Source organism: Mycobacterium sp. IDUB_1 (genome assembly GCF_055419625.1).
The window spans coordinates 114,385-170,158 of record NZ_JBVAYA010000005.1 but is presented as its reverse complement, the minus strand read 5'-3'; the positions used below and the strand labels follow the sequence as shown (position 1 = coordinate 170,158).

Sequence of the window (55,774 nt, the reverse complement as noted above, 5' to 3'; positions counted from 1 at the left end):
GGCTCTGCTCGTAGTCCAGCAGTCGGAAAACCCGTGGTGTCTCGTCGAGGTGGGCCAACGCAGCCGCAGCCTCCTCTGCCTGACCGCGCATCGCCAGAGCCTCGATGTAGGGGATGCCGTATCGGAACGCCCACCCACTTCGATGATCCACACGCAGCGCGTCGACCGCCCGCCCCAGCAGACTGCACGCGGAACGGAGGTCACCGGCTGCCAAGGCCCCTCGCCCCGCCACCGCAGTGCCGAGGAGGCGAGCAGCACCTGGAAGCTCCGCGGCCTGGTTGCGGATCCGCGTGCTCAACTCGACCCCTTCGAGGACCCGGCCCGCCATGACCAGAGCGCTGACATGCGAGTCGGCGATGTTGAAGCGCATCTGTGGGGCGTCGAAAGAGCGTTCCGCGGCGCGGTATCCGTGGTCCGACGCGTCGACCGCGGCAGTCGTTCGCCCGGCGTCGCCATGAATGGTTGTCAAGACCCATGCCAACTCAACGCCGACGACCGCGGGCATCGAATCGACAGTCAAACGGTGGGACGTGCGGAGGGCCGCTTGCGGGTCGTCCGTCGCGAACGACGCGACCGTGAGAAACGCGTCGATATAGGCGCGGTCCTCGGCCGATGCCTCCAGCGATGCCGCCGAGATGATCTCCTTCGATGTCGCAGGCTCGCCCAGCGCCCACAGCATGTTGCTGGCCCGCAGAAAAGCACATCTCGCACGTTCAGGACCCGACAGTGCGGCGTGATCGAGACCTCTGAGCGCTTCCTCGGCTTCCTCGCCGCGCCCGAGCCACGAAAGTGCATGCGCACGAACCGAAACGGCGTCGAATCCCCCTCCCGCGCCGCTTGCGGCGCTGGCAAGTCTCTCGGCGAGAGATAGATCCGCCAACCACACAGCGCCGCGCGCCGCTCTGGTCAGGAATTCACCATCCAGAGGCCGGTCGGAGCCCAGGCTGAGTGCGGCGCGGCGGACGAGCACGGGGATGTCCTGGCTGGCATCAGATGCGGCGAGTTCATCAGCGACCAGGCCGCGCAGCCGTCGTAGTTTGGTCGCCGGCGCCCGCCGTCGCCGCACTTCTCCGTAGATCGGATGCGCCAGCTGTACCGTCAATCCGGCGTCGGTCGGTTGGACGGTGATCAATCCGCGAGTCTCGGCGTGCTCGACAGCACGAGGATCGGTCATCCGCTCCAGTGAGGCCAGTTCCATCGGCTCGCCCACTGCAAGGGTGTCGAGGACATCACTCACGGAATCGGGCAGTCGGCCGATACGTGTTTCGATGAGTTCGGCAAGTGATGGCGGCACCGTCGGCGCACCTGTCCAGCGCCACACGCCGTCGTCGCGGTGGAGTCTGTCGGCGCTGACCTCCTGGTCGACGATGTGGCGGAGGTACAAAATGTTCCCGCGCGTGAGCGTCCACAATCGTGCGATCGAGTCGGAATCAACGGGGGCACCCATCACCTGGGTCAACAGCGCGGAGGTGTCGTCCACCGTCAGTGACTGCACATCGATTCTCTCGAATCGGCCCGTCGTCCAGATTTCCTGCACCGCAGGCGATAGCAGCTCACCGTCGCGCACGGTGAGCATCAATTTCGCCGTGGCGCGCTGCATGATCTGATGGACGACGAACGCCGACAGATCGTCGAGGTGGTGTGCGTCGTCCACGGCGATCAGGACTCGTGTGTTCTGCGGCGTGTCGGTCAGAGAGCCGATGACGCCCTGCAGCAACTCCGTAGAGTTCGTCGCGCCTTTGGGAACCCAGGCGCTGAATGCGCCGAGGGGAACCGCGCGTCCGGAGGCTGTCCCCGTGATCAGTCGTGTTGTCCACTCGTTACCGCCGGTGACCGACACGGCTTCGCGGGCGATCCGACTCTTACCGACGCCCGCGGCGCCGGAAATGACGACTCCGGACAGTTCCGGAACCTGGAGCGCCGCCCTGATTCTGCGCAGTTCCTCCGAGCGGCCGGTCAACGGCCACGACAGGTACACCTTCACACAGTAAAAGCGTTGCGCCTCCGCACGGGGTGAAGTCCGGTGATTGCTCGGCCCGGGTTTCCCTGGACCGGGACTATGCGACCCCGACGGTCACCGAGTCCGGAGCGGAGACGGTCGCCGAAGGCTCGGCCTGCACCCGGGTGTCCCACCAGTTGTCGGGCTGAGCGGTAGCCCAGCCGTTGACTGCCTCGAGCGCGGCGGCCAGCGACACCAGCAGCGGTTCGCTGTTCGCCGGTCCCATCAGCTGCACGCCGATCGGCAGTCCCTCGGCGGTGAAACCCGCAGGCACGTTGATCGACGGCCAGCCCAGCAGGTTCCACGGCCAGGTAGCCGGGCAGGCGCGAATCATCGCCCGATCGGTGGCCAGCCCGCTCAGACCGTCGAACGCGTCGACCCGCGGCGGCGGGAGCGCGGTGGTCGGCGCGAGGACCACGTCGGCGATGTTGAAGATCCAGCCGACCCGCTGCCGCGTGACGGCCTCGTGGGCGCGGGCCTTGCGCAGGATGTGCTCGGAGAGCACCCGGCCTGTCCGCGCGTTGGCCACCGTGCGGCTGTCCCAGCGCGGACCCGGTCCCAGCCGGTCCATCCACTGCGGGATGCCGGCGGTCGAGCGCGCCAGGAAGTTCCACGACATGCGCAGGTCGTAGTCGGGGTCCGCGGCGATGACCGTGTGGCCCAGCTCCTCGAGTTGCGCCGCGACCGACTTCATCGCCGCGCGGATCTCGGGGTGCAAGCGCGCGCGGAAGACGGTGAACGGGAACTTGGTCGAGAACGCGACGCGCAACGGGCCGGGGGCCCGTGACACGTGGTCGGAGACCCTCACCGGCGGCGGGGTGTGCAGGTCGCCGGGGGCGTTTCCCGACGCTGCGTCCAGCACCAGCGCGGCGTCGGCGACCGTGCGTGCCAGTACACCGTTGACGGTGATGCCGTTGAACGCCTCGGGCAACGGTGAGGTGGAGATCCGTCCGCGCTGAGGTTTGATGCCGACCAGGTGGGTCCACGCGGCGGGGATGCGCACACTGCCCGCCCCGTCCGAGCCGATCGCGGCGGCGACCAGGCCTGCCGCGACGGCCGCGGCGCTGCCTCCTGACGAACCTCCCGGCGTGTGCTCGCGTGACCACGGATTACGGGTGTGCCCGAACGCGGGCCCGCTGGTGAACGGCCACTGGCCCAGCTCGCAGGTGTTCGTCTTGCCGACGATGACGGCGCCGGCTGCGCGCAGTCGGCGGACCACCTCCGCGTCGGCCGAGGCGTCGACCACCTCGCCGTCGGCGCCGAACCGGGTCGGGACACCGGCGACGTCCACGTCGTCCTTGACCGCGATCGGGATGCCCAGCAGAGGCAGGGTCGAATGACCCTGTCCCGCAGCACGTTTGCGGTCGGCTTCAGCCGCCTCGGTGAGCGCGGATTCCCGTAGGACGACCCGGAACGCGTTCAGTGTCGGTTGGCTGGCTTCGATCGCGTCGAGAGACTGCCGAACCAGCTCGACCGACGTGATGCGGCCGCTGGCGAGGGCGAAGAGCTGGTTCCCGAGAGTCGGGAACCGGGTGTGCGGAGCAGGGGAAGCAGCCATCACTGACAAGAGTATCGGCGCTGCGAACCCGATATCCATCCCCAACAGTGGAAGACTGGACGGATGCGTCTGTACCGGGACCGAGCGGTGGTGCTCCGTCAGCACAAGCTCGGGGAAGCCGATCGCATCGTGAGCCTGCTCACGCGCGATCACGGGCTGGTGCGCGCGGTGGCCAAGGGGGTGCGGCGCACCCGCAGCAAGTTCGGGGCGCGGTTGGAACCGTTCGCGCACATCGACGTTCAGCTCTATCCCGGCCGCAATCTCGACATCGTCACCCAGGTGCAGGCGATCGACGCCTTCGCCTCCGACATCGTCAGCGACTACGGCCGCTACACCTGCGCGTGCGCGATGCTCGAGACCGCGGAGCGGATCGCCGGTGAGGAGCACGCCCCGGTGCCCGCGCTGCACCGTCTCACGGTCGCCGCCCTGCGCGCGGTGGCCGACGGAGCCCGACCGCGCGAACTCGTGCTCGACGCCTATCTGCTGCGCGCGATGGGGATCGCCGGGTGGGCGCCCGCGCTGACCGAATGCGCACGGTGCGCCGCGCCGGGTCCCCACCGGGCCTTCCACGTCGCCGCCGGCGGCAGCGTGTGCGTGCACTGTCGGCCCTCGGGTTCGGCCACCCCACCCCAAGGGGTGGTGGATCTGATGGCCGCGCTCTACGAGGGCGATTGGGAGCATGCGCAGACCTCCACGGCGGCGCACCGCAGCCAGGCCAGCGGACTGGTGGCCGCGCACCTGCAGTGGCATCTGGAGCGACAGTTGCGGACACTGCCGCTCGTGGAGCGGGTGGAGCGGAAGAGCGGGCAGACCATCAGGCAGGATGTGGCGCATGGCAACGGAACGGACCGGGAGGCGGAAGGGCAAGAACAGCTACCCACAGCTGCCCCCGGCGCCTGAGGATTATCCGACGTTTCCGGACAAGTCCGCCTGGCCGGTGGTCTTCCCCGAGCTGCCACCCCGCACCAACGGCAAATTCGCGCGCCCTCCGCAGCACACGTCCAAGGAGTCGGCTCCGCAGATCCCGGCCAACCAGGTGCCCCAGCACGTCGCGGTCGTGATGGACGGGAACGGCCGCTGGGCCACCCAGCGAGGGCTGGGGCGCACCGAGGGCCACAAGATGGGCGAAGCGGTGCTGATCGACATCACCTGCGGCGCGATCGAGCTGGGCATCAAGCACCTCACCGTGTACGCGTTTTCCACGGAGAACTGGAAGCGCAGCACCGAAGAGGTCCGATTCCTGATGGGGTTCAACCGCGAGGTGGTGCGCCGCCGTCGGGAGAACCTCAACGACATGGGCGTGCGGATGCGCTGGGTGGGCTCTCGGCCCCGGATGTGGCGCAGCGTGATCAAGGAGTTCGACATCGCCGAGGAGATGACCGTCGACAACGACGTCATCACGATCAACTACTGCGTCAACTACGGCGGGCGCACCGAGATCGTCGAAGCGGCCCGTCAACTGGCCCAGGAGGCCGTCGACGGCAAGATCAATCCGGGACGGATCACCGAGGCCGGGTTCGCCAAACATCTGCACCGCGCTGACATCCCCGACGTGGACCTGTTCATCCGGACCTCGGGGGAGCAGCGGGCCAGCAACTTCCTGCTGTGGCAGGCCGCCTACGCCGAATACGTGTTCCAGGACAAGCTGTGGCCGGACTACGACCGCCGCGACCTGTGGGCGGCGTGCGAGGAGTATGTCCAGCGCAACCGGCGTTTCGGCAGAGCCGAATGATGTGCCTGAGCGGCAGGGCCTGATGGAACTCGTCGAACGGCTGCCGGTGGTGTTGGCCGAGATCCTGCCCGTGCAGCGTGAGGACGACGGCGCGCTGATGGTGCCGCACGAGCAGACGTTCGCGTCGCTGCGGGTGGTGACGATCGCCGAGGGTCTCGAGATGGTGTCGCTGACGCAGGTGCTGGCCTGGGATCTGCCGCTGACCGCGACAGTGCGGGCGGAGGTCGCCAAGCATGCGCAGGACACGTTGCTCGGCACGGTGTCGCTGGTCGAGAAGATCGGTGCGAAAGGGGCAGGCGGCCCGCGCAAGACCGGGGACGTGCTGCTGCGCTACAACTTCCCGGCGGCCGGGCTGACCGACGATGCCCTGCGCACCCTGGTCATGATGGTGCTGGCCACCGGCGCCGACGTCCGGCGCGCACTCGTGGCCTGAGCCCTGCGGATCAGGGATTGATGGTGTATTCACCCAGTTGTCGTCCCCAGATGTATTCACTCGCAGACGGTCGTCCCACGTCCAGGTGGTTGTAGGGCGCCAGGGATGCTCCTGTGTCCATCACGAGATAGGGCGCCGGGAACAGTTCGCGGGTGATGGGTTGCCAGCAGCCTGGCCGGCCCTCGGGACCGCCCCGCGCATTGACCCGCGGGAGATTGTCCGGGTACACGTACGGGTTGGACGGCCCGACGAGTATGTCGTGAAGTTTCAGGCTGTAGCCATTGGCGCCGCCGCCGAAACGAGAGAATTTGGGTTCGCTGTCGTGGAAGTTCCGAATCGTGCAGAACAACGCCGGACTGTTTCTGTCGAGCGTTTCACTGGTCGGAATCAGATCCGTGACGGTTCGCCGCACGAATGGATCTGCACGCTCGATGACGTCGCCGCCGGTGGCGCCGAATCCGACCGCGGCCATGAGGGTGCGGTCCAGATCTTCGCGCTGTGCAGTCAGTGTGCGCGCGGTGGTGACGGCTTTGTCGAGCCCGGTCAACACATCGGGCGCCGCGTGGGCATACTGGTCAGCGAGGTCGGCTAGCAGCTCGATATCCCGATCGACATCGTCCATTCTCGGATTGATCTCTGCGAGAACGGTATCCGCGTCATCGATGGCTGCGCCGATTCGATCGCCCCCGCCGTTGATCGCGCTGGCTGCTGCTGTCAGCGTCGCATTGAGTTTGACGGGATCAATCTGCTGGGCGATCGCAGTCGTGGTCTCGAACAGCGTGTTGAATTCGGTTGTCACCGACGTGACCCGGGTTTCTTCCGCATCGGCGAATCGAGCCGCGACAGGATGCTGCGGTGCGCTGATGGACACGTACTTGTTCCCGAATATCGTGCTCGAGACGATCTCGACGTCAGCATTGGCTGCGATCAGGTCGACGTAGGAGGGGTCGATGTCCAGCGTCAGTCTGGCAGCTGGAATTCCATGGTCGTCGATGTGGGCGACATCCCTCACGCGCCCCACCGTGACGCCGTTGTAGGTGACCCGCGCTCCGCTCTCCATCGCCAGACCTGAACGGTTCGTGATGAGCCCGACTGAGACGGCCGGGGTGAAGGCGCCCTTGAATTGCATCATCACCAAGGCGACCACGACCGTCGCGCACACCGCAGAAACGCCGGCCGCCGTCCGAACCGGGGGGTTTGTGCGCCACCGGACCAACCGACGTTGCCAGTAAGAACGCACGCGACGCCTCTCGTTGATGTAGTCGACGCTCATCAGATCCAACCGAGCTGAGCACTGAGCGATCAAGATCATTACATACAACCAACCGGTCGGTTGAGGGATGTGCTGAGGGTCACGAGCCACCGACGAGTTCCAGTCCGAGCTAGGGTCGCTTACGTGCGCATCGCCCTGATCTTCATCGGCATCGTGGTCGCGCTGTTCGGCACCCTGTTCACCCTGCAGGGTGTCGGTGTGGTCGGCGGCAGCCCGATGAGCAACACCACCACGTGGTCGATACTCGGCCCGATCATCGCGATCGTCGGGATCGCCGTCGCGGTCCTCGGGTGGCGCAGGGGCCGCTAGCTAATTGCCGGCCGCCCGGCAGCGGTCGCAGACGCCGAAGATCTCGATCGTGTGGGTGACATCGGAGAAGCCGTGCTTGCGTGCGATCTCGGCCGCCCACGTCTCGACTTCTCCGGCGGAGATCTCCACGGTGGAGCCGCACCGCCGGCACACGAGGTGGTGGTGATGGTGCTGCGAACACAACCGGTACACCGATTCGCCGGTGTCGGTGCGCAGTGTGTCGACCGCTCCGGCAGCGGCCATCTGCTGCAGTGTGCGATAGACCGTGGTCAGGCCGACGCCCTCGCCCCGTTTGCGGAGCTCGTCATGAAGCTCCTGAGCCGACCGGAAGTCGTCGAGGTTCTCCAGGAGAGCCGCGAGCGCGGCACGCTGGCGCGTCGAACGGACCGCCCCGGTCACGACGCCTCCTCGGCCGCGTGTGTCACTGCGGCAACGACGATCTCGGCCAGATGGTCGTCGACCAGGCGGTAGAGCACCTCCCGGCCGGACCGTTCGCCGGCCACCACGCCGGCGGCCTTGAGGATGCGCAGGTGCTGGCTCACCAGAGGCTGTGGCACGTCGAGCGCGTCGACGAGCTCGTGCACGCATCGTGCTTCCTCGCGCAGCTGCAACACGATCGCAATGCGCACCGGAGCCGCCAACGCCCGCAGCAGATCCCCGGCGGTGTCGAGGACCGGCCTCGAGGGCAGGTCCGAGGGTGGAGTCCCGGTGTGCGCGTGTGACTCGTCACCGATACTGGAAACGGTTTTCATTAGGGCTCACGATACATGCAGACCTGTGCATGTCAATCGACTCCCGTCGCGCAAGCTGGTCCGCCGACCTCGCTACGCTGTGAACCCGTGGCTCCGACTTCGATCATCGACACTGTTGCAAACCTGGCCAAGCGGCGCGGTCTGGTCTTCCAATCCGGTGAGATCTATGGCGGAACCAAATCGGCGTGGGACTACGGCCCGCTCGGTGTCGAACTGAAGGAGAACATCAAGCGGCAGTGGTGGAAGTCCGTCGTCACCGGCCGCGACGACGTCGTCGGTCTGGACAGCGCGATCATCCTGCCGCGCCAGGTCTGGGTGGCCTCCGGCCACGTCGAGGTGTTCAACGATCCGCTGGTGGAGTGCATGAACTGCCACAAGCGACACCGGCAGGACCACCTGCAGGAGGCATACGCGGCGAAGAAGGGTGGAGAACCCGACGCCGTCCCCATGGCGGAGATCGTCTGCCCCGACTGCGGAACCAAGGGGCAGTGGACCGAGCCCCGGGACTTCAACATGATGCTCAAGACCTACCTCGGCCCGATCGAGTCCGAAGAAGGTCTGCACTATCTGCGTCCGGAGACCGCGCAGGGCATCTTCGTCAACTTCGCCAACGTCGTCACGACCGCGCGCAAGAAGCCGCCGTTCGGTATCGGCCAGATCGGCAAGAGCTTCCGCAACGAGATCACCCCGGGCAACTTCATCTTCCGCACCCGCGAGTTCGAGCAGATGGAGATGGAGTTCTTCGTCGAGCCGTCGACGGCGCCCGAGTGGCACAAGTACTGGATCGAGACGCGCCTGCAGTGGTACATCGACCTCGGTATCCGGGCGGAGAACCTGCGCCTCTACGAGCATCCGCTGGAGAAGCTGTCGCACTACAGCGCGGGCACAACGGACATCGAGTACAAGTTCGGGTTCTCGGGCAACCCGTGGGGTGAGCTGGAAGGCGTGGCGAACCGGACTGATTTCGACTTGTCCACTCACGCAAAGCATTCCGGGGCCGATCTGACGTTCTACGATCAGGCGAGCGACACCCGGTACACCCCCTACGTCATCGAGCCGGCAGCCGGCCTGACCCGCTCGTTGATGGCGTTCCTCGTCGACGCCTACACCGAGGACGAGGCGCCGAATGCGAAGGGCGGTGTCGACAAGCGCACGGTGCTGCGGCTGGATCCGCGGTTGGCCCCGGTGAAGGTCGCGGTCCTGCCGCTGTCGCGGCATGCCGACCTCTCGCCCAAGGCGCGGAATCTGGCCGCGGAGTTGCGGCGTTCGTGGAACGTCGAATTCGACGACGCGGGTGCCATCGGCCGCCGGTACCGCCGCCAGGACGAGATCGGCACGCCGTACTGCGTGACCGTGGACTTCGACTCGCTGGAGGATCACGCCGTGACGATCCGAGAGCGCGACGCCATGACCCAGGAGCGCGTGGCGCTGTCCGAAGTGTCGGACTACCTCGCCGTCCGCCTCAAGGGCTGCTGAGTTCTCGCTTCAGGCTCGAGTGCGCGAAATCTGTTGCAGCGCCCAGCTGTTACCGTCCGGATCGGCGAAATGCGCGTATTGCACGCCCCCGAGATCCTCGATCTCGGAGACGTCGACGCCACGATCGCAGAGTTGTCGGCGGGCGTCGACGACGTCGTCCACCACCAGGTGCAGGTTCTGCACGCGGGGGGCATCGGGGTCGGTCATTCCGATTCCGATCACGATGGAGCAGGCTGACCCGGGCGGGGTCAGCTGGACCACCCGAAACCCATTGCCGGGTTGCACATCGTGGTCCAGGACGAAACCCACCCGGTCGAGGTAGAACGCTTTGCTTCGTTCGACGTCGCGGGTGGGAAGCGGGATCAGCTCCAGACGCATGTCCATGGAGCTTCTTCCGTCAGGCGATGGATCATCGGCGAGGTGCTGGATGCGGTCGAAGCTGTGCGCGACGCCTTCTGACATGCCGGACTGAAGCGCCACATCACGGGCGTGGGTGCTGGGGAAGAGCATCCTCATGGTGAGCACGGTGCTGTCGCCGTCGGTTGCGAGCGTCAACGTGTTGACCGACTCGCCGTCGAAGCCTTCCATCCGCTCGGTGGTCACCAATGTATGGGGTGCGATGATCTCGAGAAACTCGCCCTGAGCGCCGAATTCGTTGCCGTGGGTGTCGCGCCAGCGGTAGTGGTAGGCACCTCCGATTCGCAGATCCACCTCGCAGCGCACCATCGTCCAGCCTGGCGGGCCCAGCATCCACCGCTCGATCAACGCGGGTTGGGTGTGGCAATCCCAGATCATTTCCTGCGTCGCGGCGAAGGCACGGGTCATCACGATCTCGCGGTCAGACGGAGTGGTCACCTGTACGGGGGTGGGCATCGTTGTCACTCCTGGGGTCTCATGTCGTCGAGCATTTCCTCGAGACGCGTGTAGTTGGCTTCCCACACCGTGCGGTACCGCTCGATCCACGCGTTGGCTTCCTGCAACGGGGCGGGCTGGATGCGGCAGGGCCGTCGTTGACCGTCACGCCCGCGTTGGATCAAACCGGCATGCTCGAGAACTTTCAGGTGCTTGGAGATCGCCGGCTGGGTCATCGCGAAGGGCTTCGCGAGCTGACCCACGGTTGCCTCACCGGTCGCCAATTGGGCGAGAATGGCCCGCCGTGTGGGGTCGGCAAGCGCGGCAAAGGTGGCATCGAGGCTTGGGAGCGTCATCGGCTTCGATAACCGAATGGTTTCATAACCAACTAGTAATATATGCCAATCGGAATGTCAACGGGGCCATGCTGACGTAGGAGCTAGAAGCGGCCGCCGCCGCCGCTCATGCCGCCCCCGCCGCCGAACCCGCCACCTCCGCCGCCGCCGAAGCCGCCGCCGAAGCCTCCACCGCCGAACCCTCCACCGAAGCCGCCGCGCATGGCGCCCGAGAGCACGTTGCCCAGGATGATGCCGCCGATCACCGCGCCCATCTGACTGCCGCTCCCGCCGCCGCCGTAGGGTCCGTTGAAGTGCTGCTGCGCGGCGACCACGTCGTTGTTGGCCAGCTGCTGCGCCTGGGCGGCCAGCATCGCCGCGCCGTTGGCGTGCGCGATCGCCTCGGTCAGATTGCTCGCCCGCTTGTCCTGCGCCGCCTGCAGTTGGCGCACGGCCTCAGACAGCCGGGTCCGGGCTTCGGGGCCGACGACGCCGCGTCGAGTGTCGATGTAGTCCGACACCGCCCGCACCCGCGACTGCGCGGTGAACAGCGCCTGGTCGTAGGTCCGCGTCAACCGCGCGATGGTTTCCCGCTCCTCGGCCACGTCGGCGAGTAACCGGTCGAGTTCAGCGTCGGCCTGGGTCAGCCGTGTGAAGGTGCCCAGCGGATCGCGGGCGCCGTCACTCTGCGCGTGCGCCACCGCAGCGACGGCCGCGTCGCGGGCCGCGCTGAGCTGCGTGGCGACGGCGATGTTGCCTTGCGCGAGCTGGGTTCCCGCGGCCGTGATCCCGTTCTGCGTGTCGGCGATCGCCGCGGGCAGCCCCGCCACCGCCCGGTTGATGTCGGTGGCGGCACTGTCCACCGCGTCGAGCATCGTTCGGGCCTGGCCCAGCGCGGCCTCGGCGGCGTGGATCGCGTCGACGAGCCCGCCCTGCCGATCTGCCGGTCGCGCGACCAGGGCGCGCCCCGTGTCGATGTTCTGTTCGGCGAAGGTCAGCCGTTGCCGCGCCTCGTCGATGTTGTCGGCCACCGAAACCAGAGCGGTTTCTGCGAATTGGGACTTCAGACGTGTGAGGGTCTGACTCGCCGGCTCGATGCGCGCCGTCAGGTCGACCACCTGCTGGGTGAGCCCATCGAGCCGGCTGGGCGCGTTGATGACCAGATCGCGCAGCTGTGCGAACGCCTCCCGCTGGGCTTCGAGTTCCCGGTCGGCCTTGGCCGCGGCCACGACGACGCGGGTCAGGAGATCGCGACGCTGCTGCGGCGTCTCGGGAATCGCGTCGTCCAGAATGTGACGCACGTTGAGGGACTGAGCCAGCGTGGTCTTGGCCGCGGCCACCGCAGTCGTGAACGCCTCGGTGTCCTTCTCACCGAATTCCTCCACCGCAAGCGCCAATTCGCTCTCGCTGGTGCGCACCGCATTGTCGACCTCGACCACCATGCGGCGCGACAGCGCGTCGAGAGCCTCCAGCGAGACACCGGCAAGCGCGGCCGGGTCGGACGGATCGACGCGCAGCGCGGCGGCGATCTCCGCCTCGCGGCGCTTGGCCCGTCGCCGGCGCTGCCAGATCAGCAGGACGATGACGCCGAGCGCGATCACGCCCAGCGCGATGACCAGACCCAGCCAGCTGCCCTTCGACGTGCTGGTGGACGCCAGCCCGTTCGCGGCGGCCACCGCGGCGCCCGCCCAGTCCTGTTTGCGCAGAAGCGGTTCCACGTCGTCACGACGCAGCGCGTCGATGTCCACGCTGCCGACCGCCTCGGTCGGTGCCAGCAACGCGTACGCCCGGTCGACGGTGGCGACGGCGAGGATGGCGTCCGAGGTGCCCAGATCGCTTTGCCGGTACGTGGCCTGCGCCCAGCTCTGCGCGTCCTGATTCGAGAAGCTGTCGACATAGACCACCCACAACCGGATCCGACGATCGTTGTATAGCGAGTCGATCGCGTTCTGCACCTGCGTGGTTTGCGCGGGATCGAGCGCGCCCGCCTGATCTGTCAGATACGTCGGCAGGCGCAGCGGCGGGGTCGCGGACGCCCCCGGCGCGAGCAGGCCCGCTGCGATCCACAAGACGGCGAGCAGGCCGAGCGATCGAGCAATGCGCATGCCCTCAATCTAGTGCTCGCGCGGCTGGCAGACTGTGCCTCGGTGAACCAACGAGAGCAGGCCGGCTACGACGCATGCGACCGCGAGCGGCGAGTGGCCGAACACGCGAAGAGCGCTGCGCTACCCGGGACCGGGGCCGAGCACCGCTCGGACTTCGCCAGGGATCGCGCACGCGTGCTGCATTGCGCTGCGCTGCGTCGGTTGGCCGACAAGACCCAGGTGGTCGGCCCCCGGGAGGGTGAGACGCCACGCACGCGCCTGACGCACTCCCTCGAGGTCGCGCAGATCGGCCGCGGCATGGCGATCGGGCTCGGCTGTGACCCCGACCTGGTCGACCTCGCCGGGCTGGCGCATGACATCGGTCATCCGCCGTACGGGCACAACGGGGAACGCGCGCTCGACGAGATCACCAAGGCCTTCGGCGGCTTCGAGGGCAACGCGCAGAACTTCCGGATCCTGACCCGGTTGGAACCCAAAGTCCTTGACGCGCAAGGTCGCAGCGCAGGTTTGAACCTGACACGCGCCGCCCTCGATGCGGTCGCCAAGTATCCGTGGCCGCGGATCGGGGAACGTCGCAAGTTCGGCTTCTACGGCGACGACATGGCCGCTGCCGATTGGGTGCGCGCGGGCGCACCCGCCGAGCGGCCCTGCCTGGAGGCCCAGGTCATGGATTGGGCCGACGACGTCGCCTACTCGGTGCACGACGTCGAAGACGGCGTGATGAGTGGGCGCATCGATCTGCGCGTGCTGGCCGACACCGATGCAGCCGCCTCGCTGGCCACCGTCGGCGCCCAGTCCTTTCCGACCCTGACCCCTGCGGATCTGATGGCCGCCGCCGAGCGGCTCTCCCGTGTCCCGGTGGTGGCGGCGGTCGGCAAGTTCGACGGCACGCTCGCCGCGTCGGTGGCACTCAAGACCCTCACCAGTGAGCTGGTCGGGCGGTTCGCGAACGCGGCGGTCACGGCCACGAGGGCGGCCGCAGGACCGGCACCGCTGCGGCGCTTCGACGCCGACCTCGAGGTGCCCGCACTGGTGCGGGCCGAGGTGGTCCTGCTGAAGACGCTTGCGCTGCAATTCATCATGTCGGACCACCGGCACCTGCAGATCCAGGCCGATCAGCGCATCCGGATCCAGGAGGTGGCGCTGGCCCTGTGGGGGCAGGCGCCGGGCAGCCTCGATCCGCAGTTCGCCGCCGAGTTCACCGCCGCCGCCGACGACGGCGCCCGGCTGCGGGTGGTGGTCGACCAGATCGCCTCGTACACCGAGGGACGGTTGGAACGAGTGCACGAAGCCCGGACGCCGCGCCCTCTAGACTGACCGCGTGGTGGGCGACGGTACGCGGGGACGGGGCAGGATCCCGGATCGCGACATCGCCGCCATCCGGGAGCGGGTCAACATCGACGACGTCGTCGGCGACTACGTGCAGCTGCGGCGCGCCGGCGCGGATTCCCTCAAGGGGCTGTGCCCTTTCCACGACGAGAAGTCGCCGTCGTTCCACGTCCGTCCCAACCACGGCCACTTCCACTGCTTCGGCTGTGGCGAGGGCGGCGACGTCTACGCGTTCCTGCAGAAGATCGAGCACGTCAGCTTCGTCGAGGCCGTGGAGCTGCTCGCCGATCGTGTCGGCTACACCGTCACCTACACGGGCTCATCGACCACCAACGTCCAGCGTGACCGGGGGAGTCGCAGCAGGCTGCTCGCCGCCAACTCCGCCGCGCAGGAGTTCTACGCCGAGGCGCTGCAGAGCGCTGAAGCTGCGCCGGCCCGGCAGTACCTGATCGATCGCAACTTCGACGCCGAGGCGGCAGCGAGGTTCGGTTGCGGGTTCGCCCCGTCGGGGTGGGACACGCTGACCAAACACCTGCTGCGCAAGGGTTTCGAGTTCAAGGAACTCGAAGCTGCCGGCCTGTCGCGTGAGGGGCGCCGCGGACCGATGGACCGGTTCCACCGCCGGCTGTTGTGGCCCATCCGAGCCAGCGGCGGAGAGGTGATCGGCTTCGGGGCGCGCCGGATCTTCGACGACGACCAGATGGAAGCGAAGTACGTCAACACCCCGGAGACCGTGCTCTACAAGAAGTCGGGGGTGCTGTTCGGGCTTGACCTGGCCAAGCGCGACATCGCCAAGTCGCACCGCGCCGTCGTCGTCGAGGGTTACACCGACGTGATGGCCATGCACCTGGCCGGGGAGACCACTGCGGTCGCCTCGTGCGGCACCGCCTTCGGTGACGGCCACCTCGGGTTGCTGCGCCGGCTGATGATGGACGACAACTGGTATCGCGGCGAGCTGATCTTCGTGTTCGACGGTGACGCGGCGGGGCAAGCGGCCGCGTTGAAGGCCTTCGACGGGGATCAGCAGGTGTCCGGAAAGTCTTTCGTCGCCGTGGCTTCCGACGGGATGGACCCCTGCGATCTGAGGCTGAAGTCCGGTGACACGGCGCTGCGGGACCTGGTGGCGCGCCGCATCCCGATGTTCGAATTCGCGATCCGCAGTCTGATCCCGGCTGGTGACGTGCTCGACAACGATCCGCAGGCTCAGGTCGACGCGCTCCGCAGGTGCGTCCCGCTCGTCGCGCGGATTCGGGACTACGCGTTGCGGGACGAATACGCACGACGGTTGGCAGGCTGGACCGGCTGGCGCGACGAAGCGCAGGTGCTGTCTCGGGTTCGTGAGGAAGCCGGCAAGCGCGGCATGCCGGACCGGTCACGCCGACGGGTGGCGGCCGATCAGGCGCAGGTGAGCCGGCCGCGCCCGGCCGACGATGCCAGCCGGCCCAACCCAGCCGATCCCACGCTGTGGCCGCAGCGCGAGGCGCTGAAGTCGGGGCTCCAATACCCGGCGCTCGCCGGTCCGGTCTTCGACTCGTTGGCCGCCGAGAGCTTCACCCACCCCGGGTACGCCGCGGTACGCACGGCGATCGAGGCTGCGGGCGGCACCGCCGGCGGGCTGACCGGTGCGCAATGGATAGAAGCGGTCCGCGAACAGGCGGCCAGCCCGGCCACGGCGAGCCTGGTCAACGAACTCAGTGTGGAGGCGATCAACGCCGACGACGAGCGGCTGCCCCGCTACATCGGCAGCGTGCTGGCGCGCCTGCAGGAAGTGTGGATCGGCCGTCAGATCGCCGAGGTCAAGTCGAAGCTGCAGCGGATGTCGCCGGTGGAGCAGGGCGACGAGTATCACGCACTGTTCGGGGACCTGGTCGCGATGGAGGCCTACCGGCGCAGCCTGCTCGAGCAGGCAAGTGGGGACGACCTGACTGCATGAATCGCCCTGCCGGGTTATGGTGTGTGCGTCAACAGTCGGGGAGAAGGCGAGTTGTCAGTGATGTCCGTGCCCACCATTCGCACCCATGCAGCGCGCCTGATCGTCGGCGCCGTCGCTGCGGCGGCTGTCGCCGTCCCGCTGTACGCCTCGTTGAGCAGCCCCGATGCCACCGCGCAGGCCGGCCCGAAGTGCCTTGCCTGGTTCGGCAATCAGGAAGACGGCCACTGCCTGGGCTACTCGAACGGTACCCCCGCGGCGATCGGCACCCCGGGCGTCGCGTTCGGCAACGGCGGCATCACCACCGGCCCGCTGCTGCCCGGCACGTCGTTCAATTCCAACTTCGGCTAGCGCTTCTCGCCGGCTGCCCGCCGTTCGACCTGCCCCGGCCCGAACACTTCGGTGCCGGCGTCGATCGGCGTCACTTCCACCATCGTCGGGTCGGGGGACACCCGTTCCGCGATCTTCCGTCGTCCTGCATCGATGACCGCCCGAGCGGCTGGGCTGCCCGTGACGGCACGGTAGGTGCCGGCGAGCTGTTCGTAGCGCTGGCGTCCGGCCTTGGTGCCCAACACATAGCCCACGGCCGCAACGGCGACATACCCGATCACAGGACTCCTCCACAGCGTTCTCGCGAGGCGGCGCAACCCGATCCCGCGCCACCCATCTGGTGTCCATCCTGCCTCACGCACGGGGCTGCGCGCCCGGCCGGCAACGCATTGGCAACCGCGTCCCGCCATAGGCTAGAGTGCTCTCTGGCCCGCGGCGCACAGTCTGCGGGAGTGCAATCCCCTGTAGCTCAATTGGCAGAGCATTCGGCTGTTAACCGAAGGGTTGCTGGTTCGAGTCCAGCCGGGGGAGCCACGCACGCGCACGATGAGTGTCGCGCCAGCGGGCAGTCTGATCTCCATGGGAAAACTCATCTACGGCTTCACCGTCTCGGTGGACGGCTACATCGCCGACGCGAAGGGTTCCATCGACTGGAGCGAGCCTAGCGACGAACTGCACCAGTACTGGAACGACTTCGAGCGCGAAACCGCACTGTCGTTCTACGGTCGGCGGCTCTACGAGCTGATGTCGGCCTACTGGCCGACTGCCGATGAGGCCCCGGATGCGACGCCGATGATCGTCGACTTCGCCCGCGTCTGGCGGAACATGCCCAAGGTGGTGTTCTCCCGCACCCTGGGGGCGGTCGACTGGAATTCCCGCCTGGAGCGTGGTGATCCCGTCGAGGTGGTCCGCGCTCTGAAGGCCGAGACCGACGGCCAACTCGAGATCGCCGGTGCGACGCTCGCCGCGCCGGTCGTGCAGGCCGGTCTGGTCGACGAGTACCGGGTCGTCCTGGCGCCCATCGCGGTGGGCGGTGGGATGCCTTTCTTCCCGACCCTGCCGTCGTGGATTTCGCTGCGGCTGGTGGAGAACCGGACGTTCCCGGGCGGCACGGTGCTGCTGCGCTACGAGGCCACCTGATGCCCTCTCTGAAAGCCCACACCTGAACCTGGCCGCACGATCTAATGGACTGGTCGTCCGTCTCCCGGCCTGAATTCAGCATTGAGGAAGCAAGCCATGACAGATATGTCGGAGCACCTACCCACACCCGAGGGCTTCCGGAGGAAGTCGGCTCACGTCGACCGGGAGTTCGCGGATGCTCGCCGGTACCTGTCGACGTTGCATGCCGACGACAATGACGGGTTGCGGGCGTTGATGCTCGAGATCCACGGCAGTGGCCGAGGCATGAAGGTACTGGCAGCAATGGCGGTGTTGGCCCTCGATTTCGCCGAGCTGGCCGCCGAGGGTCTCGGAGGCGACGTGCAGAGGTGGCTCGACGAATCCACGTGGGCTGAGGACACCGCGGAGAACCTGCGCGACCAAACCGAACTCGGCGGCGAGGGCTGAGCGAATCGCGTCCCGCGCCTCCTGCTCATCGATCAGGGGTCGGAGTGTAGCCACGGCCTGCCTATTGTTGGACCCATGCGTTTTTCGCCTGCCCTCGCGGTGACGAGCACAGCGCTGGTGGCGGCGTGCGGGTGGAGCCCGCCGAGCCCAGCGCCGACAAGCACTCAAGCGTGCGGCCCCGGGCCCGGTGTGCAGGCGGTGTCCACCGAGATCTCGATGCTGCCGCCGGCCTCCTGGACGGAGACCGCGCGCGGGCACGCCGCCGACTGCCGCTTGAACTGGGTGGTGGTCAGTTCCGGCGCCGCCTCCGACAGCCCTGCGCAGGTGCTGTTCTTCGACGGCGAGAGAGGCATCGGATCGCCGACCCCGGACCCGCGGCCCTACATCAACGTCGTCGCCCAAGGCGACCACGACGCCAGCGTGCACTACCAGTGGCGGCAGGGTTCCGACCCGGCGTGCTGCCCCACCGGGGTGGGGTCGGCGCGCGTCACCCTCGAAGAGGGCAGGTTGACGATCCTCGACCCGATACCGGGGCCCTGACTCAGATCACGCCCGCGCTGGTCGCGTCCTGGCGGGTGTGATCGTCGGCGTCCGGAATGTGTTCGGGGTGCAGCATCTCGGCGTAGCGCAACCGCTCCGGGATGCCGAAGCCGTCGACGAGGAGCTCGGCGTAGGGCCGCAGTCGCTTGCAGCGGTCGTTGATCGCGCGTGTCACCGCTTTCGAGCGCTCCGTGGACAGGAAGCGGTGCTCGACGAACCACGACTTGTCTTCTTCGATCACCGTCAGCGCGTACAGATCGCACACCAGGCCGAGGATCTCGCGCGCCGTACGGTCGTGGCAGGAGTCGATGCCCGCGACGAACGCCTCGAAAACGATGCGGTCGATGTGGGACTGCGCGACGTGGAGCACGTGGTCCTGCACCGAGTTGAACGCCTCGAACGCGCTCATCTCCTTGGACTTGCTCTGCAGCCTCCGCGCCACCGACGCGATCATGTACTCTTCGCGGTCTTCGAGCATCTTGGCCTGCGTGCCGCGGTTGAAGAGGCTGCCTTCTTCCTCGTTGTCCTGCCGGGAATCGATGACCGTCTGCATGATTGTCTGCGCTGCAGTGCGTTTCAGCACGCGCTCCCCGGCGAACCGAGCCGCGAAGCCGACCCATTCGACGGGACTCATGCCCTTGATGTCGTCGGCGTAGGCGGTCAGCAGCTCCTTGGCCACCAGCTGGAACAGCACGTGGTTGTCACCCTCGAAGGTGGTGAACACGTCGGTGTCGGCCTTGAGCGCGATGAGCCGGTTCTCCGCGAGATAGCCGGCGCCACCGCATGCTTCGCGCGCCTCCTGGATGGCCCGGGTGGCGTGCCAGGTGTTGGCAGCCTTCAGGCCCGCCGCCCGGGATTCCAGCTCGCGCTGCTCCTCGGGATCCGGATCGTCGGCGGTCTGCAGCTCGTGACACTTGGCCACCAGCTCGTTCTGTGCGAACTGCAGCGCATACGAGCGGGCGATCAACGGGAAGAGGCGGCGCTGGTGGACCAGGTAGTCCATCAGCAGCACCTCGCCGCCGTCGGGGTCGGAGAACTGACGACGCTGCAGCGCATAGCGCGTCGCGATGTCGAGTGCGACGCGGGCGGCGGCGCCGGCGCTGCCGCCGACGGTCACCCGGCCGCGGATCAGCGTGCCGAGCATCGTGAAGAAGCGTCGGTTCGGGTTCTCGATCGGGGAGCTGTAGGTCCCGTCCGCGGCGACGTCGGCGTACTTGTTGAGCAGGTTCTCCCGCGGGACGCGGACGTTGTCGAACTGGATGCGGCCGTTGTCCACACCGGGCAGGCCGCCCTTGTAGTGGCAGTCCGAGGTGATGACGCCGGGCAGGTCGTTGCCGTCCTCGTCACGGATGGGCACGACGAAGCAGTGCACGCCGTGACCCTGTCCGTCCGGAGTGATCAGCTGAGCGAAAACCGTTGCGAAGCGGGCAGTTTCGGCCGCGCCCCCGATGTAGTCCTTCCGCGAGGACGGGGTGGGGGAGTCGATGACGAACTCTTCGGTCGCCGGGTCGTAGGTGGCGGTCGTCTCCAGGGACTGGACGTCGCTGCCGTGACCCGTCTCGGTCATCGCGAAGCACCCGAGGACCTCGAGGTCGATGAGCTTCTTGACGTAGGCCTCGTGATGGCGTTCGGTGCCCAGGTTCTCGATCGCGCCGCCGAACAGGCCCCACTGCACACCGGCCTTGACCATCAGCGACAGATCGCTCATCGCGAGCATTTCGATCTGCGTGACGGCGGCGCCGACGTCGCCGTTGCCGCCGTGCTCCTTCTTGAAGCCGTCCTCGGCGGCGCCTCGCGACGCCATGATGCGCATCTGCTCGCCGACCTTGGTGCGCGCGATGACGGTGTTCGGGGTGTAATGCGGTCGGAAGATGTCGTTGCTGAGTTCCTTGCGCATCGCGTTCTTGGTGTCTCGCCAGCGGCCGTCGAGGCAGTTCCGCAGATACTCCGCAGTGGTGGTCATATATCGACGGTAGCCCGCGAAACCTCTCTACAAACTGTGATGTCACAAACCGGTCGGAACATGCCGTGACGGGAGCCCGGGGCGCGGCGTTGAATGTCGCCATGACCGAGTCGCCGGGGGAATCACTGGGAGTTCACGTTCAGGATCATCGGCACGCCGATGTGACCGGCGGGTGGCTGCGCGCTGCCACGTTCGGGGCGATGGACGGCTTGGTCAGCAACACCGCGTTGATCGCCGGGGTGGCCGCCAGCGCCTCGGCGCAGACTGTCGTGATCAGCGGGGTGGCGGGGCTGCTCGCCGGGTCCTTCTCGATGGCTCTCGGTGAGTACACGTCGGTGACCACGGCCAACGAGCAGATCGATTCCGAGGTGCACGTCGAGCGCAAATCGTTTGCGCGACAACCGGAGGCGGAGCAGGCCGAGTTGGTGGCCAAGCTCGTCGAACTCGGGATGTCCGCCGAGACGGCGACCAAGGCGTCAGAGGAGATCCACCGAGACGATCACAAGGCGATCAACTTCCACCTGATCCAGGAGCTCGGGGTCGACCCCCGGGAGAAGCCGTCACCCTGGCTCGCCGCCGGATCGTCGTTCGTGATGTTCGCCGTCGGGGCGATCATCCCGCTGATCCCCTACCTGCTCGGCTACGAATCGCTGTGGGCCGGTCTGGCTTTCGGCGGGTTCGGGCTGATGCTCGCGGGTGCCGCGGCAGCCCGGATCACCCGCCGCTCACCGATCGCGGGATCGGCTCGGCAGCTGACGTTCGGGGCCGTCGCGATCGCCGCGACCTACCTCGTCGGGCACCTCATCGGCGTCTCCGTGAGCTGAGCGCTCAGCTCTCGTTTCCGACGGTGACGGCCTGCGCCTCGTCGCGCAGCTCCTCGAGCTCGGACTCCTCGTCGTCGATGTGGGTCAGGTGTGTCCGCGTGACCGTCAGGACGGCGGCAGCCAACAGGACCGCGCCCGCGCCGACCCAGAACGGCAGGTGCACGCTGACCTTTTCGCCGAGTACGCCGGCGAGCCACGGGGCGACAGCGGCGCCGGAGAACCGCATGAAGCTGTAGGCGGCCGAGGCGACACCCCGCTCCACGGGGGCGGCTTTCATCACGGTCTCGGTGATCAGCGTGTTGTTGATGCCGATCCACAGGCCGGCGACGACGACGCAGGCGGCGAGCACCGGCTTGCTGTCGGTCCACACCGCCATCGCGGCGAGCGTGACGGTCATCAGCAGCAGGTTGACCACCAGCGTGCGCACGGTGCCGAAGCGGTGCTGCAGTCGCGGAGCGACGAACACCGACGTGAACGCCAGGGCCAGACCCCAGCCGAAGAAGATCAGCCCGATCTCCTGAGCTCCCATGTCGAGGGGGAACGGCGTGAATGCCAGCAGCGTGAAGAAGCCGAAGTTGTAGAGCAGCGCGGTGACCGCGACGCCGAGCAGCCCGCGGTGCGCCAGCGCCCGGAACGGATCGGCGAGTGTGGTGGCCCGCGCCGCAGGCGGTGTGGCGGGCAACAGGAACGTCGTCACCAGCAGCGCGATGGCCATCAGAGCGGAGACGCCGAAAAAGGGCCCGCGCCAGGAGATCTCACCGAGTACACCACCCACCAGTGGGCCGACGGCGATGCCCAGCCCCAGGGCGGCTTCGTAAAGGATGATTGCCTGGGCGACCGACCCGCGCGCCGAACTGACGATCGTCGCGAGCGCGGTGGCGATGAAGAGCGCGTTGCCCAGTCCCCACAGCGCCCGCCAGCCGACGATGCCCATCACGGTGTCGGAGAATCCGGCGAGCCCCGCGCCGGCGATGATGATCACCAGGCCGATCAGCAGCGTGCGCTTGGGTCCGATACGACTGGACACCACGCCGGTGATCAGCATCGCCACGCCCATCACGGCCATGTAGCTGGTGAACAGCAGCGAGACCTGCGAGGGCGAGGCGTTCAGGTTGTCGGCGATCGGTTTGAGGATGGGGTCGACGAGACCGATTCCCATGAACGCGACGACGGACGCGAAGGCCACGGCCCAGACGGCCTTGGGTTGGCGCCACATCTGTGTGTCGGCAGACACCGGCGAACCACTCCTTTCGGTGGAAAACAGATTCAGTGCGACTTCTGTTCGGTGCGAGAGGCGGACGTGGCCTCGTCGATCAGGCGGTGCATCACGAGGACCGCCTCGGTCAGGCAGGCCCGGTCGGCCTCGGTGAGCCGGTCGAGATAGGGGTCGACGGCCGCGCCGCGATCGGCTCGCGCCTGACGCAGGGTGTCCTTGCCGCGCTCGGTGATGCGGATCAGGACGGCCCGCGCGTCGTGCGGGTCTGTGGTTCTCGTCACCATTCCGGCGTCCTCGAGACGCCGCACCTGCGTGGTCATCGTGGGCTGCGAGCAGTGATCGAGAGCGGCCAGATCGGAGATCCGTGCCTCGCCGCGGTCGTCGATCGTGGACAGCAGGCGGGCTTGGGCGAACGGGAGGGGGATGCGAACTCGCTGGTTGGCCATCCGGTTGAGCCGTGCCACCACCGAGAGCAGGTCGGAACCGAGCGTGGAGGACATGCCCTCCATGATTGCATAGAATCCCTATGCAATCCACCTGGGGTACCCGACTGGCAGAATCATGAGATGACCTCGGCCGCCTCGCAGCGCACGCCGCGACGGTCGGGCTCCCTACAACCGGTGGAGCTCGCACAGGCCGCGGTGTTGGCGGCCCTGTGCGCCGCCATCGCCATCATCGCGGTGGTCGTGCCGTTCGCGGCCGGCCTGTCGCTGCTCGGCACGGTGCCGATGGGGCTGCTCGCCTACCGCTATCGCCTGCGGGTCGTGCTGACGGCAACGGTCGCCGGTGGGTTGGTGGCGTTCCTCATCGCCGGCATGGGCGGCTTCATGACCGTGGTGAACTGCGCGTACATCGGGGGACTGACCGGCATCGTCAAACGGCGCGGTCGTGGCACTCCCACCGTGGTGGCGTCCGCGCTCATCGCCGGCGCCGTGTTCGGCGTGTTCATCGTCGGGGCCCTGGCCCTGCTGAGCCGTCTGCGCACGCTGATCTTCGACTCGGTCACCGCCAACATCACGGGCGTGGCGGCGATCATGCGTCGCATCCCCCCACTCGAGGACGCTGCAGCGCGCCTCGAGCGCGACTTCGCCACCGCGCTGCACTACTGGCCGCTGCTGTTCTTCGTCATGGGTGTGTTCTCGATCGTCTGGGTGAGCCTGGTCGGCTGGTGGGCGCTGTCGCGGGTGATGGCGCGCCTGCTCGGCGTGCCCGATGTGCACAAGCTCGAGACGCCCGCCGACAACGGCCCCGTCGGCCCGGTTCCGCTGCAGCTGCGCGACGTCCGCTTCCGTTACCCCGCAACGCATCGCGACGCGCTCGGGCCGGTGTCACTGGATGTGCAACCCGGCGAACACGTCGCCGTCACCGGGGCCAACGGGTCGGGCAAGACGACGCTGATGCTTGTGCTCTCCGGGCGCGAACCCAGCGCAGGCGCGATCGAGCGTCCGGGCAGCGTCGGATTGGGCAAGCGCGGCGGCACCGCCGTGGTGATGCAGCATCCCGAGAGCCAGGTGCTCGGCACACGCGTCGCCGACGACGTGGTCTGGGGTCTGCCCCCGGGTACGAGCACCGACGTGGACCGTCTTCTCGGCGAGGTCGGCCTCGACGGTTTCGGCGAACGGGACACCGGCGGGTTGTCCGGCGGCGAACTGCAGCGGCTCGCCGTGGCTGCCGCGCTGGCCCGCGAACCGGCGCTGCTGATCGCCGACGAGGTGACCAGCATGGTGGACCAGCAGGGCCGCGACGGCCTGATGTCCGTCCTGTCCGGGCTCACCCGAGCACACGGAACCTCGCTGGTGCACATCACGCACTACAACGACGAGGCCGAGGCCGCCGACCGCACGGTGGCGCTGACCGGCAACGGCGCCAACGCCGACAACGTGACCGGACCGGACATGGTCGAGACCGCAGAGGTGCACGCACCCCGCCCCGAGGTCGACCCAGGTCATCGAGCCGGCCCGCCGGTGCTCGAGCTGCGCGACGTCGGCCACATCTACGGCGACGGCACCCCCTGGGCCAAGACCGCGCTGACCGGCATCGACTTCTCCGTGCACGAAGGCGACGGCGTGTTGATCCACGGGCTCAACGGTTCCGGGAAGTCCACGCTGGCCTGGATCATGGCCGGGCTCACCGTACCGAGCCAGGGCGAGTGCCTGCTCGACGGCAAGCCGGTGTCCGAACAGGTTGGCGCTGTGGCGATCTCGTTCCAGGCGGCCCGGCTGCAGCTGATGCGCAGCCATGTCGCGTTGGAGATCGCCTCGCTGGCCGGCTTCTCCAAGTACGACCAACAGAAGGTGACCGAGGCGCTGGCCACCGTGGGTCTGGACCCGACGCTGGCTTCTCGACGGATCGATCAGCTCAGCGGCGGCCAGATGCGCCGCGTCGTGCTCGCCGGCCTGCTGGCCCGGTCCCCGCGCGCACTGATCCTCGACGAACCGCTGGCCGGCCTCGACGCCGCCTCCGCCGTGGGGTTGGTACGTCTGCTCGAAGATCTGCGGAAGCGCAGAAGGCTGACCGTCGTGGTGATCTCCCACGACTTCGCCGGGCTGGAAGGTCTGTGCCCGCGCACGCTGCACCTGCGCGACGGAGAACTGGCGACCGTGCCCACCGCGGCCGGGGGTGTCGCATGAGCGCGACCCGTCCCCGTCGTCAGGTCGTGCTGCTTCGGCCGGTGCCGGGGCGCACCGTCATCCACGACCTGTGGGCGGGCGCGAAGCTGATCATCGTCGCCGGCATCGGGGTGCTCCTGACGTTCTATCCCGGCTGGTTACCGATCGCAGCGGTGGCCGTGCTGGTGCTGGTGTCGGCCAGGCTCGCCCGCATCCCGCGCGGCGTGCTGCCGTCCATCCCGCGGTGGCTGTGGTTCCTCGTGGCACTGGGCGGGCTGACCGCCACGTTCGCCGGTGGCAGTCCGGTGATGTCGGTGGGATCGATGGAGATCGGGTTCGGCGGGCTGCTGAACTTCCTGCGCATCACGGCGCTGTCGATCGTGCTGCTGGGGCTCGGGGCCATGGTCTCTTGGACCACCAACGTCGCTGAGATCGCCCCTGCCGTGGCCGCACTCGGGCGCCCACTGCGACCGCTGCGCGTCCCCGTCGACGACTGGGCGGTCGCACTTGCGCTGTCGCTGAGGGCCTTTCCGATGCTGATCGACGAATTCACCGTGCTGTACGCGGCCCGTCGGTTGCGACCGCCCGATGTCGATGTGCACCGGCGCGGCCGACGCAAGCGGTGGGCCGCGGAGCTGATCGATCTGCTCGCCGCCGCGATCACTGTCGCGCTGCGACGAGCCGACGAGATGGGCGACGCGATCACCGCACGTGGTGGCGCGGGCCAGATCTCGGCCGCGCCATCGCGGCCGGCCCGCCGCGACTGGGTGGCTTTCGCGATCGTCGCCGTGGTGTGCGGCGCTGCGCTCGCGCTCGAGCTGATGGTCCTTCCCACGAGCAGCGCGCGTAACTGACCCACTACGGTGAAGGGCGTGAGCGCGCCCCGAACCATCGACGCCGATTTCCTGGCGCTGCCCCGGCAGGCACTCGCGGATGCGGCTCTGGCCGCGGCGGTCCAGGCCGGGGCCAGCTACGCCGATCTGCGCATCCACGCCATCACCACCGAGACGATCGGGCTGCGTGATCACGACGTGGAAACCGCCGTCGTCGACAGTGAGATCGGTCTTGCCGTCCGCGTGATCGTCGACGGCACCTGGGGTTTCGCCTCTCATGCCGAGTTGAGCGTCGAAGCGGCCGCGGACACCGCTCGCCGTGCCGTGCGCGTCGCGACCAGACTGGCCCCGCTGAACGCCGAACGCATCGAGCTCGCGCCCGAGCCGGTGTATCGGGACATGACGTGGGTGTCGAGTTACCGGATCGACCCGTTCGAGGTGCCGATCGAGGACAAGGTCGCCGTGCTCGGTGACTACGCGGGCCGGCTGCTCGCCTCCGACGGTGTGGACCACGTGTCGGCACGGCTGCACGCGGCCAAGGAGCAGACGTTCTACGCGGACACGTTCGGCTCGTCGATCACGCAGCAGCGGGTGCGGGTGCTGCCCAACGTGGAGGCTGTGGCCGTCGACACCGCGGCCGGCACGTTCGAGACCATGTCCACGCTGGCCCCGCCGACCGCACGCGGGTGGGAAGCCGTTGCCGACGACGACATCTGGAACTGGTCCGACGAGCTCGCCGGGCTGCCCGCGCTGCTGGCCGAGAAGGTCAAGGCACCCAGCGTGGTGGCGGGCCCCACCGATCTGGTGATCGATCCGACCAACCTGTGGCTCACCATCCACGAATCGATCGGGCACGCCACCGAATACGACCGCGCCATCGGCTACGAAGCGGCTTATGCCGGCACCTCGTTCGCCACCCCCGACAAGCTGGGCCGCATGATCTACGGATCGCCGGTGATGACCGTGACCGCGGACCGGACCACCGAATACGGCTTGGCGACCGTCGGTTTCGACGACGAGGGAGTGCGTGCGCAGAGCTGGGACCTGGTCCGAGACGGACTCTTCGTGGGCTATCAACTGGACCGGGTGTTCGCTCCCCGGCTCGGCGTGGGCCGCTCCAACGGCTGCAGCTATGCCGACTCGGCGCACCACGTGCCCATCCAACGGATGGCCAACGTCTCGCTGCAGCCCGCTGCCGAGGACATCAGCACCGACGACCTGATCGCGCGGGTGGACGACGGGATCTACATCGTCGGCGACAAGAGCTGGTCGATCGATATGCAGCGCTACAACTTCCAGTTCACCGGGCAACGCTTCTTCCGGATTCGCGACGGGAAACTCGACGGGCAGGTCCGCGACGTCGCCTACCAGGCGACCACTACCGACTTCTGGGGTGCGATGGAAGCCGTTGGCGGACAGTCGACATGGCGTCTCGGCGGTGCGTTCAACTGCGGTAAGGCCCAACCCGGTCAGGTGGCGGCCGTCAGCCACGGCTGCCCGTCGGCTCTGTTCCGAGGAATCAACGTGCTCAACACCCGCGAGGAGGCGGGCCGATGAGCGCAGCGAAGAAGCCAATGGAGACGGGCCGATGATCAGCGCGCAGCAGGTGGTCGACACCGTGTTGGCCGAAGCGACCCGCCTCGGCGGCGCCGACGAGACCGTCGTCGTCGTCACCGACCGCGTCGACGCGTCACTGCGGTGGGCCAACAACACCATGACCACCAACGGTGAATCCACCAGTCGCACCACCACGGTGATCTCGGTCGTGCGTCGCGGTGAGGACGCCCACGTCGGGTCGGTACGGTCCAGCGCCGTCGACCCGTCCGTCATCACCGCACTGGTGGCGGCCTCGCAGCAGGCGGCCGCTGCCGCGCCACCGGCACGGGACAGCGCCCCCGCGCTGGCCGCAACAGATGCGCCGCCCGACTGGGACGCACCCCTCCCCGGCACTAGCGCCGACGTCTTCGCCGGTGTCGCAAGCGATCTGGCCCGCGGATTCCGCGGGAGGGACACGCTCTTCGGGTACGGCCGCCATGTCGTCGAGACGACGTTCGTGGCCACCTCCGGCGGGGTGCGCCGCCGCTTCACTCAGCCCACCGGTTCGGTGGAGATCAACGCCAAGCGGGACGGGGCCAGTGCCTGGGCAGGGGTCGGCACCCCCGACTTCGCGAACGTCTCCACCGATGCCCTGCTCGCGGAACTGGACACCCGGCTGTCATGGGCGCATCGCACCATCGACCTGCCGGCGGGGCACTACGAAACCCTGCTGCCGCCCTCGACTGTGGCGGACCTGATGATCTACCTGACCTGGACGATGGGCGGTCGGGGAGCGCAGGAGGGCCGCTCGGCGCTGTCGGCGCCGGGTGGCGGAACGCGCGTGGGGGAGAAGCTGACCGATCTTCCGCTGACGCTCTACTCGGATCCGTATGCGCCGGGTCTGGAATGCGCCCCGTACGTGGCGGTCGCGACGTCGTCGGAGCGGGCATCGGTGTTCGACAACGGTATGGCGATCGACCGGGTCGACTGGCTGCGCGACGGCGTGATCAACGCGTTGGCCTACCCGCGCGCCGCGGCGGAAGAGTTCGGCGCCCCTGTCGCCGTGGGAGCCGACAACCTGCTGATGACCGGCGGCGCGAGCACACTGCAGCAGATGATCGCCGCGACCGAGCGCGGCTTGCTCCTCACCACCCTCTGGTACATCCGCGAGGTCGACCCGTCGGTGCTGCTGCTGACCGGGCTGACCCGAGACGGCGTGTACCTGGTCGAGGACGGCGAGGTCACCGCCGCGGTGAACAACTTCAGGTTCAACGAGAGCCCTCTGGACCTGCTGCGGCGGGCCACCGAGGCCGGCGTCAGCGAGGTGACGTTGCCCCGCGAGTGGGGCGACTGGGCCACGCGGGCGCAGATGCCGTCACTGCGAATTCCGGACTTTCACATGTCGTCGGTCAGTCAGGCGCAATAAGCTCACCAGCGTGAGCGATCGCGCACTGCCCGAACGGCTGGCCGAGCTCGTCGCGCTGTCCTCGGGGGACAGCCGCGCCGACGCGGTGATCCGGCTGACGTGCGGGCGGGCGCTGTCGCTGCCACCGTTGCCCATCCGGGTGGACCTGGTCGACGGGCGCACGGACGAGGAGGCGGTGCTGGCGGCGTTCGCGGAGCAGTTCAGCACCGACGTCACGGGGATCGGGGACAACCAGCGGCAATGTCTTCTGAACGCCTACGGAGACAAGGCGTTTCGCGTCGTCGTGGCGGTCTTCATCGCTGATTTCCTGCCCCGGGTGTGGGCGGGGTGCGACGCGCTGGGGCTCGGCAGGCCGGGCGTGGTGTCGGAGGTGGCGTGGGACGCCGACGGGGATCCGGTCGAGGCTCTGCTCGGCGAATTCGTCCCGGCGGTGGCGCGGCTGCGCGAACTCGACGCGGTGACCACCGAGGTGGTGCGGCTGCGCGGCGCGGCCGCACACAACTGCCGACTGTGCCGATCGCTGCGCGAATCGCATGCACTCGATGCGGGCGGGTCGGAGGACCTGTACCACCAGATCGAGGACTACGAGGCCGCCGCCGACCTGTCGAAGACGCACAAGGCGGCGCTGCGGTACGTGGATGCGCTGATCTGGACGCCCGCGGAGATCAGCGAGTCGGTGGTCCACGGCATCCACAAGTACTTCTCGGAGACACAAGCGTTCGAGCTGACCCTCGACGTGATGCGCAACGCGGCCAACAAGATCGCGGTGGCACTGGGTGCCGATGCGCCCCGGGTCACCGAGGGCACCGAGCGCTACGAGATCGACGAGGCGGGGCAGACCGTCTTCGCGTGACCGGCGATATGCGACCATGGTGGCCGCACGAGGGGCGGTAGCTCAGTCGGTTAGAGCCGTGGACTCATAATCCATTGGTCGCGGGTTCGAGCCCCGCCCGCCCTACTTCAGACGGTGTCACGGCGGGCGCCAGTAGGGTCGGCCATATGGACGACGCGGCGGCGCTGGCGAAACACCTGGGTGAGGCAGACTTCGTCTCACTGGTCACCTACAAGCGAGACGGAACTCCCGTCGGATCGGCGATGTGGATCGCCTCCGACGGTGACGACCTCGTCGTCTGGACACCGTCCGACGCCTGGAAGGTCAAACGCGTGCGACGCGACCCGCGCGTCGTGCTGATTCGCTCGAGCCGCATGGGCAAGGTCGATCCGGTCGACCCCGAACTGCTGTGTACCGCCGTCGTCGAGGAATCGCCAACCGCCGTGGCCGACGTCGAGCAGCTCATCCGCCGCAAGTACGGCCTTCAGTTCCACATCATCACCACCATCGAAGCGATCCTCGCCAGGGGGCGAAAGCCCAGGGTGGCACTCCGGATGACGCCGCAGCAGGTGAACTCCAAGTCGGGGTAATGCTCCCGACGGGTGTCTCGCGATCGGCGTCTCGACACCTGTCCTACACTCCGGCTGTGGACGTCAACGGAACCAGCGCAATTGTCACCGGCGGAGCCTCAGGCATCGGCGCCGCCACCTCCCGCCTCCTCGCCTCGCAGGGCGCCCGGGTCGTCATCGCCGACCTGCAGGCCGAGCGCGGCCAGGAACTGGCCCACGAGATCGGCGGCGCGTACGTCAGCGTCGACGTGACCGACACCTCCCAGATCGAAGACGCGGTGAACACCGCCGTCGACCTGGGACCGCTGCGCACCCTGGTCAACTCGGCCGGAATCGGTTGGGCGCAAAGGACAATCGGCAAGGACGGCGAGTTCGCCTCGGCGCACAACCTCGACGCGTACAAGAAGGTGCTCGCGATCAACCTGGTCGGCACCTTCGACTGCATCCGGCTCGCGGCCACGGCGATGAGCCGGCTCGACCTCACCGACTCCGGCGAGCGCGGCGCGATCGTCAACATGACCAGCGTGGCCGCGTTCGACGGCCAGATCGGCCAGGCGGCCTACTCCTCGTCGAAGGGCGGCGTCGTCGGACTGACCCTGCCGGTGGCCCGCGACCTCGCCGCGGTCGGCATCCGTGTCAACACCGTCGCCCCCGGCCTGATCGACACCCCGATCTATGGCGAAGGCCCGGACTCGGAGGCGTTCAAGGCCAAGCTCGGTGAATCCGTTCTCTACCCGCGCCGGCTCGGCAAGCCCGAAGAGCTCGCGTCGATGGTCGTCGAACTGATCACCAACTCCTACATGAACGCCGAGGTCGTCCGCGTCGACGGCGGCATCAGGATGCCGCCGAAGTAGGCGAGTCCTCCACCTGTAACGGCCCCGCTGCAAGGGCCGCCACGGCTGCCATGATCGCCGCGGCCGCGACGCATCCCACACCGAGCGTCGCCGCCGCGGCGACCGCGCCGACGAGCAACGGGCCGCCGGCGTCTCCGAGTTCACGGCCGACCTCTGCTGATCCCATGGTCTCGCCGAGTCTTTCGGGCGGCGCCGAGGCGGCCAGGGCGGCGAAGCCCAGTGGCGTCAGGACCCCCGCGCCCAATCCGATCGCGATGGCGCCGACGATCAGTCCCACCGGCCCGGCCAGGAGTCCGGCCAGCAGGAAGCCGGCGACGCACGCGGTGAGCCCCGCGATGGCGCCGGCGCGGTAGCTGAACCGGCGGCCATCGAGCGCGCGGCCGGCCCACGGTTGTGAGAGGGCCGCGCAGGCGGACAGCACGGAAACCATTGCCCCGCTGAGCAATGCGTTGGCACCGGCCGACGCGGCGAGGATCGGGAAGAAGCCCACTCCGATGGACAACGCAGCGGTCGAGGCAGCGAGTACCAGGGTGGGAGCGAGGAATGCGCGCCGGGTGAGTCGACGGGTCAGGTCGACGACCGTCGAACGCCGCCGAGGCAGCGGCTCGACTCGGGGAACGACGCATGCGGCCCAGACGGCGACGATGACCGCGACCACCCCCAGCGTCGCGAACAGCGCGTTGTACCCGCCGATGGTCACCACGCCGCCACCCAGGAGCGGTCCGAGCGTGTATCCCAACCCTTTCCACGCTCCGTAGCTTCCGAACCGTCGTGCGTGGCCGCCGGGTGACTGGAGTCGAGCCACGAGTGTGGACGCTGCGGGGGAGAACGCTGCGGCGGCCGCACCTTGTGCAAAGCGGGCGACGCCCAGCAGGCTTGGATCGCCGGCGGCGACGAATCCAGCTGATGCGCAGGAGAATCCGATTAAGCCGCCGATGAGAACGGGACGTGGACCGACACGGTCCACGAGTGCGCCGAAGACAGGTTTGAGGATGACCTCGGCGGCGTCGTAGACGGCGAGCAGTAGTCCGATCGTGAGCAGGCTGGCGTGCTGTTCCTGGCCGTATGTGCCCAGATTGGCGGCGATCGAGTGCGCGCCGAAGGCGGTGACGAAGCCGGCGCCGTAGAGAGGCCAGTAGCGGTGGCGTGGATGGTCGACGGTGTTCACGATCCTGTGGTCTTCAGCGCTGCGCCGAGCTAGTGGCGGCGCAGCGTCTCCCAGTCGTGCTCGGCTTCCAGCTGGGCGATCAGACGCGACGTCCTTTCGCGCATCAGCAGTGTCGCGCCGATGCCGATCGCGATCGCCGCGACCAACGCGATCCAGGAGAACCGGGAGAGCCAGCGTTCGGCGGCCATACCGGCGTAGTAGATGACGGCGACGGTGCCGCCGGCCCACACCACGGCGCCGCTCGCATTGGCGGCGAGAAATCCTGGGTACCGCATCCGCATGGCACCGGCCAACGGGCCCGCGAAGATCCGCAGCAGCGCGATGAACCGGCCGAAGAACACCGCCCAACCGCCCCACCGCGCAAACAGCTGCTTCGCCAAAGCGACGTGTCCGGGGCCGAAGTGTTTCGGGAAGCGCCTGCCGAGCCGTTCGAACAGCGACATCCCGTAGCGCCGCCCGATCGAGTAGCCGATCGTGTCGCCGATGACGGCGCCGAGTGCGGCCGCCCCCGCGACGCCTATCGGGCTGATGTCGAGGCTGTGACGCGACGACAGCAGCGCCGCGCTCACCAGAGCGATCTCGCCGGGCAGCGGTATGCCGAGGCTCTCGACGCCGATGACGGCCCCGACGACCAGGTAAACCGCGATCGGCGGGATCGTCTGCAGGATGGCTTCGACGGTCATGCCGGCGCTACAGCTGCCAGTCGTTGGAGCCGTCGTGCCGCGAATACGTGCCGCCCCCGGAATTCTTCACCACGATGGGATCGCCGGCGCCGAAGTTGTCGTAGAACCATTGCGCGTTCGCCGGGCTGATGTTGATGCAGCCGTGGCTGACGTCTCGCTTGCCCTGATCGGCGACCGACCACGGCGCACTGTGCACGAAGTCGCCGCTGTCGTCGAAGCGGACGGCCAGCTCCACCGTGGTCTTGTACCCGTACGTCGAATCGACAGGCACACCATAGGTCGAGGAGTCCATCACCACCGAGGGCATCTTCACCTGGACGTAGTAGGTGCCGTTCGGTGTCTGATGGCCGCCGGCGGTCATCCCCATCGACATCGGAATCGTCTTCTCCACCATTCCATTGCGGGTGACGGTCAGCTGGTGGGTGGCGTCGTCGGCCGTGGCGATGAGGGTGTCGCCGGTCTGAAAACTGGACGTCGCGCCACCGGCGTCGACGGTCACCGTGGTATGGGCAGGCCAGAAATCCAGTGGGCGCCAGCGCAGCTGCGTGGGCGTCATCCAGTAGAACTTGCCGGGCACCGGGGGGACCGAGGAGACGTGGATGGCGTTCTCGGCGGCGACGGAGTTGTCGACCAGCCCGGGGAAGTCGATGATGATCGGCTGGCCGACACCGACGGTGGATCCGTTGGCAGGAGCCACTTTCGGCGGAGCGAACGGCGCCGCGCCGACGAACGGCGTCGGGTCCTGCCCTGCGGGAGGCTGGGCGAGAGCGAGAGGGGACAGAGCAAGAGGGGACACCGTCATCACGACCAGGCCCACCAACGCGGCAGCACCGACCGCCGTGAGTGTTCTCCACATCCAAGAAGAGGTCCACGCAGACATACGCATCCTTCCGTCGCGGTGACAGTGTTCCACGGCGACCTGGGTTCCGCGGCGACCTGGGATTTCAGGGTGTGAGGCTGACCGAGGACACCGACTGGGTGCCGCGTAGCCCCTTGAGTTCGACCTCGACGGGATCGTCGAACGCGATCCCGTGGACGCCGTCCGCCGACTCCCGCACCTCATCGCTGACGAGGATCTCTCCGCCGGCTGCCAGATCGGCGATGCGCGCCGCCATCGCGACGTTGCGGCCGAACAGGTCGTCGCCGCGACGAACCGACGTACCGACGTGGACACCGATCCGGACCCGGATTCCGTCGTAGTGCTCGGCGTTCTCCCGCAGCGCCCGCTGGATCGCCAGGCTGCACCGCAGCGCATCGGTGGGTGCGGAGAAGGCGATCATGAAACCGTCTCCCTGGTTCTTGACGACGTAGCCGCGGTGGTCGGCGACCGTGCGCTCGACGAGGCGGTTGTGCCGGTCGAACACCTTCATCCAGGCGCTGTCGCCGAGTGACTCGTTGCGTTCGGTGGACCCTTCGATGTCGGAGAACATCAGAACGACGCGACCGTCGGTGGTGAGGCGAGCCAAATCCGGACGCTCGACGCGCGCCCACGCCGCGAGGTCGTCGACCGAACTGCGCACGGAGCCGACGATGCCGTGCCGGATCAGCGCGTCGGCGCTTTTCAGCGTGTGGGTGACCGTTCTGACGGCCAGCGGAGCCACTCCGTGTCTCCGTCTGCGTACCCCTGCAGGAACACGTTCACGGTTGCGCCGCAACTCTTTCCGGGCGCCGGCCAGTTGGCGCCGTGACACGATGAGCAGCACGCCGAGGGTGATCACCGCCGCGAACAGGATCGGCGTGAGTACCAGCAGCGCGATGTCCACACCTCCAGTATCCCGGTGGTCTCACCGATGAGTTCAGCGCCGCCTCCCGGTCTGTCTTGTAGCCCACCGACAGAACCACGAGGAGCATCATGAGCGCGACCTACACCTTCGACGTCTTCTCCAGTCTCGACGGCTTCGGTGGAGCGGACGGCGGTGATTGGACCGGCTATTGGGGTAAGCAGGGACCTGAGTTGCTTGCCCGCCGCCTCGACCTCTACCGGAATGGCCAGCGAATGGTGTTCGGTGCCAACACCTATCGCCAGTTCGTTCAGATGCTCGGCGACAGCGACGAGGATTCCGAGGTCCGCGACCCGTGGGTCACCGCGATGCACCACCTGCCGGCGACGGTCATCTCCACGACCGTCGGGGAGCCGCTCGAGTGGCCGGATGCGACCGTGGCGCGTGGTGACGCTGTCGAGGTGGTCGCCCGGCTGAAGGACGAGTCGGACATCCCGTTGCGATCCCACGGCAGTTTGTCGATGAATCGGGCCCTGATGGCCGCCGGTCTCGTGGACTACCTGCAGGTCACGATCTTTCCCGTCATCACCGGGCAGACAGGTGCCGATCCGGTTTTCGCCGGCGCCGCTGACTTCGACCTCGAGCTCGTCGAGCGCCGCACCCTCGATGCCGACATCGCGGAACTGGTGTACCGGCCGAGGCTGCACTCAGCCGTGGTGTAACGCTTCGCGGGCGTTCGGACACTACCCACGGTGCGTTGGTTGACAGCGGCTACACAGGAAAACGCTCCTGCGCTGGTCGAGACGACGGCAAAATGTGAAGATCTAGTCGCGACCCAGGAATCTGGGACGGCATGCGGCTCGACGAACAGATGGGAACGCATTATGAGATCAAGGACCAGTCGCTTCTCGCTGGTTGCTGGCGGTGTCGCCCTCTCGGCGATGACGTGGCTGGCCGTGGGGTGTAGCTCGAACGAGGGCAACGCCCCGGAGACCTCCACCACCACGACGACCACGACGACCACCACGACCCCGCCGGCCACCACTCCGGCTACGCCGCCTCCGGCGTCGCCCACGGAGAACGTGCCTCGCACCGCCGGCGGTAACCCGTTCACCTCGATTCCGCCCAACGCGAACGACAACGGCAGGAACCCGGGAGCACCCCGCGCACCACAGTGACAGTGACGAGCCATCGTCACTGACGTTCGTGCGCCTGCGTTCCGCGTCGCGGGCTTGACGGCACTGGTGGTGGGGGTCCTGATACTCCTCACCACCAGTGTCGCCCCGGTGCGGCCGACCTCTGCCGGTGGGCCTGGGCAGCTGATCGGCGGGCCGTACGCCGCCCTTCTGGCCCACGCGGTTGATCTCGGACCGTCGCACGACCGCTCTGCCCAGCTCGTCGTCGAACTGCGCGATGCTGTCGCCCCGGTGGGCTTGAGCCAATGGGCCGACAGTCATGCGCTGTCCGTTCAGTGGCAACCGGGTCAGCGCTGGGCTGTTGTCGAAGGTGGCGCACAAGCCATGGGCCGTGCGTTCGGTGTGGACGTCCACGACTACCGCGAACAGCACGGCACGGTGTTCTACGCCTCACGCCGTCAACCCGCCGTACCCGACGCGGTGACCGGGGAGGTCGATTCCGTCGGCCGGCTCCTCGGCTACACGCCCTTCCGGGACAACCAACCGCGGCAACTGCCTCTCGATGTGCCCGAATTCGGGCTCACGCCAATGGCGTTGCGCACCACCTACGAAGCCGACCGGCTCGTTGCCGACGGGTACACCGGCAAGGGGCAGACGGTCGCCATCTTCGCCTTCGGCGGCTTCCGTCAGTCCGATCTCGACGAGTTCGCCACGCGAAACGGCTTGCCGGCGTTCACGCCCACCATCATCGGCGGGACGTTCGACGAACCCAGCGCCGAGACCACGATGGACCTGTCCGTCGTGCACGCCATCGCCCCCGACGCCCGCAAGATCGTGATCAATGCGCGGCCCACCGTGGAAGGCGACGGCGCCTACGTCAAGATCGGGCAGATGATGGCCGACGTCGACCGGCAGTTCCCGGGTGCGGTGTGGAGCTTCTCCATCAGCTGGGGGTGCGACAAGCTGCTCACCGCAACCGATCTCGCGCCCGCGCAGTCGGCGCTGCTGGCCGCGACCGGTCGCGGAACCACTGCATTCATGGCCAACGGCGATCTCGCCGGGCTGGAATGCAAGAGCGGTGACGACTGGTCCTCGGCGCCCGCGCAGGACAGCATCGGCCTCAATTCTGTGGCGTCCCTTCCCGAAATGGTCAACGTCGGAGGCACTACGCTGTCCACCACGGCCGGCGGAGCCTGGCTGGACGAGCAGTCCTGGTACGACGTACCGCTGGGGCTGGGCACCAGCGGCGGAGTGTCGGAACTGTTCGACCTGCCCACGTGGCAGCGCGGAGTCGAAGGGGCCGTCCCCGCCGACCGCGGCACCGGGAAGCGGCTGACACCCGACGTGTCCGCGGTCGCCGATCCCTTCACCGGGGTGAGCTTCATCCTCGACGGCCAGCCGACGATCGGCGGCGGCACGTCCCAGGCGGCGCCCATCTGGGCGGGCCTGGCCGCGGTGATGAACGACTACCTGATCTCCACCGGCGGACGTCCGCTCGGAGATCTCAACCCGCTGCTCTACCGGATCGCCGCCGGCGCCCGGCTTCCGGCGTTCCGCGATGTGACGTTGGGCGGCAACGCCGTCGACGACGCCGCACCCGGCTACGACCTCGTCACCGGTCTGGGCACCCCGCGGGTGGGCAACCTCGTGCGCGACGTCGCCGATGTGCAACAGGAGAACTCATGAGCGACGACAGTCCCTTCCCGACCACCGAGTGTCGGATCTGCCGGGTCGATGTGCCCGACGGCGAGTTCTGCGGACTGTGCGGTTGCCATCTGACGGCCCGCAAATGGGAGGGCCCGGACTGGTTGCGCATCAGGAACTTCGGTGCCGCACCCGGAGAGAGTGTGCTGTCCCCGTCGTTGCTGAGTTCGCTGTTCCCCCATCTGGCGCATCGCGGCGCGTTCCGGGTGGCGCTGGGGGCCATGGTGGTGGCGCTGGTGGCCTTCGCGCTTCTCCGGATGCCCGCGGCCCTGATCGCAGTCGGCGTGCTGGGGCTACCCGCACTGTTCCTCGTCTACATGCGCGAGGCCGACGGGCTGCGGGATCTGCCGACGCGCGCCCTTGCACTGACGGTCGGGCTCGGGGTGGTGCTCGGCGTCGGGTTCGTCCTCGTGGCCGGCGCGGCCTTCGACCGGACCTCCGGTGCGGCCGTGGGGGTGGGCATGAGCGGTTCGCAGATGGTCCAGCAGGGCGCCGCACTCCCGCTCGCCGGCGCGATCCTGATGCTGGTTCCCGTCATCGTGATCCGGCTGATGGGGCCGCCGACCCGGGAGTCTTTGGAAGGCTTCATGATCGGGGCACTCGGCGCGCTGAGCTTCACCGCCGCGGCGATGATGACCCGGCTGGTCCCACAGCTCGAGACCGGCCTGGTCAGTGATGCCCCGCTGACGTTCTATCTGGTCGAGGCGGGCATCCGGGGCGTCGCGGCACCGCTGATCGCCGCGGCCACCGGTGGGTTGGTGGGCGTGGCGCTGTGGTTCACCCGACCCGACAGCAAGAAGGATCAACGGCCGGGACTGGTCCGCTTCGTGATGGTGGCGTTCGCGGTCGCCGTGCTCGCGCTGTCCATCGCGCTGGGCATGGTCGACATCTCCCGCTCGCGGCAGTGGCTGATGCTCGCCCTGTACGCGGTGGTCGCCGCGGCGGCGCTGTTCCTGCTGCGGCTCAGTTTGCACCTGGCGCTGCTGCACGAGGCTCACGACGAGACGATCGCGGACCAACCGGTGCTGTGCCAGCACTGTGGCCATGTGGTGCCCGACATGGCGTTCTGCCCGGTGTGCGGGGTGGCCGCGCGTGCGTCGTCGAGGTCATCGCGCGCCCAGCGCCGGGCTGAGCGCCCCCGGCGTGCCGACACCGACGGCGACCGGTCTTGACGACCACCACGTTCTTCCCCGGCTACACCGTCGGCGAGAGCCACGCGCCGTCGGTGAGTCGACCGTCGCACCGAATGGTGTTGTTGCTGTGGCTCATTCCGGTCATCCTGGTGGCCAGCGTGCTCGCCGTGATCTCCTCGCGGGTGACCTCGCCGCCGGTGCGTTTCGTGTGCCCGCCGGACTGTGGGCGGCCACCCATCGGCACACCGGTGGCGATCAACCCGCGGTTCACCGCGCCCAACGGCTCCTTCTCGGTGTCCTACCCGGCCGCCGGTTCGTCGTACCGCATCACCACCGCAGACGACGGCGTCGTCGCCGATTTCACCGGCGGCGAGGGTGGTACGTTGCGGCTCTTCAGCGAGCCCGCGGCGGGCAGGCCGGCCCGTCAGGTCGTCGCCGACCTGAAGGCCCAGCACGTCCCCGACGGGCGCGTCGCCTACGAGATCCCCAACACGATGGTCGGTTACCAACCCGGCTTCGGTGAAGCGATCGACTACTACCCGCAGGGCTCGACGAGCAGTTTCACCCGAATGCGGGTGCTCGTGTTGGCCGCGGTGAAGAACGACCTCGCGCTCATCGCCTCCGTCGTCGGTCCCTACCACCAGTTCGGGCCGGACTTCGGGCCAGGCAAACCCTCAGGCGCGAATGTGCAGCTTGCCCTCGATATGGGCAAATACGTCAACAGTTTCGCGTGGCGTGGCGACCCACCACGCTGACGTCAATATCTGGTCAAGAGCGTTACCAGCGGTTACGTTCGAGGTGTGAACGCCCCGATCGAAGCCATGTGCGGCAGATGCGGTCACGCAGCCCCGGTCGTCTCGTCGCAGCCCACCTGGTCGGCCGGATCCGATCGGGTCACCCGCTGGTTCCTCGACGTGGACTGCACCGACTGCGGCCGTCAGTACGGCTGGCTCTCCGACAAATGAGCCCCCGCGGGGCGCTGCCCGCGGCATAGGATGTGCTCGACGACAGGGGGCTCGACAGTGAACCGATCGCGCGTGGGTCTGAGTGTGGCTGCCTCGGTGGCAGCGTTGATGACATTGGCGGCGCCCGCCACGGCGGACACCGCCGGCTATCTCGAAGGTCTGGAACCGGTGTACACGGCGCTGACGCGCGACCAGTTGCTCAGCGCGGGTTCGATCGTCTGCGGCATTCTCGGCAGCGGGCAGCCGGCACCGGTCGCGGTGAATGCGCTCAACAAGCAGATGGGTATCTCGATGTCGGCCGGCAACAGCATCGTCACCGCCGCCGTCATCGACCTCGGTTGCTGAGAGTCTGGCTGCTGACCCCGTACCTCACCAGCCCATCGAGCCGGGAACACCTTTGAAGGGGCCGGCGATCCAGCTGTTGATCCAGCCGCCGTAGAACCCGCCGGGCTGCGGGACGGCCTCTTCACCGTTGACGATGCACCGATCGACGGCCGCGGCCATCACGGCCACAGCGCCGGTGATGGCGGCGAACCCCGGAGTGGGCCGACGGTACGTCCACGCCGCACGCGGCGCCACCGCCGTCGCGGTCACCAGATCGAAATAGCTTGCCTGACCTTTCCATTCGCACCACGAGGCCCCGTCGGCCTCCCGCAGCACCCCGTCGGCGAAGCTGCTCGCCGGCAGGTAGTACGTCGGGGGATGGCTGGTCTCGAGCACCCGCCACGCACGCTCGGTGGACGCGATGACCTGCCCGCCCAGTTCCACGGTGATCGACCCGGCGAAATCTTCGAGCCGGGGCGGGCGAGGGTAATCCCACACCGATTCCTGGCCTGGGCGCGGGGTATCAGGTATCGGCATGCAGCCGAGTGTAAGGGTGGTCCCATGACAATCCGAGAAGACAAGAGTCCGCGAACTCTCTTCGGGCACCCGATCGGGCTGACCAACCTGTTCGGAGTCGAACTGTGGGAACGGTTCTCCTACTACGGGATGCTCACCATCCTGGCCTACTACCTGTACTACTCCGTCACCGACGGGGGGCTCGAGCTGCCGAAGAGCACGGCCACCGGCATCGTCGGCGCCTACGGCGGTCTGGTGTACCTGTCCACGGTGCTGGGCGGCTGGGTGGCCGATCGGCTGCTCGGCATGGAGCGCACCGTGTTCTACGGCGGCGTGGTCGTGATGATCGGCCACATCGCGCTGGCGATCCTTCCGGGGCTGAGCGGCGTCGGCGTCGGCCTGGTGTTCGTCGCCCTGGGCTCGGGCGCGCTGAAGGCCAACGCCTCGTCGCTGCTCGGCACGCTCTACGACAAGGGCGACGCCCGCGCCGACGGCGGCTTCACGCTGTTCTATCTCGGCATCAATCTCGGCGCGTTCATCGGCCCGCTGATCACCGGGCTGCTGCAGACCCATGTCGGCTTCCACTACGGCTTCGGTGCGGCGGCGATCGGTATGGCGCTGGGTCTCGCGCAATACGTGGCGTTTCGCCGTAACCTCGGCGGGCACGGGCGCGAGGTGCCGAACCCGTTGCCGCGCAGCGCTGTTGCCAAGACCGCCGCGGTGATCGTGGCTGGCCTCGTGGTCGTCGGGGCAGCGATCGCACTGGGTCTCGTCACGCTGGCCAACCTCTCGCAGGTGACCACCGGCGTCATCGTCGTCGCGTCGGTGGCGTACTTCGCGATCATGCTGCGCAGCCCGAAGGTGGACGGGGAGGAGCGGGTCCGGGTGCGGGCGTTCATCCCGTTGTTCGTCGCGAACGCGGTGTTCTGGTCGCTGTTCCAGCAGATCTTCACCGTCCTGGCCGTCTACTCCGACGAACGGATGAACTGGTCGATCTTCGGGTGGACGGCACCGTCGAGCTGGATCGGCTCGATCGAACCGGTGTGGATCATCCTGCTCTCCCCGCTGTTCGCGGTGCTCTGGACGCGGCTGGGTAACCGGGCGCCCACGACCCCACGCAAGTTCTCCTACGGCGTGATCGGGATGGGGCTGGCATTCTTGTGCTTCGTGCCGCTGGCCGGAGGCACCGGTCGTAGCACCCCGGCGCTACTGGTGATGGCGATCATGGCCGTGTTCGCGGTCTCCGAACTGCTGCTGTCGCCGATCGGCCTGTCGGTCACCACCAAGCTGGCCCCGGAGGCGTTCCGTGCGCAGATGATGGCGCTGTACTTCTTCTCGGTCGGCCTCGGCACGGCGATGTCCGGTGTGCTCGCCGGCTACTACGACACCTCCAACGAGACGGCGTACTTCGGCATCCTCGGTGCGGTTGCCGTCGTCGCGGGTGTGGTGGTGTTCGCGATCTCCCCGTGGGTCAGCCGCCAGATGGAAGGGGTGCACTGAGCGCACTGAGAACGACGGTCGCCGCTTCGGTGAGGGTGCCGTCGTCGCGGGGCTGTTCGAACACCACGTCGGCCCCGCGGCCGACGGCGATCAGCGAGGCGATCGTGTTGCCGAACAGCGGCCCGCTGAGGTTGCGCCACGACACCGGCAGCTCCGGTGACCCGGCCCGGCGCGCCCAGCGGCGGGTCAGCCGGGCCGCGGGCGCTGACCAGCCCAGCTTGAACGCGGGTTTGACGTAGGCGGGCACGTAGTTGTGCACCGGCGAGCAGACCAGTTGATGCACCCGGGCTCCGTCGGGTTCTCCGAAGTCGGCGCGCGCGGCGTAGCTGTGGTGCACGTCGCCGGAGAGCACCGAGATGGTCGCCGGCCCGTCGGCACTGGCGCGCGCCGCCCCGGCGATCATCGAGGAGAGTCGGACGAATGACGCGAAGAACGCCGGCCAGTGCTCGAGATCGGCGCCCTGCCTGATGGTTTCGCCCAGCCGCCCACGCAGTCCCGGACGCCTTGCGGCGATCTCGTTGACGATCTGCAGATCGCCGAGGGCCGGCGGCAGCAGCCACGGCAGTGACGATCCGATGATCAGGTGGTCGACGCCGGACAGGTCGCTGACTTGTTCCTCGACCCACGCGAACTCGCGGTCACCCAACATCTTTCGTTCACCGCCGTCGAGAATGCGGGCGTTGCGGGAGTCGACCATCACCAATCGGCTGCGCCCCAGATCCCAACGGAAGCTGAACCGCAGGCCCTTGTCTCCGTCGACCTCACTGTCGGCACGGTCGGCGAGTTCGGCCACCAGCGGCCAGCAGTCACCGTCGGCAGCGAGCACCTTCTGGTAGTCGTCGTCGCTGTCCAGCTCCGTCGGGCTGAGGTTGCCCAGATGCTGGTACACCCAGTAGGACGCCAGGCCCGCCCGGATCCGGTCTCGCCACCACGGCTGCTCGTTGATCTCGGCCCGCCACGTCGCCGAGGTGTTCCAGTCGTCTCGGATGTCGTGGTCGTCGAAGATCATCGCCGTCGGCAACGTGGAGAGAATCCACCGGATCTCCGGATCGCCCCAGGTGTGCCGGTACAGGCCCTCGTACTCGGAGAACGACACCACCTCGTCGGGCGGTCGGCGGTTGGCCGAACGCCGGCCCGACGAGCGGCGGCCGGACAGGTGACGGCGCGCTTCGGGGGTCAGCTCGTCCGCATAGACCTGATCGCCGAGCAGCAGCAGCGCATCCGGCCACTCCGAGACGGGCAGGTCGGTGAGCCGGGTGGCGTAGCAGTCCAGAGCGTCGAGTCCGAGCTTGCGGTCGAGCTTCTCCTCGCCCGTCTTCGGGTAGCGACACGAACCGAAGATGACCCGCAACCGGTCGGCGGTCTCCGGCCCACGCGTCCTGATGACGCTGGGTGGGAACTGCGAGTCCGGCTCCGGCCAGCACCTCTCGCCGTCGATGTGGACCTCATAGGCGGTGACGGTGTCGGGCGACAGCCGGCTGACCTGAACGAGGGCGTAGTGGCAACCGTGCACTTCGAAGGTGCGGGCCCGGCACCCGAGCACCTCCACCTCCGACGGCGCCTCGGTTTGCACCCACACCGTCGCGGTCGTCTCACCGACGTGGCGCAACACCGGGCCGAGCAGAAGACTCACCGTGTCAGCCTAATAGGCGCATCGCTTTATCGTCAGCGTCGTCAGATTTACCTTCGTCGGTGGTAAGTTCCGCCTCGAGCACCGTCGCCGAGGGGGTCACTGTGGCCAGTAGTTGTCGACCGCCTACAGGAGTGTGGACCGGTGTCGCGGTCCTGGGAGTCGGTATCGGCCTGATGATGGCGCCGGGCGTCGCATCGGCCGCACCCTCGGACACCTCGACCGAATCTTCGGCGGCTTCGGCGACGGATTCGTCGGCGCGTCCCGCGCAGCGGGAGCGCTCTCGGCGCGCCGGGCGGATCGAATCGCGGCGAGAGACGGTCCGTCAGCGTCGGTACACCTTCCGCAACCAGCGGCCGACGGCGACGCCGGACGCGGCGGAGCCAGCCGCCGACGGCACCGTGCGGGGCAGCCTCAACGCGACGGATCGTGACGACGCCGCCCTCACCTACAGCGTCAGCTCGGGCGCGGCCTGGGGTTCGGTGAGCATCGATGCCGACGGTGGCTTCGTCTACACCCCATCCGCCGGAAAGGCGGGCCGCGCAGACAGTTTCACCGTTGCGGTCGACGACAGGCCCCGCTGGCGGCCCACCGAGGTCACCATCGCCGTGCCGGCCGGTGACACCCTGACCGATACTGCCGCCGACGACGCGGTGCGCACCATCGACGGCCGGTTCGACGACCGTCTGGTGACCGGAGCTGCCGATGCGGCTGCGGTGATGAATGGGGTCGCACACAGGTTGGGCATCGACGAGGGGTTCGCCGATCCGGACGCGATCACGGTGTCGACCGCCGGCAGCGGGGACGGCGCCGAAACCTACTACCGCTTCGCCGAAACCGTTGCGGGCGTGCCCGTGCTGGGTAGCGACATCGTCCTGGTGACCGATGCGACCGGCGCGGTGACCGGGCTGTTCAATCATTACCGCGGGCTCTCCGAGTCTTTCGATGTCACGCCTGATGCGGCGACGCCGAGGTTGCGGCGGACGGCCGACCTGGTGGTCTACGCGCCGGACAACGGGTCGGTGCCGATCCTGGCCTGGCAGGTCGTCGGCGCCGTGCCCGGTATCCGCCTCTCCCGGCCGGGCACCGCCACCCTGATCGGTGCCGACGGTGCAGCCGTCGGCACCGTCGTCGCGGCACGCGCTACAGCGCAACCCGTGTCGGCCATCGACACCGCCAGGGACTGGCTCGGTCAGCGGCGGACCTTCATCATCGACGTCCGCTCCACGCCGTGGTCCACCGTGTCCCGGTTGATCGACAAGAGCCGCGACATCACGACCTACAAAACTTCCTTCCCGTATCTCGGCCTGCTGGGTGGCTTCCTGCCGGGCACGGTGGTCAAGCGGGGGTGGTTGGGGTGGAACAGCGGGGCCGTCTCCGCGCACGCCAACACCGCGGAGGTCTACGACTACTACCGAGACGTGCTGGGCAGGACATCGTTCGACGGCAGCGGTGCGCCTGTGATGGTGAGCATTCTCTACAACCCGGGAAGGCCGAACGGCGGATACCAGAACGCGTTCTGGGACCCCAGCATCAACCAGTTCGCGTTCGGCGACGGTGGCCACCTCGAGGCGGCGGTCGATGTCATCGGCCACGAGTTCACCCACGCCGTGGTCACCTATGTCGTCGGCGGCCCGACGGGTGGTTCTCTGGTGCTCGATTCCGGTGAATCCGGTGCGCTCAACGAAGCGTTGGCCGACATCATGGGCGTGCTCATCGAGAACGATCCCGGCTCGGACCGCTGGCTCCTCGGAGAGGACTCCGAGCTCGGCGCCATCCGCAACCTCGCCGATCCGACGTCGATCAGCACGTCGCTCGGTCCCCACCGCGCCACCTACGCAACCCGCTATCAGGGGACCCTCGACGACGGGGGTGAGCACGTCAACAGCACCATCTTCAGCCACGCCGCGTACCTGATGATGACCGATCCGGCCACCGCCGGCGTCTCGACGGACACCTGGGCCGAGGTGTACTACCGCGCGATGTTCCGGTTGAGCGCCGGGTCGGTGTTCAGCGACGGGCGCGCCGCGGTGCAGAGTGCGGCGCAGTCGGTGGGCCTGACCACCGCCCAGCAAGCTGCGATCGCCAAGGCATTCGACGCTGTCGGAATCGTCAGTGCGGCAACGCTAACGGTGGTCTGACTGATCCACCAGCACCGCCCCGTCGGGCCGGTCGCCGAGGGTCTGCAGGGCGATGGCGCCCTCGGTCATGGTCAATCGGATGATCCGTGCGACCTCGTCCGGGGCGTCGCATTGCACATAGTGGTCGGCCCCCGGCACCACCCAGAAGCGGTTGCGGCCCGGCTTGGACCGCAGGTAGGTCTGCCATACGTGGGTGGCCACGCGCAGGGGAGCGACGCTGTCGTGCAACCCCCAGATCAGCGTGGTGTCGACGTCGATGCCCGACAGCCGCTCGAGCCAGCCCTGCTCGTCGGCGGTGCGCTCGTGCAGATAGCGGATGGTGTCGGGAAGAACCGCGATGCCGTCGTTGTGAGCGAAACACTGTGCCAGCGAATGTATTTCGGGGTCATCCAGGTTTCGGCGCGGCATGAACGTGGTGGCGCCGAGCCCAGCCGCAAGCAACTCGGGCGTTGTCGCTGCCGCCGTGGCGCGGCCGGTCGCGTCGTCGAGCAGCGCCACCTGGAACGCGGTCAGGTTGGCCAGCGGCAGGAAGATGTTGGCGTTGGTCAGGAACACCTCTCGCGGCATCGTGGCGTCGCGGTCGGCGAGCATCGCCAGCGCGATCATGCCGATGCTGCTGCCGCGGTCGTGGGTGATCATCCGGTAGTCGTCGAGCCCCCACACCTCGGTGATCACGTGGACCAGCAGCCGCGCGTCGTCGTAGAGGGAGTAGACGTACGGCGCGGGCGGCTTGTCCGAGAGTCCGTAGCCGGGGAAGTCGAGGGTGAAGGTCTCGACGTCACCGGACAGGTCGTCGGCGAGGGCGCGAAAGTCGATGCTCGCCGTGGGGAAACCGTGCACGCACACCAGCGCCGGCGCGCCGGTTGTGCCGGCCCGGCGCACGAACACCTCGACCTGCTGACCGTCGTTGGCGGGCGTGGTCGAGGCCCAGGTGAAACGTGTTCCGCCGCGTCGCCATTCATCGAAGACATCCACGCATGAAAAGCTAGCGTCTCGTCAGACGATCGGAGGAGGTGTTCGACGATGCGGCGTGTGCTGGCCCTGGTCGCGCCCCTCGGTCTGGCGTTCATCCCGCTGGGTATGGCGCTGGGCTTTCTGGTGGTGCATGCCGGGTTGGCCTGGTGGTGGGCGCCGGTGTTCGCCGGGGTGATCTATGCGGGATCGCTGGAGTTCCTGATGGTGGCGCTGGTGGCGGGCGGTGCTCCCGTCGCGACCGTCGCGCTCACCACGCTGGTGGTCAATTCCCGGCACATCTTCTATGCGCTGTCCTTCCCGCTGCACCGGGTGCGCGGGCTGGCGGCGAAGCTCTACAGCACCTACACGCTCTCCGACGAGGCGTATGCCGTCGCGGTCAGTCCGCAGGCGGCGGGGTGGACGACCCGTCCGATCCTGTTCATGCAGTTGATGTTTCATCTGTTGTGGATGACCGGAGCGGCTCTGGGCGGTCTGCTGGGGGAGGTGCTGCCGATCGATCGGCTCGTTGGCCTGGACTTCGCGCTGACCGCGCTGTTCATCGTCCTGGGCATCGAGGCCTACCGGCAGCGGCCCGATCCGGTCACGGCCGCTCTGGCGATGCTGTGCGCCGCGGGGGCGTGGCTGGTGGTGCCCGGCCAGATGCTGGTGTGCGCGTTCGCCGCATTCACCGTGATGTTGCTGCTGCGACGACGGACCAGGCATGCCTGACACCGGGTACATGGCCTTGCTCGTGGGCGTGAGCGCGGCGGTGACGTGGGCTCTGCGTGCGTTGCCGTTCGCGGCACTGGCGCCGATGCGGCACAGCGCCGTGGTGCGCTACCTCAGCGTGCACATGCCGGTGGGCGTGATGGTGATGTTGGCGCTGTACTCGGTGAAGACGGTGGTGGGGGACACCGCGCTGCAGCTGCTGTGGCTGGCCGTGGCGGTTGCAGTGACGGTAGGGCTGCAGCTGTGGCGCGGGCAGGCGCTGCTGAGCATCCTCGTCGGGACGGCGTGCTACGTGACGTTGATGACGGTGTGGGGCGGCTGAGCTCTCACCGCTGAGTTATCCACAGGCGCAAAACTTTGCGTCGAGGGGTGTCACCCCATCCCGGTAATATCGAACACATGTTCGACAATAATCCGGCGACGTTGATTGATGTGATGGCTTCGGCTGCGCGTGCGGAGTCGGCGGAGATCGCGCGGCGCTTGGGGGCGGTCGCGAGCTTGTATCGGCGGCGGTGCCGGGATTACGAGGAGGCTCAGTTCTGGTTCACCGATGTCTTCGAGGCGGTGGCTGCTGAGGTGTCGGCGGCGCAGAACATCAGTCGTGATCGGGCGATTCATCAGGTGCGGCAGGCGGTGTCGCTGTGGGAGCGGCTGCCGGAGGTGGCGGCGGTGTTCGCCCGTGGGGACATCGACTTCCGGATGGTGCAGATCATCATCACCCGCACCGACAATGTGCTCGACGAGGTGGTGGCCGACCTCGATCGCTCGTTGGCTGCTCAGGTGCACAAGTGGATGCGGCTGTCGAAGCCGAAACTGCGGGATCGCATCGATATGTGGGTCGCTGAGCATGATCGGGCGGGAGTGCGGGTTCCGCCGATTGTGGAGGAGAACCGCTATATCGAGGTGGAGCCGCATCCGAACGCGGCGGGGATGGCGGTGATCAGTGGGGTGCTGGGTGCTGCTGATGCCGATGCCATCGATCAGCGCCTGAACCTGATCGCGGATTCGGTGTGTCCGAATGATCCTCGGTCGAGGCGGCAGCGTCGAGCGGAAGCGGCCGGTGCGCTGGGGCGGCTCGAGGGGTCGTTGCCGTGTCAGTGCGGGTCGGCTGATTGCACTGCGGCGACGGTGCGGGAGTCGGCGGCGCAGGTGGTGATTCACGTGCTGGCTGAGCAGAAGACGCTCGACGGCGGCAGTGACCGGCCGGGGTATCTGTCGGGGTTCGGTGTGCTGCCCGCGGAGTCGGTGCGCACGATAGCGAAGACGGCGACGGTCAAGCCGGTGCGTGTTCCCGGCGCGGACGCCGAACCGGGGTATCGGCCATCGGCGGCGCTGCGGGATTTCCTGCAGTGGCGGGATTTGACGTGTCGTTTCCCGGGTTGCGATCGGCCGGTGGCGGGTTGCGATGTGGACCATACGACGCCGTGGCCGTTCGGGCTCACGCATCCCTCGGGGCTCAAACACTTTTGCCGGACACATTGTCGGTTGCCCGTTATACGTTCCAGCTATGACATCGACCCCGGCAGCACCACTCCGCGCCGCCTGCTACCTCCGCATCAGCTCCGACCCCACCGACAAGCGACAGGGTGTAGAACGCCAGCGAGAAGACACCGCCTCCCTCTGCGAGGTCAAGGGATGGTCGATCGCCGAGTACTACGTCGACAATGACCGCAGCGCCAGCAATGGCAAATCACGCCCTGAATGGGATCGTTTGCTCAACGATGTTCGGGACGGGAAGATTCACGCCATCGCCGCGTGGGACCAGGACCGCGGCTGGCGCATGATGAGCGAGCTGGAGAGCCTGCGGGCCTTCTTTACCTCGGTCGGTCGACAGATCCCGCTGGCCACCACGCAGCAGGGCGACATCGACCTCTACTCACCGACGGGAATCCTCGCCGCGCAGATCAAGACCGCGGTGTCCGAGCACGAGATTGCCATGATGCGCACTCGGCAGCTCCGAGCTGCCCGCCAGAAGGCCGAGCAGGGCAAGCCGCAGTGGAGACGCGCGTTCCGTTCGGCTACGTCCGCGACACCCGCGAACTCCACCCCGAGACCGCGCCGTGGGTGCAGAAGGTCTATGCCCACATCCTGGCCGGTGGCAGTGTCAGCGACGGAGCCCGCATGCTCAACGAGGCCGGCGCTCTCGCCGAACGATGGGTTCATCCCCGCGACGACAACGGCGAGGTGATCGATGGCGCCGACATGGAGTGCATTCGTAGTCCGTGGTCGCCCAGCACGTTGTCGCTGTTCCTGCGCAAGCCCCGCAACGTCGGGCTACGCGACCACAACGACGTCATCGTGCTCGACCAGCACGGTCAGCCCGTCAGGGGCACCTGGCCGGCGCTGGTCGATGAGACCACCTGGTACGCGGTGCAGGAGATCCTCAACACCCCCGGCCGTGCTCCCGGCCCGAAATCGGTGCGCCGGCACAACCTCACCGGCGTCATGCGCTGCGGGAAGTGCGGGACAGGGCGCCTCAACGGCACGTGGGCCAAGCCCCGCAAGGCCTCGGGGATCACCGGCCACGAGATCGCGTACACCTGCAAGAACTGCCGCGGTTGCGCCATCCGCGCCGACGACGTCGAGCCGCTGCTCTACGAGATCGTCGGCGAGCGGCTCGGCAGGGCGGATGCTGTAGATCTGCTGGTGGACAAGGCGCACGACAGTGCGCAAGCCCAGCGGATGCGCGAGCAGAAGAACGCGCTCGCCGCCAGCGACGCGAAGGCGTGGCAGGACTACACCGACGATCTGATCGACGGCACCCTGTACGCCGCGAAGATCGAGCGCAACCGGCAGAAGCGCGACGAGCTGGACCGCCTCGTGCAGGACCAGAAGCGGCTGCGCATCCTCGATGGTCTGCCGCTAGGAGATCGACGGGGGATGACCCAGGCATTGAAGAACTCGACCCCCGACCGCTTCCGCGCGGTGCTCGATCTCCTGCTCGACATCACGGTCCTTCCTGTCGGCAGGGGCTCCCACACCCGGCGGTTCAACCCCGACCGAGTCCGCAACGGTCTCGTGTGGAAGGTGTGACGCCATTTCCGCCAAAGCGATCGAGAAGAAGATCAAGGAGAAGATCAACCTGGACACCGAGAAGTTCCGAACGACGTCCGCGGACGGGGGACAAGGCGTGCGCGCGCAACTTCCTGCCCTGACGACGACAAGTAGTTGCTGATTTTCGTCGAGATGTTGGGACCTCGGCTCCGCCAAGAAGCTCAAGCCGGGCGCCTAGATGCTTCGAGGTCGCCAACACCAAGATGATGTCGGGGTTCGCCCGCAACTCGGGCGCCCAGATGCGCGAGGTGGGTGCCGAAGACGGATTCTTTCCCCCGATCCGCAACCTCGGCGAGTGTGGGAGGCACTCAGCAAATCGAACATACATTCGAATTCTCAATCTTCTTGGGACCCTGCCCTGTCGGTTGGGGGTTATTGAATCACCGGGTGACTAACACACACGACCCCACCACGACGTGGGGCAACACCGAGATGACCACCACCGAGATGCACGACTACGTCCGCGCGATCGTGGACGACGCGCCACCACTCAGCGACGGCCAGCGAGCAAAGCTCGCCGAGCTGCTGCGGCCGATCCGCGAGGCGGGGCTGATCACCAGGGGCGACGTCGCGCTGGCGCGATGACCGCACCCGACGACGGGATCGACATCCCCGACACTCGACGGCCAACCCCGCGGCTCTCGGTGTCTTCCCCTGCTACTTCCATGACACTTCCAACCAACGAACCGCGAGACCTGCCCATGCACCGCATCGACACCGCCCTGCCCCTGCCTGAGGCCGCCTGATGGGCCGCCCGCGGGAATACCTGACCATCCCCGGCACCGACGGCTACAACATCCACCCGAGCACCATGACGGTTCGAGACAAGCACGGGAACAAACTTGCCCGCCTTGATGGCGGCGGGTACCCGCAGGTGAAAATCCGCGGCGCGCTGTACGACGTGGACGAACTCCTCCGTCGTGCACTCGGCGAGGCGCCGACCGACTACCTCCCGGTACAAGGAGCACCGTGCATCGTCCACCCGCACACGGCGCGGGTGCGTGACCTGAAGGGCCGGTTCGTCCCGCAGAAAGACTACGGCGGCCACCCCCAGGTGACGATCAATCTGCATACCTTCTATGTCGATGAGCTGGTGTTCCGCGCCGTGCATGGCACCAGCCCGAACTATGTTCGGGACCCAGCTACACGCGCTTGGCACGAAACCGTGCTCGTCCACCTCAACGGCGATCCGGGCGACTGCGACATCGACAACCTCCAGAGACAGCTGGCCGACAGCAACTCGCACCTGGACTATTTCCGCCGGATGATGATGCAACCGCTCGCAAGCTCAAATCGTCAGCGCCTGAGGCGGATTGCATGATGTACAACGCCTGGACTGACTCCGAGAATCTGCGCAGCACAGGGTGAACTTGGCGGGGGCGGGCCGATCATCGGCCCGCCCCACCAGGCGTATCACGCAGATTCAGCACGTCGCCCGAAATACCAACGGTAGGACCGGGCTGAGTTTCTCGTAGTTCCTCCGATGCGGATTGTTAGACTGGAAGGGAGCTTCGGCAGAGACGAAGGCACTTGGCCTATCGATCATCAAATCAGTAACCAATGGTAGCGATCATCGATCTCAGTGCCATCGCTCGTCTCTTGCGAATTCTTCTGTCTCCCTTGACCTTTGAGTCTGGGTACCCCAGAGATCCAATAACCAACGATAGGCGCGCGCGAGACGCCCCAAGCCCCGTCTCTGCTCTTGACGCTATTCGCGCAGGTGAATCCCCATCCCACCAATGACGCGGGAAAGCCGCGGCGATAAGCGTCGTCTTTGACGTTCGACATGGTCAACCCCCTACACCTGCTCCACCACTTCCGACACCTGCCGCCGGCAATCCGAAGTTCTTCGACACGCCGGCTTCCCGCACCGGACAGAGCGAATCCCGCTCTCGTGTAGGTCCCTTTCCAGATCCTCCCCGGTGTCTTCTATCCACCCCCCTCCTGTTCGTCGCTTCTAGCGGTGCACGGGACCCCGAATTTGCCCCGCTATAGACGCGGCGCATCCGGACCGCCGCCACCTGGCACTGGTGGCCGCGGGTCCACACCCTCACTGCGTCGGCGCGGGTTGGCACTGCCCCCGACGCACCCGCTGGCACTGCGGGCTTCCAACTCTCCAGAAAACGAAAGAACGAACACCTCAACATGAATGAAAGAATTGACCGACTCCACGCGATCAAGGCGCAGCACCTAGCCGAACGCTCCGCGATCCTCGCCAAGGTCAAATCCGAGCAACGCGCCAACCTCACCCCCGCGGAGACCCGCACATTCAAAGAACTCGTCGCCGCCGTCAAGGACATCGACGAGCAAATCAGCGACGCACAGGCGGAGGAGCACCGCTCGGGCCGACTCAATCCGGCGAACCGCGACACATTCCGCAGCACCACCCTCGACAACGCAAGCTGGGCGACTCGCGCCGCCAAGACGCTTCTACCCGTCGAGTCCCGCGCCGTCACCTCGGGGTCGTGGGAAGTTCCCACCCTCGTCGACCCGGCGATCACCCCAAAGTCGCGGCCAGCGCGGCTGATTGATCTCCTGGTCAATCGAAGCGCACTGTCCAGCAACGTATTCGAGTATCTTCGACAGACGCTCCGCACCAATAACGCCGCCCCCGTACCCGACGGCGCGACGAAGCCAACCTCGATCTTCACGCTGGCCCCGGTCACCGATCGAGCACGGGTTATCGCGCACCTCTCCGAGGCGTTTCCCATTCGCTACTTTGCTGACGCCGCGGATGTAGTCCGGTTCCTTGAGGTGGAGATGAGCGAGGGGGTGCTCGCGGCACTCGAAGCGCAGGTCATCGCAGGCACAGGCACCGGTGAGAACCTCGCCGGGATTTTGAACGTCGCCGGAACAACCCAAATCGCCTACAGCACAGACGTTGTGACGACGATCCGCAAGTCCTACACGGCCCTGCAGTCAATTGGCGTGGTTCCCACGGCCATCGTCCTCAATCCTGCTGACGCGGAGGCAATTGACCTCACCCGTGAAGGGACCGGCGGTGTGGGATTCCTGCTCGACGGCTACCAGCACGGCACCGCCGGCAGCGCGAACGTGTTCGGCGACTCATCGGTGGTGCAGCGGGTGGTCAGCCCCAGCGTCCCCGCGGGTGTTGCGGTGCTGGCCGACTGGAATGCCATCCGCCTGTACACACGCCAGGAGATGACGATCGACATCGACACCAGCGGCACGCTGTTCGACACCAACACCGCGAAGATGCGCGCCGAGATCCGAGTTGGGCTTGGGCACCTGCATCCCGCTTCGATCGCGATCGCCGATCTGACCGCCTGACAATGGATCTCGATGGGTACATAGCGATCGAAGACGCCGCGGCACATATGGGCATTTCCAAAACCGAGGTGATGAACCTCGTTCGCCATCGCATACTCCGCGCTGCTGATCTCGGCATGGGCTTGGTCTACGTCGAGCCGGCGATCGTCAGCGGAGTCGCTATCCCGACCGAGGCGTAAACCTCTCGACCTCGGGGCCACGATCGGACGTATCCATTGCGCACGAGTCCGGTCCCGACCACGCCGCCACGCCCACAGCACAGGACTTTGATTCCCTTTCACCCGTGCCGCGGGACCAAGCCCCGGTTCAATGCCAGGAACGCTCCCCGAATTCGGCGGGCGTTTGAGCCGGGGCCGTGGCGTGCTTGTTCGGATCGGGTCATGGTGCGCCCTCTGGCGTTTGTTCATCCATACCGGGTTCTCGGGCCGAATTGCGCTGAAGTTCATCCTGAGCGGACCTGAATTGGCGAATCGTCTCAAGAAAGCTCTGATAGGGGGGTTCGCCCGATTCTCGCTGGTGTCGATCTACCGACGCAATGACATTGTTTAAGTATTCACTCTCAATACCATGTGCCGATCGACGGTAATTCGGTGAATTTAGAGTGGCGATTAAATCCGCTGCCCATGATGGGTTCGCGGCTACACTTGCCTGCGCAACACTGCGGAGCTCCGCAAGCGATATTGTATTTCGACCAGGTTGAGAAATTCGCTCAACAGAACTTATCGTCGAGTCTTCCACGTCAGCGCCAAGATATCGGTTCGCGAGAGCGAGAAAAGAGCTCAGGGAATTATGGTGGTAAGGATGTTCGGCGCATGCCGCGCGCATTTCTGCAATGAGTTCCGCTCGCGGTCCCATCTTTCGACCAGCGACCGTTGTGGTCCAATCTTCCTTTTCGTCATTCGTTACGAATAGCAGCGGCCGGTCGCCGACGCTCATTCGATCAACCAGTTCTGCCCACACAAGGTAGTCACCCGCGGGGTCACTCTTGCTTTTCGCGTCTTTGTATCCAGGTGGAGCCTGTTTGGCGATGCGTCTATCTGCCTCCTTAATGCGTTCGGCAAGCTGTTCGCTACTGGGCTTCGATCCCATCTGATCGTCTCCAATGATGCGATCGAGCGCAGTCCGCACGGGGTCGTCCTCATGCACGTCATCCAGGCTAAGAACATGTTCTTTACGGATCTTCGCGACAGCTTTCTCGAACTTCTTGCGCGCCTTCTCCGCGGCCTGTGCAACCTGCTTACGCATGTCGGGATCGCGCAGGCTGTCAAGGGTGGCTCGGGGTATCTCGAACTCCGAAGCGATTTTGCCGAATAGATTCTCATTATCAGCCGCGACTTTCAGGCGGTTCTTTTGATACTCGTAGGCGGCCTGGTACGGAATAAACAGCCGGTCACGGACATCTTCCAGCACCGAAAATATCTGCTCCCGCTGATCGCGACCGACGCGATAGAGATCAAGCATCACGTTAGCGTCGATCGCGATCGTACCTGTCGTGATAATCGATTCGAGGGCTGCCTCATCATGGCGATACCACTCGGGAAAGCTCGAATTCATGCCCACCGCTTCGTCCTTTGCGACGCTTTGAGGGGGGTGCATCCCCGTCCTGAACACACAATAGTTAGGGTTGCTGACAGGCGGCATACACGTGCCAGAGTGCGTACGAGGTCCGTCCGCCTGCTAGTTCGTTAGTTCAGCAGGTACAGGTAATCCGGGCACAGATAATTGATCGAAGCTGCGATCCACGCGGCGTTGTTCTGCTGATGCAGAGAGCTGTACACACGATTCACAGTGGCGCCCGCTTCGAACATGCCGCAGATCGCCTGTCCAAGGTCGATGATCTCGTACTCCACACCGTCGGTATCTTCACCTCGGCTGGCGAGGTAGTTGACGAATTGTTGAGAGTCGGCCTGCGCGGGTGCCGCCACTGTCAGGGCTATCCCGATG

General features: G+C 67.2%; 58 protein-coding genes, 2 tRNA genes and 1 pseudogene (2 of these 61 running past the window's edge). 40 read left to right on the top strand and 21 right to left on the bottom strand.

Translation table 11 applies throughout. The annotated features are described in order from the left end of the window. Both ACZYYX_RS24920 and ACZYYX_RS24915 read right to left on the bottom strand, forming a co-directional pair. Positions 1-1,978, bottom strand: partial view of a LuxR C-terminal-related transcriptional regulator gene (locus ACZYYX_RS24920; RefSeq protein ID WP_463817403.1) — the 5' portion only. 641 nt of this gene lie to the left of the window's left edge; 1,978 of the gene's 2,619 nt are visible here — the first part of the coding sequence; it begins with the start codon at positions 1,976-1,978; the stop codon falls past the left edge of the window. A 79-nt stretch (positions 1,979-2,057) separates the two neighbouring features. Next, positions 2,058-3,557 carry an amidase gene (locus ACZYYX_RS24915; protein WP_463817402.1) on the bottom strand — a complete coding sequence of 500 codons (1,500 nt, stop codon included), beginning with the start codon at positions 3,555-3,557 and terminating at the stop codon, positions 2,058-2,060. 63 nt (positions 3,558-3,620) lie between these two features. Here ACZYYX_RS24915 and recO point away from each other — a divergent pair, with 63 nt between their 5' ends. Genes recO through ACZYYX_RS24900 form a run of 3 tightly spaced genes read left to right on the top strand, consistent with a single transcriptional unit; the run spans position 3,621 to position 5,722 of the window. Then, positions 3,621-4,457 (top strand): DNA repair protein RecO, encoded by an 837-nt coding sequence (gene recO / locus ACZYYX_RS24910; protein ID WP_463817401.1) that lies wholly within the window; start codon positions 3,621-3,623, stop codon positions 4,455-4,457. Beyond that, positions 4,390-5,289, top strand: coding sequence for a decaprenyl diphosphate synthase (locus ACZYYX_RS24905; RefSeq protein ID WP_463817400.1), 900 nt, complete (start codon positions 4,390-4,392; stop codon positions 5,287-5,289). The genes recO and ACZYYX_RS24905 overlap by 68 nt, the downstream gene beginning before the upstream one ends. 22 nt (positions 5,290-5,311) lie before the next feature. Next, positions 5,312-5,722 (top strand): hypothetical protein, encoded by a 411-nt coding sequence (locus ACZYYX_RS24900; protein ID WP_463817763.1) that lies wholly within the window; start codon positions 5,312-5,314, stop codon positions 5,720-5,722. Positions 5,723-5,732: 10 nt separating this feature from the next. Here ACZYYX_RS24900 and ACZYYX_RS24895 read toward each other — a convergent pair whose 3' ends face one another. Beyond that, the gene (locus tag ACZYYX_RS24895; RefSeq protein WP_463817399.1) at positions 5,733-6,995 is read right to left on the bottom strand and encodes an MCE family protein; all 1,263 of its coding nucleotides are present in this window, start codon (positions 6,993-6,995) and stop codon (positions 5,733-5,735) included. 123 nt (positions 6,996-7,118) lie between these two features. Between ACZYYX_RS24895 and ACZYYX_RS24890 the strand changes: the two genes are divergently transcribed. Continuing rightward, positions 7,119-7,304, top strand: coding sequence for a hypothetical protein (locus ACZYYX_RS24890; RefSeq protein WP_463817398.1), 186 nt, complete (start codon positions 7,119-7,121; stop codon positions 7,302-7,304). On the opposite strand, the gene ACZYYX_RS24885 is transcribed toward ACZYYX_RS24890, so the two are convergent. Both ACZYYX_RS24885 and ACZYYX_RS24880 read right to left on the bottom strand, forming a co-directional pair. Further along, positions 7,305-7,703: a Fur family transcriptional regulator gene (locus ACZYYX_RS24885; protein ID WP_463817397.1), complete on the bottom strand. Its 399-nt coding sequence runs from the start codon at positions 7,701-7,703 to the stop codon at positions 7,305-7,307. Next, the gene (locus ACZYYX_RS24880) at positions 7,700-8,056 is read right to left on the bottom strand and encodes an ArsR/SmtB family transcription factor (RefSeq protein ID WP_463817396.1); all 357 of its coding nucleotides are present in this window, start codon (positions 8,054-8,056) and stop codon (positions 7,700-7,702) included. The genes ACZYYX_RS24885 and ACZYYX_RS24880 overlap by 4 nt, the downstream gene beginning before the upstream one ends. 87 nt (positions 8,057-8,143) lie before the next feature. Between ACZYYX_RS24880 and ACZYYX_RS24875 the strand changes: the two genes are divergently transcribed. Continuing rightward, positions 8,144-9,532: a glycine--tRNA ligase gene (locus ACZYYX_RS24875; protein WP_463817395.1), complete on the top strand. Its 1,389-nt coding sequence runs from the start codon at positions 8,144-8,146 to the stop codon at positions 9,530-9,532. A gap of 9 nt (positions 9,533-9,541) precedes the next feature. Here ACZYYX_RS24875 and ACZYYX_RS24870 read toward each other — a convergent pair whose 3' ends face one another. From ACZYYX_RS24870 to ACZYYX_RS24860, 3 genes are all read right to left on the bottom strand, one after another. Beyond that, positions 9,542-10,405 carry an SRPBCC domain-containing protein gene (locus ACZYYX_RS24870; protein ID WP_463817393.1) on the bottom strand — a complete coding sequence of 288 codons (864 nt, stop codon included), beginning with the start codon at positions 10,403-10,405 and terminating at the stop codon, positions 9,542-9,544. Between the two features lie 5 nt (positions 10,406-10,410). Next, positions 10,411-10,740: an ArsR/SmtB family transcription factor gene (locus tag ACZYYX_RS24865; protein WP_463817392.1), complete on the bottom strand. Its 330-nt coding sequence runs from the start codon at positions 10,738-10,740 to the stop codon at positions 10,411-10,413. A gap of 83 nt (positions 10,741-10,823) precedes the next feature. Further along, positions 10,824-12,824 carry a TPM domain-containing protein gene (locus ACZYYX_RS24860; protein ID WP_463817390.1) on the bottom strand — a complete coding sequence of 667 codons (2,001 nt, stop codon included), beginning with the start codon at positions 12,822-12,824 and terminating at the stop codon, positions 10,824-10,826. Between the two features lie 42 nt (positions 12,825-12,866). Here ACZYYX_RS24860 and ACZYYX_RS24855 point away from each other — a divergent pair, with 42 nt between their 5' ends. From ACZYYX_RS24855 to ACZYYX_RS24845, 3 genes are read left to right on the top strand one after another with little or no spacing between them, the layout of a single operon-like run. After that, positions 12,867-14,141, top strand: a complete 1,275-nt coding sequence (locus ACZYYX_RS24855; protein ID WP_463817389.1) for a deoxyguanosinetriphosphate triphosphohydrolase — start codon at positions 12,867-12,869, stop codon at positions 14,139-14,141. Between the two features lie 7 nt (positions 14,142-14,148). Continuing rightward, positions 14,149-16,086 carry a DNA primase gene (gene dnaG / locus ACZYYX_RS24850; protein WP_463817762.1) on the top strand — a complete coding sequence of 646 codons (1,938 nt, stop codon included), beginning with the start codon at positions 14,149-14,151 and terminating at the stop codon, positions 16,084-16,086. A gap of 60 nt (positions 16,087-16,146) precedes the next feature. Next, entirely contained in the window at positions 16,147-16,434 is a 288-nt protein-coding gene (locus ACZYYX_RS24845; protein WP_463817388.1) for a DUF7155 family protein, read from the top strand. Here the strand turns inward: ACZYYX_RS24845 and ACZYYX_RS24840 are convergent. After that, the gene (locus ACZYYX_RS24840; protein WP_463817386.1) at positions 16,431-16,694 is read right to left on the bottom strand and encodes a hypothetical protein; all 264 of its coding nucleotides are present in this window, start codon (positions 16,692-16,694) and stop codon (positions 16,431-16,433) included. The genes ACZYYX_RS24845 and ACZYYX_RS24840 overlap by 4 nt on opposite strands. A gap of 177 nt (positions 16,695-16,871) precedes the next feature. Here ACZYYX_RS24840 and ACZYYX_RS24835 point away from each other — a divergent pair. From ACZYYX_RS24835 to ACZYYX_RS24820, 4 genes are all read left to right on the top strand, one after another. Beyond that, positions 16,872-16,947: transfer RNA gene (locus ACZYYX_RS24835), tRNA-Asn, on the top strand. A 45-nt stretch (positions 16,948-16,992) separates the two neighbouring features. Next, positions 16,993-17,553, top strand: coding sequence for a dihydrofolate reductase family protein (locus tag ACZYYX_RS24830; protein ID WP_463817385.1), 561 nt, complete (start codon positions 16,993-16,995; stop codon positions 17,551-17,553). 96 nt (positions 17,554-17,649) lie between these two features. After that, positions 17,650-17,979, top strand: coding sequence for a hypothetical protein (locus tag ACZYYX_RS24825; RefSeq protein ID WP_463817383.1), 330 nt, complete (start codon positions 17,650-17,652; stop codon positions 17,977-17,979). Positions 17,980-18,054: 75 nt separating this feature from the next. Continuing rightward, complete coding sequence (locus ACZYYX_RS24820; RefSeq protein WP_463817382.1) at positions 18,055-18,519, top strand: LppP/LprE family lipoprotein; 465 nt, start codon at positions 18,055-18,057, stop codon at positions 18,517-18,519. A 1-nt stretch (position 18,520) separates the two neighbouring features. On the opposite strand, the gene ACZYYX_RS24815 is transcribed toward ACZYYX_RS24820, so the two are convergent. Continuing rightward, positions 18,521-20,482: an acyl-CoA dehydrogenase family protein gene (locus tag ACZYYX_RS24815; RefSeq protein ID WP_463817381.1), complete on the bottom strand. Its 1,962-nt coding sequence runs from the start codon at positions 20,480-20,482 to the stop codon at positions 18,521-18,523. A gap of 101 nt (positions 20,483-20,583) precedes the next feature. Between ACZYYX_RS24815 and ACZYYX_RS24810 the strand changes: the two genes are divergently transcribed. Next, a complete protein-coding gene (locus ACZYYX_RS24810; protein ID WP_463817380.1) occupies positions 20,584-21,306 on the top strand; it encodes a VIT1/CCC1 transporter family protein in 723 nt (240 codons plus the stop codon). 4 nt (positions 21,307-21,310) lie between these two features. Here the strand turns inward: ACZYYX_RS24810 and ACZYYX_RS24805 are convergent, their stop codons facing one another. Continuing rightward, positions 21,311-22,522, bottom strand: coding sequence for an MFS transporter (locus ACZYYX_RS24805; RefSeq protein WP_463817761.1), 1,212 nt, complete (start codon positions 22,520-22,522; stop codon positions 21,311-21,313). Positions 22,523-22,572: 50 nt separating this feature from the next. Continuing rightward, positions 22,573-23,022: a MarR family winged helix-turn-helix transcriptional regulator gene (locus tag ACZYYX_RS24800; RefSeq protein WP_463817378.1), complete on the bottom strand. Its 450-nt coding sequence runs from the start codon at positions 23,020-23,022 to the stop codon at positions 22,573-22,575. A gap of 66 nt (positions 23,023-23,088) precedes the next feature. Here ACZYYX_RS24800 and ACZYYX_RS24795 point away from each other — a divergent pair, with 66 nt between their 5' ends. From ACZYYX_RS24795 to ACZYYX_RS24760, 8 genes are all read left to right on the top strand, one after another. Beyond that, positions 23,089-25,152, top strand: coding sequence for an ABC transporter ATP-binding protein (locus tag ACZYYX_RS24795; protein ID WP_463817377.1), 2,064 nt, complete (start codon positions 23,089-23,091; stop codon positions 25,150-25,152). Continuing rightward, positions 25,149-25,985: a CbiQ family ECF transporter T component gene (locus tag ACZYYX_RS24790; protein WP_463817375.1), complete on the top strand. Its 837-nt coding sequence runs from the start codon at positions 25,149-25,151 to the stop codon at positions 25,983-25,985. The genes ACZYYX_RS24795 and ACZYYX_RS24790 overlap by 4 nt, the downstream gene beginning before the upstream one ends. Positions 25,986-26,003: 18 nt before the next feature. Next, positions 26,004-27,521, top strand: coding sequence for a TldD/PmbA family protein (locus tag ACZYYX_RS24785; RefSeq protein WP_463817374.1), 1,518 nt, complete (start codon positions 26,004-26,006; stop codon positions 27,519-27,521). Between the two features lie 31 nt (positions 27,522-27,552). Next, the gene (locus ACZYYX_RS24780) at positions 27,553-28,926 is read left to right on the top strand and encodes a metallopeptidase TldD-related protein (protein WP_463817372.1); all 1,374 of its coding nucleotides are present in this window, start codon (positions 27,553-27,555) and stop codon (positions 28,924-28,926) included. Between the two features lie 10 nt (positions 28,927-28,936). Further along, positions 28,937-29,779, top strand: coding sequence for a carboxymuconolactone decarboxylase family protein (locus tag ACZYYX_RS24775; RefSeq protein WP_463817371.1), 843 nt, complete (start codon positions 28,937-28,939; stop codon positions 29,777-29,779). Between the two features lie 31 nt (positions 29,780-29,810). Beyond that, positions 29,811-29,884, top strand: a tRNA-Ile gene (locus ACZYYX_RS24770). A gap of 41 nt (positions 29,885-29,925) precedes the next feature. Next, positions 29,926-30,348, top strand: coding sequence for a PPOX class F420-dependent oxidoreductase (locus ACZYYX_RS24765; protein ID WP_463817370.1), 423 nt, complete (start codon positions 29,926-29,928; stop codon positions 30,346-30,348). A 56-nt stretch (positions 30,349-30,404) separates the two neighbouring features. Continuing rightward, on the top strand, positions 30,405-31,181 hold the full coding sequence (locus ACZYYX_RS24760; RefSeq protein ID WP_221362474.1) for an SDR family NAD(P)-dependent oxidoreductase: 777 nt from the start codon (positions 30,405-30,407) through the stop codon (positions 31,179-31,181). Here the strand turns inward: ACZYYX_RS24760 and ACZYYX_RS24755 are convergent. From ACZYYX_RS24755 to ACZYYX_RS24740, 4 genes are all read right to left on the bottom strand, one after another. Continuing rightward, positions 31,162-32,349 carry an MFS transporter gene (locus ACZYYX_RS24755; RefSeq protein WP_463817369.1) on the bottom strand — a complete coding sequence of 396 codons (1,188 nt, stop codon included), beginning with the start codon at positions 32,347-32,349 and terminating at the stop codon, positions 31,162-31,164. The genes ACZYYX_RS24760 and ACZYYX_RS24755 overlap by 20 nt on opposite strands. A gap of 29 nt (positions 32,350-32,378) precedes the next feature. Further along, positions 32,379-33,032 carry a DedA family protein gene (locus ACZYYX_RS24750; RefSeq protein WP_463817368.1) on the bottom strand — a complete coding sequence of 218 codons (654 nt, stop codon included), beginning with the start codon at positions 33,030-33,032 and terminating at the stop codon, positions 32,379-32,381. A gap of 7 nt (positions 33,033-33,039) precedes the next feature. Continuing rightward, positions 33,040-33,834, bottom strand: a complete 795-nt coding sequence (locus ACZYYX_RS24745) for a L,D-transpeptidase (protein ID WP_463817760.1) — start codon at positions 33,832-33,834, stop codon at positions 33,040-33,042. A gap of 142 nt (positions 33,835-33,976) precedes the next feature. After that, on the bottom strand, positions 33,977-34,795 hold the full coding sequence (locus ACZYYX_RS24740; RefSeq protein ID WP_463817367.1) for an adenylate/guanylate cyclase domain-containing protein: 819 nt from the start codon (positions 34,793-34,795) through the stop codon (positions 33,977-33,979). A gap of 89 nt (positions 34,796-34,884) precedes the next feature. On the opposite strand from ACZYYX_RS24740, the gene ACZYYX_RS24735 reads away from it, so the two are divergent. From ACZYYX_RS24735 to ACZYYX_RS24705, 7 genes are all read left to right on the top strand, one after another. Beyond that, positions 34,885-35,475 (top strand): dihydrofolate reductase family protein, encoded by a 591-nt coding sequence (locus tag ACZYYX_RS24735; protein WP_463817366.1) that lies wholly within the window; start codon positions 34,885-34,887, stop codon positions 35,473-35,475. A gap of 162 nt (positions 35,476-35,637) precedes the next feature. Beyond that, positions 35,638-35,931: a hypothetical protein gene (locus ACZYYX_RS24730; protein ID WP_458608219.1), complete on the top strand. Its 294-nt coding sequence runs from the start codon at positions 35,638-35,640 to the stop codon at positions 35,929-35,931. 63 nt (positions 35,932-35,994) lie between these two features. Then, positions 35,995-37,575 carry a S53 family peptidase gene (locus ACZYYX_RS24725; protein ID WP_463817759.1) on the top strand — a complete coding sequence of 527 codons (1,581 nt, stop codon included), beginning with the start codon at positions 35,995-35,997 and terminating at the stop codon, positions 37,573-37,575. Continuing rightward, positions 37,572-38,765, top strand: a complete 1,194-nt coding sequence (locus ACZYYX_RS24720; protein ID WP_463817365.1) for a zinc ribbon domain-containing protein — start codon at positions 37,572-37,574, stop codon at positions 38,763-38,765. The genes ACZYYX_RS24725 and ACZYYX_RS24720 overlap by 4 nt, the downstream gene beginning before the upstream one ends. Then, on the top strand, positions 38,762-39,481 hold the full coding sequence (locus tag ACZYYX_RS24715; RefSeq protein WP_463817364.1) for a hypothetical protein: 720 nt from the start codon (positions 38,762-38,764) through the stop codon (positions 39,479-39,481). Before ACZYYX_RS24720 ends, ACZYYX_RS24715 begins: the two co-directional genes overlap by 4 nt. Before the next feature lie 45 nt (positions 39,482-39,526). Continuing rightward, positions 39,527-39,691: a DUF7160 family protein gene (locus ACZYYX_RS24710; RefSeq protein ID WP_463817362.1), complete on the top strand. Its 165-nt coding sequence runs from the start codon at positions 39,527-39,529 to the stop codon at positions 39,689-39,691. Positions 39,692-39,763: 72 nt separating this feature from the next. Further along, positions 39,764-40,036 carry a DUF732 domain-containing protein gene (locus ACZYYX_RS24705; RefSeq protein WP_463817361.1) on the top strand — a complete coding sequence of 91 codons (273 nt, stop codon included), beginning with the start codon at positions 39,764-39,766 and terminating at the stop codon, positions 40,034-40,036. 24 nt (positions 40,037-40,060) lie between these two features. Here ACZYYX_RS24705 and ACZYYX_RS24700 read toward each other — a convergent pair whose 3' ends face one another. Beyond that, positions 40,061-40,552, bottom strand: a complete 492-nt coding sequence (locus ACZYYX_RS24700) for a DUF427 domain-containing protein (RefSeq protein WP_463817359.1) — start codon at positions 40,550-40,552, stop codon at positions 40,061-40,063. Positions 40,553-40,576: 24 nt separating this feature from the next. Between ACZYYX_RS24700 and ACZYYX_RS24695 the strand changes: the two genes are divergently transcribed. After that, positions 40,577-42,031 carry a peptide MFS transporter gene (locus ACZYYX_RS24695; RefSeq protein WP_463817358.1) on the top strand — a complete coding sequence of 485 codons (1,455 nt, stop codon included), beginning with the start codon at positions 40,577-40,579 and terminating at the stop codon, positions 42,029-42,031. On the opposite strand, the gene ACZYYX_RS24690 is transcribed toward ACZYYX_RS24695, so the two are convergent. Then, on the bottom strand, positions 42,003-43,664 hold the full coding sequence (locus ACZYYX_RS24690; RefSeq protein WP_463817357.1) for an alkaline phosphatase D family protein: 1,662 nt from the start codon (positions 43,662-43,664) through the stop codon (positions 42,003-42,005). The two genes, ACZYYX_RS24695 and ACZYYX_RS24690, sit on opposite strands and share 29 nt — an antisense overlap. Positions 43,665-43,795: 131 nt before the next feature. Between ACZYYX_RS24690 and ACZYYX_RS24685 the strand changes: the two genes are divergently transcribed. Continuing rightward, positions 43,796-45,802 (top strand): M4 family metallopeptidase, encoded by a 2,007-nt coding sequence (locus tag ACZYYX_RS24685; protein ID WP_463817356.1) that lies wholly within the window; start codon positions 43,796-43,798, stop codon positions 45,800-45,802. Here the strand turns inward: ACZYYX_RS24685 and ACZYYX_RS24680 are convergent. Continuing rightward, positions 45,788-46,777 (bottom strand): alpha/beta fold hydrolase, encoded by a 990-nt coding sequence (locus ACZYYX_RS24680; protein WP_463817355.1) that lies wholly within the window; start codon positions 46,775-46,777, stop codon positions 45,788-45,790. The genes ACZYYX_RS24685 and ACZYYX_RS24680 overlap by 15 nt on opposite strands. Before the next feature lie 48 nt (positions 46,778-46,825). Between ACZYYX_RS24680 and ACZYYX_RS24675 the strand changes: the two genes are divergently transcribed. From ACZYYX_RS24675 to ACZYYX_RS24630, 10 genes and pseudogenes are all read left to right on the top strand, one after another. Beyond that, entirely contained in the window at positions 46,826-47,485 is a 660-nt protein-coding gene (locus ACZYYX_RS24675) for an AzlC family ABC transporter permease (protein WP_463817354.1), read from the top strand. After that, the gene (locus tag ACZYYX_RS24670) at positions 47,478-47,807 is read left to right on the top strand and encodes a branched-chain amino acid transporter permease (protein WP_463817352.1); all 330 of its coding nucleotides are present in this window, start codon (positions 47,478-47,480) and stop codon (positions 47,805-47,807) included. The genes ACZYYX_RS24675 and ACZYYX_RS24670 overlap by 8 nt, the downstream gene beginning before the upstream one ends. Before the next feature lie 77 nt (positions 47,808-47,884). Then, complete coding sequence (locus ACZYYX_RS24665) at positions 47,885-49,153, top strand: HNH endonuclease signature motif containing protein (RefSeq protein ID WP_463817351.1); 1,269 nt, start codon at positions 47,885-47,887, stop codon at positions 49,151-49,153. Continuing rightward, positions 49,041-49,415, top strand: a pseudogene (locus ACZYYX_RS24660) (recombinase family protein); the annotation flags it as partial. The gene ACZYYX_RS24665 and the pseudogene ACZYYX_RS24660, both read left to right, overlap by 113 nt. 65 nt (positions 49,416-49,480) lie before the next feature. Next, positions 49,481-50,518: a recombinase family protein gene (locus tag ACZYYX_RS24655; RefSeq protein WP_463817350.1), complete on the top strand. Its 1,038-nt coding sequence runs from the start codon at positions 49,481-49,483 to the stop codon at positions 50,516-50,518. 408 nt (positions 50,519-50,926) lie between these two features. Next, complete coding sequence (locus ACZYYX_RS24650) at positions 50,927-51,124, top strand: hypothetical protein (RefSeq protein WP_463817349.1); 198 nt, start codon at positions 50,927-50,929, stop codon at positions 51,122-51,124. Then, on the top strand, positions 51,121-51,285 hold the full coding sequence (locus tag ACZYYX_RS24645) for a hypothetical protein (protein ID WP_463817347.1): 165 nt from the start codon (positions 51,121-51,123) through the stop codon (positions 51,283-51,285). The genes ACZYYX_RS24650 and ACZYYX_RS24645 overlap by 4 nt, the downstream gene beginning before the upstream one ends. Beyond that, on the top strand, positions 51,285-51,860 hold the full coding sequence (locus ACZYYX_RS24640) for a hypothetical protein (RefSeq protein ID WP_463817346.1): 576 nt from the start codon (positions 51,285-51,287) through the stop codon (positions 51,858-51,860). The genes ACZYYX_RS24645 and ACZYYX_RS24640 overlap by 1 nt, the downstream gene beginning before the upstream one ends. An 824-nt stretch (positions 51,861-52,684) precedes the next feature. After that, positions 52,685-53,830 (top strand): phage major capsid protein, encoded by a 1,146-nt coding sequence (locus ACZYYX_RS24635; RefSeq protein WP_463817345.1) that lies wholly within the window; start codon positions 52,685-52,687, stop codon positions 53,828-53,830. Between the two features lie 2 nt (positions 53,831-53,832). Then, a complete protein-coding gene (locus ACZYYX_RS24630; protein ID WP_463817344.1) occupies positions 53,833-54,009 on the top strand; it encodes a hypothetical protein in 177 nt (58 codons plus the stop codon). A gap of 199 nt (positions 54,010-54,208) precedes the next feature. On the opposite strand, the gene ACZYYX_RS24625 is transcribed toward ACZYYX_RS24630, so the two are convergent. Next, positions 54,209-55,384, bottom strand: coding sequence for a PIN-like domain-containing protein (locus ACZYYX_RS24625; RefSeq protein WP_463817758.1), 1,176 nt, complete (start codon positions 55,382-55,384; stop codon positions 54,209-54,211). A gap of 131 nt (positions 55,385-55,515) precedes the next feature. Continuing rightward, positions 55,516-55,774: the 3' portion of a DUF732 domain-containing protein gene (locus ACZYYX_RS24620; protein ID WP_463817343.1), read on the bottom strand. It continues 26 nt past the right edge of the window; only the last 259 of its 285 coding nucleotides appear in the window; its start codon lies off the right edge, out of view; it ends in the stop codon at positions 55,516-55,518.

Bases quoted from the DNA above. Each gene is read 5' to 3' on its own strand.
- ACZYYX_RS24795 (WP_463817377.1), top strand. From the start codon at position 23,089: ATGACCTCGGCCGCCTCGCAGCGCACGCCGCGACGGTCGGGCTCCCTA.
- ACZYYX_RS24880 (WP_463817396.1), bottom strand. From the start codon at position 8,056: ATGAAAACCGTTTCCAGTATCGGTGACGAGTCACACGCGCACACCGGG.
- ACZYYX_RS24735 (WP_463817366.1), top strand. From the start codon at position 34,885: ATGAGCGCGACCTACACCTTCGACGTCTTCTCCAGTCTCGACGGCTTC.
- ACZYYX_RS24750 (WP_463817368.1), bottom strand. From the start codon at position 33,032: ATGACCGTCGAAGCCATCCTGCAGACGATCCCGCCGATCGCGGTTTAC.
- ACZYYX_RS24640 (WP_463817346.1), top strand. From the start codon at position 51,285: ATGGGCCGCCCGCGGGAATACCTGACCATCCCCGGCACCGACGGCTAC.
- ACZYYX_RS24790 (WP_463817375.1), top strand. From the start codon at position 25,149: ATGAGCGCGACCCGTCCCCGTCGTCAGGTCGTGCTGCTTCGGCCGGTG.
- ACZYYX_RS24645 (WP_463817347.1), top strand. From the start codon at position 51,121: ATGACCGCACCCGACGACGGGATCGACATCCCCGACACTCGACGGCCA.
- ACZYYX_RS24905 (WP_463817400.1), top strand. From the start codon at position 4,390: ATGGCAACGGAACGGACCGGGAGGCGGAAGGGCAAGAACAGCTACCCA.
- ACZYYX_RS24635 (WP_463817345.1), top strand. From the start codon at position 52,685: ATGAATGAAAGAATTGACCGACTCCACGCGATCAAGGCGCAGCACCTA.
- ACZYYX_RS24870 (WP_463817393.1), bottom strand. From the start codon at position 10,405: ATGCCCACCCCCGTACAGGTGACCACTCCGTCTGACCGCGAGATCGTG.
- ACZYYX_RS24665 (WP_463817351.1), top strand. From the start codon at position 47,885: ATGTTCGACAATAATCCGGCGACGTTGATTGATGTGATGGCTTCGGCT.
- ACZYYX_RS24895 (WP_463817399.1), bottom strand. From the start codon at position 6,995: ATGAGCGTCGACTACATCAACGAGAGGCGTCGCGTGCGTTCTTACTGG.
- ACZYYX_RS24625 (WP_463817758.1), bottom strand. From the start codon at position 55,384: ATGAATTCGAGCTTTCCCGAGTGGTATCGCCATGATGAGGCAGCCCTC.
- ACZYYX_RS24815 (WP_463817381.1), bottom strand. From the start codon at position 20,482: ATGACCACCACTGCGGAGTATCTGCGGAACTGCCTCGACGGCCGCTGG.
- ACZYYX_RS24830 (WP_463817385.1), top strand. From the start codon at position 16,993: ATGGGAAAACTCATCTACGGCTTCACCGTCTCGGTGGACGGCTACATC.
- ACZYYX_RS24845 (WP_463817388.1), top strand. From the start codon at position 16,147: ATGTCCGTGCCCACCATTCGCACCCATGCAGCGCGCCTGATCGTCGGC.
- ACZYYX_RS24745 (WP_463817760.1), bottom strand. From the start codon at position 33,834: ATGACGGTGTCCCCTCTTGCTCTGTCCCCTCTCGCTCTCGCCCAGCCT.
- ACZYYX_RS24765 (WP_463817370.1), top strand. From the start codon at position 29,926: ATGGACGACGCGGCGGCGCTGGCGAAACACCTGGGTGAGGCAGACTTC.
- ACZYYX_RS24780 (WP_463817372.1), top strand. From the start codon at position 27,553: ATGATCAGCGCGCAGCAGGTGGTCGACACCGTGTTGGCCGAAGCGACC.
- ACZYYX_RS24675 (WP_463817354.1), top strand. From the start codon at position 46,826: ATGCGGCGTGTGCTGGCCCTGGTCGCGCCCCTCGGTCTGGCGTTCATC.
- ACZYYX_RS24805 (WP_463817761.1), bottom strand. From the start codon at position 22,522: ATGTGGCGCCAACCCAAGGCCGTCTGGGCCGTGGCCTTCGCGTCCGTC.
- ACZYYX_RS24820 (WP_463817382.1), top strand. From the start codon at position 18,055: ATGCGTTTTTCGCCTGCCCTCGCGGTGACGAGCACAGCGCTGGTGGCG.
- ACZYYX_RS24825 (WP_463817383.1), top strand. From the start codon at position 17,650: ATGACAGATATGTCGGAGCACCTACCCACACCCGAGGGCTTCCGGAGG.
- ACZYYX_RS24810 (WP_463817380.1), top strand. From the start codon at position 20,584: ATGACCGAGTCGCCGGGGGAATCACTGGGAGTTCACGTTCAGGATCAT.
- ACZYYX_RS24720 (WP_463817365.1), top strand. From the start codon at position 37,572: ATGAGCGACGACAGTCCCTTCCCGACCACCGAGTGTCGGATCTGCCGG.
- ACZYYX_RS24695 (WP_463817358.1), top strand. From the start codon at position 40,577: ATGACAATCCGAGAAGACAAGAGTCCGCGAACTCTCTTCGGGCACCCG.
- ACZYYX_RS24700 (WP_463817359.1), bottom strand. From the start codon at position 40,552: ATGCCGATACCTGATACCCCGCGCCCAGGCCAGGAATCGGTGTGGGAT.
- recO (WP_463817401.1), top strand. From the start codon at position 3,621: ATGCGTCTGTACCGGGACCGAGCGGTGGTGCTCCGTCAGCACAAGCTC.
- ACZYYX_RS24900 (WP_463817763.1), top strand. From the start codon at position 5,312: ATGGAACTCGTCGAACGGCTGCCGGTGGTGTTGGCCGAGATCCTGCCC.
- ACZYYX_RS24915 (WP_463817402.1), bottom strand. From the start codon at position 3,557: ATGGCTGCTTCCCCTGCTCCGCACACCCGGTTCCCGACTCTCGGGAAC.
- ACZYYX_RS24865 (WP_463817392.1), bottom strand. From the start codon at position 10,740: ATGACGCTCCCAAGCCTCGATGCCACCTTTGCCGCGCTTGCCGACCCC.
- ACZYYX_RS24860 (WP_463817390.1), bottom strand. From the start codon at position 12,824: ATGCGCATTGCTCGATCGCTCGGCCTGCTCGCCGTCTTGTGGATCGCA.
- ACZYYX_RS24730 (WP_458608219.1), top strand. From the start codon at position 35,638: ATGAGATCAAGGACCAGTCGCTTCTCGCTGGTTGCTGGCGGTGTCGCC.
- ACZYYX_RS24800 (WP_463817378.1), bottom strand. From the start codon at position 23,022: ATGTCCTCCACGCTCGGTTCCGACCTGCTCTCGGTGGTGGCACGGCTC.
- ACZYYX_RS24630 (WP_463817344.1), top strand. From the start codon at position 53,833: ATGGATCTCGATGGGTACATAGCGATCGAAGACGCCGCGGCACATATG.
- ACZYYX_RS24670 (WP_463817352.1), top strand. From the start codon at position 47,478: ATGCCTGACACCGGGTACATGGCCTTGCTCGTGGGCGTGAGCGCGGCG.